This is a genomic window from Pedobacter africanus (genome assembly GCF_040548825.1).
GTDB classification, from domain to species: Bacteria; Bacteroidota; Bacteroidia; order Sphingobacteriales; family Sphingobacteriaceae; genus Pedobacter; species Pedobacter africanus_A.
Genome location: NZ_JBEPSL010000005.1, coordinates 403,148 through 460,818 on the forward strand (window position 1 = coordinate 403,148; position 57,671 = coordinate 460,818).

Consider the following 57,671-nt stretch of genomic DNA (forward strand, 5'->3'; position numbering starts at 1 on the left):
AGGCTATGGCTCAACGTGAACGGGCAGAAAATGCAGGATGGTAATACATCCAATTTTATATTCAATGTCCCTTTCGTAATTTCCTATGTGAGCCAGTTTATGACTTTGCTGCCTGGTGATGTGATCTCTACGGGAACACCGGCTGGTGTAGGCTTAGGCTTTAATCCGCCGATATACCTAAAGGAGGGTGATGTGGTGGAACTCGGTATTGACGGCTTGGGCACATCCAGACAGACGGTAAGGAACTATGTTAAAAATTGATGCCCATCAGCATTTCTGGATATACGACCCTGTAAGGGACAGCTGGATTAATGATGATATGGCTGTGCTGAGGGCGGATTTTATGCCACAGCAATTGCTGGCTTTGCTGCAGCAGCAAAATTTTGATGGCAGTGTTGTGGTACAGTCGGATCAATCGGATACCGAGAACATTTTTCAACTCAGGAATGCTGAGGAAAATCCTTTTGTTAAGGGAGTTGTGGGCTGGATTGACCTGCAGGCAGCAAATGTGACCGAAAGACTGGAGGAACTGTCGGGTTATGAAAAGATGAAAGGCTTCAGGCATATCCTGCAAGGTGAGCAGGACCGGGCACTGATGTTAAAGCCTGATTTTGTGAATGGCATCAGTAAACTCAAACAATTTAATTATACGTATGACATTCTCATCTTCCCCGACCAGCTGAAATATGCTGAAGAACTGGTTTCGAAATTTCCGGATCAGCCTTTTGTGCTGGACCATATCGCAAAGCCCGATATCAAAAACGGGACAACGGCTGACTGGAAAAAAGACATCATTGCCCTGGCTAAACATGAGAACGTAAGCTGTAAGGTTTCAGGCATGGTAACGGAGGCCGATTGGAAAAATTGGAAAGCCAGTGATTTTGAGCCTTACCTGGACATTGTTTTTGAGGCTTTTGGAATTGAAAGACTAATGTATGGTTCGGATTGGCCGGTTTGTCTTGTGGCAGCTTCTTATGCACAGACTTTGGGTTTAATGGAAACATATACAGCAAAACTCTCTGTAAATGAACAGGAATTATTCTGGGGTGGGAATGCAGTAAAATTTTATAATTTATAAATAAACAAGCAATCTATGGATCTGCAATTGAAAGATAAAGTTGTAATTGTGACAGGTGGTGCCAAAGGTATTGGTGAAGGTATTGTGCGTGTACTGGCAAAAGAGGGAGCTATTCCTGTAATTATTGGCCGAAATGAGCAGGACAACCTGAAAACGGTAAATGCCATACTTGCTGAGGGTGGCAAAGTATTTCAGGTGGCTGCTGAACTAACCAAACCTGCAGACACAGCAAAAGCTGTTGAAGCAGTGCTGGCAGAGTTTGGACGTATTGACGGACTGGTGAACAATGCAGGAGTAAATGATGGTATTGGACTGGAAAACGGGAGTTATGAAGGTTTTGTAGAGAGCTTGCATAAAAACCTGATCCATTATTATTTAATGGCACATCATGCTTTGCCTGCGCTGAAAGCATCAAAAGGCTCAATTGTAAATATCGGTTCAAAGGTTGCCAGTACCGGGCAAGGCGGAACTTCAGCCTATGCTGCTTCAAATGGCGGCAGGAATGCCCTGACCCGGGAGTGGGCGGTAGAATTGCTGCCTTATGAGATCAGGGTGAATGCGGTTATTGTAGCAGAATGCTATACGCCGTTGTATCAGAACTGGATCAATTCAATTCCAAATTCTGAAGAAAAGCTGGCTTCCATAAAAGCCAAAATTCCTTTTGGGCAGCGAATGACTACAGCCGAGGAGATTGCCAATGCTACTGTGTTTTTACTGTCGAATGCGGCTTCCGGTCATACCACCGGGCAACTGGTGCATGTTGATGGCGGCTATGTACACCTGGACAGGTCTATCAGCCCGGCATAATAGTTATATTAGAAAAAAACAGATACATTATTCGAAGACTGCATCTTTCGCTGAAAAAGCGAAAGCGCTGAGGTCTTCTCCTAACATATCTGTTTTTTTCTGTATTTATATAGCTTTCGTCTCTTCTTTCAGAAAGGCTGCTTCATCGGCAGTCAATAAAGGACTTAGTTTTTCGAATACCATTGCATTATAGCTGTTCAGCCATTCTACCTGCGCCTGTTCCAGTAATTCTTTCTTTACAATTTTGGTACTGATTGGAGCAATCGTTAAACATTCAAAGGCATAAAATTCATTGAATTCGTTAGTGATGTCTTTGATGGTATTGACCAGGTTCTCTATGCGGATACCATGTTTGCCGGGGCGATAGATGCCTGGCTCTACCGAGGTAATCATGCCTAACGCTACCGGTACAGGATTGGCTGTTGGGTTAAACACCTGCGGGCCTTCATGTACATTAAGAAAGTAACCAACACCGTGTCCTGTGCCATGGCCGTAGTTAATGGCATGCTCCCATAAAGGTTTGCGTGTAATGGCATCGATCTGGTAGCCGCAGGTACCTTTAGGAAAGCGCACTTTACAACCTTCTATCATGCCCTTTAACACCAGGGTATAGTCTGTCTTTTCTTCTTCAGTATTGTTGCCCATCGGGATGGTACGGGTAATGTCGGTAGTGCCATAGTGATATTGGCCTCCGGAATCTACCAGGAACAAACCCTCTGCTTTTACCTCGTAGTTACTTTCTTCCGAAGCGCTGTAGTGCGGCAATGCCCCATGCGCTTTATACGCGCTGATGGTAGTGAAGCTGTCGCCTACGAAGCCTTCCTGTGCAGCCCTGAATTTGCGCAGTTCTGCCGCTGCCGAAAGCTCTGTTATGGTAATTTTTCCGATGTTTTCTGAAAGCCATTTTAAGAAGCGGGTGATCGCTACGCCGTCTTTAAGCATGGCTGTTCGGGTATTGGCCAGCTCTGTTTCATTCTTAATGGCTTTTAGATTGGTACTCGGGTTGGTGTCTTTAACGATCTTAACGCCTGCAGGAATAAGTTTGTATAACCCAAAACAATTGCGTTTCGGGTCGATAAGTATACTGCTGTTTGATGGAATACCTGCTATTGCCTGTTCAATGTTCTGATAAGGATGTACTTCAACACCGCTTTGGGAAAGGCTGGCTTTTTCCTGGTCGGTTAGTTTAGCTGCATCAATAAATATCTGGGTACCCTCTGGGCTGATCAGCGCAAAACTCAGTACCACCGGATTGTAACTCACATCTTTTCCGCGGATGTTGAACAGCCAGGCCATATCATCGAGTGAAGAGATGAGGTGATGGCTTGCCCCCTGTTTTTGCAGGGTACTTTTTACCTGTGCCAGTTTAGCTGTTACTGATTGGCCGATGTGTTTTTCCTCAATTAAAAAGGCCTTTTCTGATGGAAGCTCAGGCCTGTTTTCCCAGATTGGGCTTAAATAATCCTTGCTTACCAGTGTAATTTCCTTTGCTCCCAGTTGCTGTGTCAATAAGTCGCCAAGCAATACCGAAAGCAGTTTGTCATCTGCAGCAACCTGCGCACCCGGGCCTAATTTCTCGGTTAACCACTGAATGTACTCGGGTGCATGCTGTACTTTTTGTTTTACCAGCTCAAATCCGCTGCCTTTAAGCTCGTCGGCCGCCTGTTCAAAATAACGGAAATCTGTCCATAAGCCTGCAAAATCCTGCGTAATGACCAGCGTACCGGCAGATCCTTTAAAACCAGAGGTAAAAGGAATGCATTTGTAACGGTCTGGCAGATATTCACTAATATGGGGATCGGCAGATGGAATGATATAGGCGCCTACTTTGTCGGCCTGCATTTGTTTGCGTATTTCAGTCAGTTTTTCCTGGTAAGTCATATACAGTTTTTTATTTCAGTTGTACGGTAGCAAAGCTATGAATTTATTCTTTTACAGTATAAATTCCGTAACTTCCGCGGTGATCAACAAATCTGTTGAGTTTACAGATAAAATCTACTAGATTTGTAGAGTATGCGATTGGCTGCCACAGGGGAAATAGAATTATTAGAGAAACTTAAACAGCAGGACTCGTCGGCCTTTGCCGCACTATATAACCTGTATGTAAGAAAGATCTATGCCTATGCCCTGGGAATCCTTAAATCGCCCGCTTTAGCAGAAGATGTTACGCAAGATACCTTTGTAAAACTCTGGGAACATGCCGGAGGTATTCATACAGACCGGTCGCTGCAGCCTTTTCTTTTTACCATTGCCAGAAATCAGTGCCTGAATGTGATCAAGCTGGCATCCCGCGAATCAAAAATTTCTGATGAGGTATTTGGGTATGCACTGGATCAGTCAGAAAATGGGCTGGAATATGTGGAGCGTAAACAGACAAGCGCATTTATAAGTCAGGCCATAGCACAGCTTCCACCACAGCGCAGGCTGATCTACGACCTTTGCCGGAACTACGGGTATTCTTATAAACAGGCCGCAGAGAAATTAGGCATTAAAGACAGTACCGTAAATAGTCAGATGGTGAAGGCATTAAAAACCATTAAAGACTTTATGGTCCGCAACGGGGCATTACTGCTGCTTTTGATCTATCGCAGTTAATTTTTAAAATTTATTTTTCATTGGAGTACATGTACCCCGCCTGTTAATTGTAATACTATAAAACAGGGAAAAGAAAATTGGAAAATCACATCAGGCAATTATTTGTAGATTTTATTTTGAATCGCTGTAACCCCGCGCAAATAAAGCAGGTGCAGGAACTGGTTGAAACCGGAGCTTATGAGCAGGAATGGCGTGCAGCACTGGAGGAAACGGAGCAGCATTTTTCGGGTACCGAGCATGGAGAACTGCCATTAAATGAGGGGGCACTTTTTGAGCGGATAAACCTGGTGATAAACAGCGGGCCGGTAATCCGCAAAAAGGGCCCATGGCTATGGATGGCTGCGGCCTCTTTATTGCTTATGGTTGCCGCAGGCCTTTGGCTAAACCAATCCAATGAAAAAATATCTGTACCTGCCCCGATAACGAAGGTTAAGCAGGAGTATCCTAAAGATACGACGCATAAATGGGTCAAGCTGCCTGATGGAAGTTCTGTACAGCTTAACCGCGGCAGCTACCTGGAATATGCAGATTCATTTGAAGGAAAGGCCTTAAGAGAGGTCCGCCTGATAGGGGAAGGATATTTTGACATTAAGCATGACGCCAGACATCCTTTTGTGATCCATACCGGCAGAATTAAAACAACAGTGCTTGGAACGGCATTTAACATCAGTGCCTATAAGGCAAATCAGGCAGTAACCGTAACGGTAACCCGCGGAAAGGTAAAAGTGGAGGATGAAAAGCGTGTATTGGCGGTTCTTACGCCAGACCAGCAACTGGCATGGGATGTTAAAAAACCGGAGCCTGTAAAAGCAAAGGTGAATGCAGAGGCAGTTACTGAATGGAAGAAGCATGACCTGATTATGGATGACATTACCCTTGAGCAAGCGGCACAGATGATTGCCACACGTTATGGTGTAAAAACCAATTTTAAGAACGAAAAGATGAAGAACTGCCGTTTTACTGCAGCTTTTCTGAACAGGGATGACCTTACACAGGTACTGAAGGTTACAGAGTCTGTTACCGGAGCTACCATAACTTTAAAAAATAACCTGGTAACTTTTGATGGCCAGGGCTGCTATAATTAATCAACTAAACCACTACAAATGAACAATAAGGCATCACCATAATACTGGCATCCCAGATCAGAAGAAGCAAACTCCGGGTGCAACCGGAGTTTGCAGATGGTCTTAATTTATGTATCAGTTCAAACTAAAACCAACGCAATGTATTACAATTCTACACGTTTTGCAAGCCGGTGTGTTCCGGTATTTTATACTCCGTTTAACATTAAAAAATTAAAGTTTTTTATGAAAGTGAACGCGATCCTCTTAATGATTATTTTATTTGCCGTGAGCAGTATCAACGCTTCTCCGGGTTCTGCTCAAACGCTTTCCGATGTGAAGGTGTCGGTTGGGATGGATAAGGGGACGCTCAGGACTGCTTTTTCCCAGATTGAAAAGCAAACAGATTTCAGGTTTGCCTACCGCAATGAGCTGATCTCCGTATTTAAAAACCTCAGCATCAAAGGAGAGTTGCGTTCCGTTAAAAATACGCTGGATGAATTGCTGAAAGGCACTGGCCTTTCGTATAAGCAGCTTAACAACAGCATTATTGTTTTTAAGGAAAGTGCCCCTGCACAGAATCAGGTTTCAAGCCGGGATATTTATATCAATGGCCGGGTAACCGATGAAAACAACCTTCCGCTACCAGGTGTATCTGTAAAGATAAAAGGAACGAACAAGGGCGTAGTTACTGATAATGAAGGTAAATATATTATACAGGTGCCAAATGAAAGCGCTATTCTTGTCTTTAGTTACATAGGTTATCTTACTGCCGAAGGAACAGTGCAAAATGGCCGGATGACCAATATCCGTTTGAAACCGGATGTAGGATCGCTGGACGCGGTTGTTGTGATCGGATACGGTACCACAACGAAAAGGGCCAATACGGGGTCTGTTACTTCCATAACTTCAAAAACTATAGGGGCACAGCCGGTAAATGACCCGCTTTCTGCTTTGCAGGGCCGTGTTGCCGGTCTGGAAATTTCTGCCGTAACGGGCTATCCTGGCTCGGGTTATAATGTAAGGCTCCGTGGACAAAATTCAATTGGTGCCGGTAATGATCCGCTTTATATAGTAGACGGTGTGCCGTTTATTTCAGAGTCATTGAGCCAGTTTACCGGGGCAAATGGCAACCAAAGTCCACTCAGTAGTATCAATCCGGCTGATATTGAGCGTATAGATATTTTAAAGGATGCAGATGCAACAGCTATTTATGGCTCGAGGGCGGCAAATGGTGTGATCCTGATTACTACTAAATCAGGCAAAGCAGGTAAACCTGAAATTTCATTTAATGCCTACACGGGGCTGTCGAGGGTCAATAACCCTGTCAAAATGTTGAGTACCGCTGATTACCTTGAACTGAGGAGGGAGGCATTTAAAAATGACGGAGCTAATCCTACTGCAGATAATGCACCTGATCTAATGGTCTGGGACCAGAATGTTGATCAGAACTGGCAGAAGCGGCTGATTGGTAATTCTGCTGCCCTTACGGAGATCAGCACCTCCATAAGAGGGGGGACGGAGCAGACCAATTTTATGTTGGGTGGAACTTTCAGAAATGAAAAAACCGTTTTACCTGGTAATACAGGGTTAATGAAGGGGGCATTGAATATGTCTGTCACACATAAGTCGGCAGACGATAGGTTCAGGGTTGCCAGCTCGGTGAAATATGTTGCAGATCAGAACAACTCACTTGCGGCCGACCTGACGAGCTTTTTTAACCTGGCACCGAATTACCCGATCTATGACGCCAATGGGGCTTTCTACTGGTATAGCAACGACCAGAACCCGATTGCCTACCTGGAACGGAAAAGCCTTTCCAATACACAGAACATATTGGGCGATTTGAATGTGAGTTACCGGGTAACGGATGGATTAAGCTTAAGAGTAACGGGAGGTTTCAACCGGATGACAATGAACCAGGTGCAGACATCGCCAAAAGTGAGTTTTAACCCGTTGAATTATCCTGGTAGTATGGCTATTTATGGTAATTCCTACCTTAACTCTTTTATTGTGGAACCTCAGGCGGAGTATACGATGACGCTTGGAACCGGAAAATTTACAGCTTTGGCGGGAGGTACCTGGCAGCATACCCTGAGGGAGGGCAATTCTGTCACTGGAAACGGTTATGTAAGTGATGCCCAACTGGAGAATATTGCGGCGGCCGTTTCGCTTACACCCAGAACCTATAGCTATCGTAAATACAGATATACTTCTGTATTTGGAAGGCTGACCTATAACCTGAATGAAAAATATATCGTCAATGGGACATTCAGGAGAGATGGCTCATCCAGATTTGGTCCGGAAAAACGTTTTGGGAATTTCGGGGCTGTTGGTGCAGCCTGGTTGTTCAGTAACGAAGGTTTCCTTAAAAAATATTCAAATGTGCTGAGCTTCGGTAAATTAAGGGCTAGCTATGGTTTGGTCGGAAATGACCAGATCGGCGACTATGGTTATCTCGACAGTTGGTCCGCCACACGCTATCCTTACGGAGGATCAGGAGGTTTGACGCCTAGTAGGTTTGCAAACCCTTTGTACAGCTGGGAAGAAAATCGCAAACTGGAGTTCGGACTGGATCTTGGCTTTCTGAAAGACCGGATTTTGCTAACCACGAATTTTTATCGGAACCGTTCCGATAACCAGCTTATTGAATATGCACTTTCACCGCAATCGGGCTTTGATTCCTATACTGCTAATCTGCCTGCCCTTGTAGAAAACAAAGGCCTGGAGTTTGAGTTGTCGACAGTAAATATCAGGAACACTGATTTCTCATGGACCAGTGCGCTGAACCTGACCTTCTCGAAGAACAAGCTTTTGAAATACCCTAACCTGGAGAACACTTCCTACGCCGACGATTATGTGCTAGGGCAGCCACTTACTATTGTTAAGGGCTTTGGTTTTAAGGGGCTGGATGCACAAACAGGTGTACCTACTTTTATTGACCTGGATGGAGACGGGGCAATTTCTGATTCCAAGGACATGATTGTGATGGGACATACCGCTCCAGATTTCTTTGGAGGCTTACAGAACAGCTTTACTTACAAGAATTTAAGTCTGGATTTCTTTTTTCAATTTGTGAAACAGGAAGGGCCAGGCCTGAATTATGGATTTCTGAGCTATTCCAACGGTGAACGGGTGAACAAAGACCTGAGTGCCCTTGACCGCTGGCGTAACCCTGGAGATCCGGCTGTAATACCAGGAGCAAGTCTTACTTCAGGTAAGCCGATATATAATGCCTATCGGAATAATTACAGGCTTTCGGATGCCAATTGGGTTGACGCTTCATTTATAAGGCTCAAAAATGTATCCCTGCGTTACAATTTCGGGAGCCTGCTAAAAAGGCAAAACCTGAAAAACCTGACGGTTTATGTTCAGGGGCAAAACCTCTTTACATTGACCAAATACGATGGGTTTGATCCTGAAACAAAAGCTTATGTATTACCTCCGTTAAGCACTTATACTGCCGGTGTCCAAGTCTCATTCTAACATTTAAATTTTAAACGATGAAAGCTATTTATTATATATTGAGTGTATTGCTTCTGACCACAGTGTGCTCCTGTAAAAAATTTGTGGATGTAGGCGATCCTAAGGATCAGCTCGCAACCTCGGTGATCTTTGTAAATGATGCCACTGCTACAGCTAGCGTAGTTGGTATTTACAGTGATATGAACGCTTTTAATTACCAGTTTGCCAATGTATTAACCACATTCCTGGGCGCCATGAGCGCCGATGAGTTTACGTATGCGTCAACTCTGGCCAATTTTGATGAGTTTAAAAACAATTCCGTATTGCCCGGAAACCAGTATGCAGATATCCTGTGGTCGCAGCCTTATAATTTTATTTACAGGGCCAATGCCATTGTTGAAGGAGCTTCTGCTTCCACAACTTTAAGTTCGGTGACGAAAAATCAGGTATTGGGAGAGGCCAGGTTTATCCGTGCATTCTGCTATTTCTATCTGGTGAATATGTTTGGTGACGTGCCGCTGATCATGGATACGGACGTCATTAAAAATACCGATAAGGCCAGGACACCGAAAGCGGAAGTTTATACTGCAATTATTGAAGATCTTGTAGAAGCGAAGAAGCTATTGATCAACGAATATCCGGAAAATAGGGAAAGGATAAGGCCGAACAAGGTTGCTGCTACTCTGTTACTGGCAAGGGCCTATCTGTATAACGAAAATTATGTCCTGGCCGAGCAGGAGGCAGCAGCTGTGATTAGCAGCCCAGGCTATGCCTTGCTGGACAATGCTGATCCCACCAATGCTGCACATATGACCAAGGCATTTTTAAAGAACAGTAACGAAGCTGTCTGGCAGCTGCAGGTAGTAAATACAGCGCTGGGAAGAAATACATGGGAAGGGAATACCATTGTACCTGTTAGTACTCCGCTTTACCGGATGACTAAAGACGTCAATGGGCTTGTTCCTGCGTTCGAGTCTGGGGATAAACGTTTTACCAACTGGGTGGGTAAGTTTGTACCTCCTGCCACTCCGGATATTACACATTACTATCCTTTTAAATATAAAGTGAGAGTAGGAACAGCAGGGGTTGCACCTACCGAATATTCTATGGTTTTACGTTATGCGGAAGCTTATCTGATCAGGGCTGAGGCGAGGATACAGCAAAGCAAATTCAATGATGGCAAGGAAGACCTGAATGTAATCAGGAAACGTGCCGGACTTACAGATCTGAATACTCCTGCGTCTATTGCTGAAGGGATGCTGCTTGTTGAAAAGGAACGAAGAGTTGAACTGTTTGCGGAATGGGGGCACCGCTGGTTTGACCTCAAAAGATGGAAAAGTACAACAGGAATTGCCGGAAAAACCCGGGCAGATGATATTTTGCCAGCTACAAAGCCAGCCTGGAAATCGACTGCCGTTTTGTTCCCAATACCTACGACTGCCATCAGAACCAATAAAAACCTTACGCCCAATCCAGGTTATAACTAATTCACATCCCTATGTTTAAACATGCGTTAGCGTGCTGCCTGCTTGTACTTGCTTTATTGCAGGTACAGGCCCAGGTGGTACAGATCACCCCTGAAAAACCCCAAAGAGGAGATAAAGTGACCATCATTTATCATCCAGATGCTCCCGGAGCCGTTATTGGCCCGGATGCTAATGAGGTGATCATCAACTTTACCTATTCTACCTTTTATGAATTGCCCTGGAAACTGCCTATGACCAGGCAGGGAAAGGATTGGGTAGCCTCATTTGTGCTGCAGCGCTATGCTACTTTTGCTACCTTTTATTTCCAAAACGGAGCGCGTGGAGAACTGATAGATAAGCCGGCGGCTGATCGTCACTACTCAATTGCCGTGTACAAAGGAGATAAAAGGGTAAGGGATGGCTTTTTACATGAATCGTATAGTCTCGGTGCACAAATGCCCAAGTCGGCCCGTATCCCTTCCCTGCAACTGGAACTGCTGAAGAAGGAACTGGCAAATTATCCCGACAATTATGAAGCGAAGGTGCGCGAGCAAAGTGCATTGATGGCCATGGCAAAGCGCCCGGCCGAAAAGCTGAAACACAGAAATGAAGCCCGGAAAATTATTGCGGCCCAGTTTGAAAAGAACCCAACCTTTGGCGGTAACCTGAACAAAGTAACCATGGGTTACCTGATTATTGGCGAGAATTCCAGGCTTGATTCCATCCGTAAGGTGGTTTCTACCCGCTTCCCTGAATCAGACCTGGCCAAAGATTACCTCATCTCGGCTATTGGGAAAGAAAGGGATACCGTTAAGAAGATAAGCCAGCTGGAGGCGCTGTTAAAAAAGGGGAAGGAGACAGGCGAAAATTCTACCGACATACACCGCATGTTGTTTGAATATTATACCGCTAAGGGCGATGCAGGTAAATCAGTTTACCATGCCCGCAGAAGCCTGGGGCCACTGAACCCTTATACCTCACAACAATTAAAAGTAATTGCTGAGGAAATGACAAAGGCCAGGATAGCACCCGATACCGCCATTGCCTATGCAGAGGCGTCGTTAAAAATAGCCGACCAGTGGCCTATAGGTGTCATCAGGTATTTCCCAGAATATGGGCACATCTTACCCTATGTGGCAGACAGTACCCGTAAAAAGACGGTGGCCGAAGCAAGGTCCAGCCTGTATGCTATTATTGCGTTAAACAAACTGTATACCGGCAGCAAGGCCGGGGCACTGGAATATGCAGCAAAAGCGGCCGCTGCTGGCGCTAATAAAGAAAGCCTGATGCGCATTGCAGAAGTGTATGCACAAACAGCAAACCCTCAGAAAGCTTTTGAAGCAGTATGGGAAGTCCTGCTAAAAGATCCTTCAGACAACCAGGCCATCAGCGCTGCCCGAAAGAACTTTTTAGCCGCAAATGGTACAGCAGCTGAATTCAATTCCAGATTGAAGCAGCTGGAAGAACTGAAACTTGCACAGCTAAAAGAAGCCTTGAAAAAGCAGCTGATGAACAAGCCGGGGCCGGAACTTGCAAAATTAACCGATCTTAAGGGCAAGCCGGTTACCCCGGAAATGATGAAGGGTAAGGTGCTGATCCTTGATTTTTGGGCTACCTGGTGCGTACCTTGTATGCAGGAAATGCCTTACCTGCAAAAAGTTTACGATAAATATAAGCATCAGCCTGAGGTCATGTTTATGGTGGTAAACAGCGGAGCGCGCAACACCATTAAGGACGCCATTGGCTGGGAGGCCAAAAACCCGCAGTATACTTTTCCTTTATATTTTAACAACGATCCTGATATAGGAGAGAAAGTTGGCTTTACGCTGATCCCTACCATCGCTGTTATTGATCAGCAAGGTATGATGCAGTTCAGGACCATAGGTTTTGAAGGCGCCGAACTGGAACATAAACTGGCAGCGCAGATCGATATCTTGCTGCAGGCCGGGAAAAAGTAGCCTTTCCTTTGGGCTTTTAGTCGTATATTGGATGCATAAAACCCGGCACTTCCAATAAATTTATCGATGAAAGGTCTTTTGAAGTTCTGTTTCACGGTTATGCTCATTTTCATAGGCAAATTATTGCCTGCTGCGGCTGGACCGGGCCCGCTGCAGTTTTATTTTCAGCAGTTTGATAATCGCAATGGCCTTTCCAATAGTGCAGTAAACGTAGTATTTCAGGATAGAGACCAGCTTTTATGGGTTGGCACCTGGGATGGTTTAAACATGTACGACGGTACCGACTTCAGGGTTTTCAATTATAATGCGGAAAGCGAAGGAGGCAGCATCGGTAACAATGTTGTTCAGGACATTAAAGAAGACAAGGCCGGAAACATCTGGATCAGTACCATTGGCGGAATTACGCGCTTTGAAAAGTCGGCAGGTAAGTTTTACCGTTACTTCTATAACCAGGCAACAAAAAGAAGCATTGCAGAAAAGGAATATGAGCTGGTAATTGCTGCCGATGGAAGTGTTTATTGCTATAGCAAAACCTATGGCTTAAGCAGGTTCGAATTGCAAACGAACCTGTTCAGGCCAATCGGGCTTCCGTTCGGAACCAAAAAGATCTTAAAAATAGAAAGCGGGGCAGATGGCCTGGTCTGGTTCCTTCGCGATGACGGGCGGTTAACGGCTTGCAGCATGACTGCACAGGGGGTTAAACCGGTCAAAACCCTGGCAAATAGCCGCATCAGCAATTTTTTTGTGGTTAACCGTAAGCTTTTCTTTACAAATGCAGATAATGAGTTATGGCAGCTGGGCGCGCAGCTTGTTCCTCAAAAGATCAGCAGGCTCAGGGCGGGCGTTAAGTCCATCAGCTATTATCAATCCGGTTACCTGGTTGCCTGGGAAGGGCTTGGCATTGCTATGTTCGACAGCGAATTCAGGGCATCCGGCCTGATGCAGCAGGAGGTAAAACAACTGGCAAATACCAGGGTAACCTCTGTAGAAACGGCTAAAGACGGGGTACTATGGATCGGGACAGATGGCAATGGGCTCATCAAGATCCATCCAAAAACAAATCATTTCGGCCTGTTGAACCAGAACAGCATTGCAGACTTGAACAAACCGGTGCGTGCTTTTGAAGAAGCCGAAGGAAATTTATGGGTAGCCACCAAAGGCCGGGGTATTGTGGTTTTAGAGGGCTTCCTTTCAGGTGCCGGGCCAACAGGCTCCAGGCGGGCGCTCACTACAGATAATGGCCTGGAGAACAACTCGGTCTACGCCTTAAAAAGAGGAATGGAACCTTATATCTACATTGGCACAGATGGTGAAGGCATCGGTATTTACGATCTTCAGGCCAGGCGTCTGATGCGGTGGCGGGATGTTGGGGGAAGTTCCGGGCTGCCTTCCTTTGGCTCTGTTTATGCCATTTTGCAGGACGCCGACAGTTCGCTTTGGCTGGGTACAAGCGGACATGGGCTTGTCCACCTTAAGCTTGCCGGAAAGGGCAAACATTTAAAAGTAAGCTATTTTAAGCAGTACCTGTCGGGCGCAGCACAGGGGCCGGCCAATGACATCATTTATGCCCTATGTAACGATGGCAACCGGCTTTGGATAGCCTGCCGGTATGGGGGGCTGAGCGTGCTGGATAAAAAAACAGGGAAATTTAAAACTTTTAAAGCTTTTTCTTCTCCAACAGGCCTCACCAACAACGATGTACTTTCCCTGTATAAGGATAGCCGCAAAGGTTTATGGATCGGTACCAGCTATGGTTTAAATTGGCTGAGCCGGCAGGAATCCATAAAAGACAAACCGGTATTCCGGAAGTTCACCATGCAGGAAGGCCTGCCTAACAATACCATCCATGCCATTGAAGGTACACGTTCGGGCAATATATGGGTTAGCACCAATAAAGGCCTGGCCAGGCTAAACCCGGCAAATGGGGCAATTGCCAGTTTCAGGGAAAGCGACGGATTGCAAAGCAATGAGTTCAGTGATGGTGCAGTTTGGAAATCGGCATCAGGGGTACTATATTTTGGCGGCATTTACGGCTTTAATTATTTTGTTCCCGAAAACATTACCGGAAATAAACTGCAGCCAAATGTATTGGTTGCAGGGGTTCAGATGGGCGGGCAAAATCTGGACGCTAATCGCCTGCAGGTTGTAAAAACCACGCAAACTAAAATCCCCGCATATGTGCTGCCGCGCAAAAGTAATTTCTTCCAGCTGAGTTTAAAACCCATGAGTTTTTTAAATGAGGCCAAAAACGAGTTTGCCTATAAATTAGAAGGGCTGGATAAATCCTGGAATTATGCCGGGGCGGTAGGGAACATTGTGTACAATAATGTACCTCCCGGAAATTACACCATGCAGGTAAAATGGAGCAATGGCGAGGGGCTGTGGACGGAAGGCAGCAGCGTATTTAAGTTACATGTAGAACAATATTTCTGGCTCACCTATCCGGCTATGCTGGCCTACCTGTTTATTGTTGTCGCTTCGGGGTATGCTTTTCATCTGTACAGAAAAAACAAGCTGCAAATGAAATACCAGCTGCAGATGGAGCATTTGCTAAGGCAAAAGGATGAAGAAGAACATCAGCAGCGTCTGAACTTCTTTACCAATATAGCCCATGAGATCCAGACGCCTTTAACCATGATCATGGGCTCGGTTGAACATTACCTGCGCAGTAAAAGGAATGAACTGCTCAAGAACCGGGAAAACAATTATTTCATTTCCATTGTGCACCAGCATACGGCCAGGTTAACTTACCTGGTACAGCAGCTGCTCGAATTCAGGAAGGCCGAAGCGGGGTACCTGCAAAAGAACGAGGACTATGTAGACATCAGTAAAATGCTGAACAGCCTGTCTGAACTGTTTGTTCCACTGAGTACGCGGAACCAGCAGCAGTATACCAGGCAGGTGCAGGGCGGGATTGCAGGTTTTGTAGACAAGGACAAGTTTGAAAAGATATTATTTAACCTGTTGTCTAACGCTTTCAAACATTCGGGGCAGCAGGAGCGGATCTGTTTTTCGGCAACATACCATCCGGAGGAAAGCCTGCTCGAGGTAGCGGTCTCAAATTCAGGATGTACTTTAAAACAAGCACACCTGGACAAGATCTTCCATAAATTCTATGTGAGCAATGAACAGCAGACAGAAAAGTTCAGTACCGGTATAGGGCTGGCCTTTACCCGTGAGCTGGTTACGCTGATGGGGGCTGAAATTACGGTAGAACTGGAAGAGGATGTGATCACCTTTAAGGTTAGGGTAAAGCTGGCTGCTGCCGAAAATAAAGATGCCAAAGTGATTACCTCTGCGCCTTCATCCCTATATGAATCGCTGGTAGAGGTATATGAGCGGCCGGATCTTGTTCCGGCGGAGGAGGAGAATAAAAACAGTTTGATAGACAACCTGCAACAGGCAGAAAAACCCAGTATCCTCCTGGTAGAGGATGAGCCCGAGCTGCGGTACCTGATCAGGAACGTATTGAAAGAGCAATATGTGATTTATGAGGCCGGTACAGGGCTGGAAGCGCTTAGCTTTTTAAATAAAACCATCCCCAGCCTTATTGTTAGTGATGTAATGATGCCGGATATGGACGGCCTGGAGCTTTGCCGCACCGTTAAGCAGACCCCGGCAATGGCGCAGATCCCCTTTGTCATTTTATCTGCCCGGGGTTCTGAAGACCATAAAACCGAAGGTTACGAACTCGGTGCAGACGCCTATATCCCTAAACCTTTCCAGATCAACTACCTTCATGTACGCATCCGTAAACTGCTGGACAACCAGGCCCGTATGGATAGCCTGATCAAAGACCAGCACATTACCAATCAGTTTGTAGATGCAGATATTGCCGAAACAGACAAGAAGTTCCTGGAAGCATTGCTAAAGGTAATTGAAAACAATTTAAGCGAACCCGATCTGAACTCGGCTACACTTGAGGATGCGCTGTCCATCAGCAAAATGCAGCTGTACCGCAGATTGAAATCCCTTGCCGGGATGACCCCTGCTGAATTCATCAAGAGGATCCGGCTTAAACATGCTGCGGATATGCTGATTGCTTCCCAATACACGGTGTCTGAAATCTTTTACCGCACAGGTTTCAATAACAAATCTTATTTCTTCAGGGAATTTAAAAAGATTTACCGTTGCGCCCCAAATGAGTACCGGCAGCAGCAATACGAGGCAAATACGACCCATTTGTAACTATAGTGAACTAAAATGTAACTATAGTGCACTCTTCCCGGAGGCACACTACATAAATTTGATTTAACCAAATATATCACAGATGAAAAGAAATCTACACTTCTCTCTGGGTCTGGTACTTTTAATGGTACTGTCAGGATTTACGGTTCTGGCCCAGGTAAAACTAAGCGGAAAGGTTACGGATGAAAACAACCAGCCTTTACCAGGAGTTATTGTCCAGCAGCTCAATACGCAGAATAAAACCGCTACCGATGTTAACGGTGCTTATGTCATTACGCTCGAAGCGGCGGGCGGAAAAGCGCTGGTGTTTAGCTATGTGGGCTACACTCCTGTAACGGTGCCCTATACCGGTAATGCGGTATTGAATGCCGGCATGAAGCCCAGCGCTTCCGATCTGGATGAGGTTGTGGTAGTCGGCTACACCAGTCAAAAGAAATCTTCCCTTACCGGTGCCATAGGAACCGTTAACATGGCCGAGGCCGATAAACGCCGGGTACCGGATGTAGCCCAGGTTTTACAGGGCCAGGTGGCAGGAGTTCAGGTAACCCAGAGTACAGGGGCACCTGGCGATCCGATTAATATCCGGATTCGTGGAGAGGGTACTATAGGTAACAACAGTCCGCTGTTTATTGTTGATGGCGTACCTTCCAAAGACATATCATTCCTGAACCCTTCAGATATCAAGTCGATGACGGTGCTTAAAGATGCATCTGCAGCAGCCATATATGGATCAAGGGCCTCCGCAGGGGTGGTGGTCATTACCACAAATCAGGGCGTTGCCGGAAAATCCAGGATTGACTTTAATTATTTTAATGGAATCCAGAAAGCTACCAATTTGCCGCAGATGCTCAATGCCACGCAGTACTTAAATAAGCAGGAAGAAGCCTGGGTTAATGCCGGAAATACGGGCACCAACCCATATACTACGGCAAAGTCAAGAACAAACCTGGCCAATACAGACTGGCTTAACGAGCTGTTCGAGAACGGACATTCGCAGGGCGGACAATTGTCTGTTAGCGGCGGATCTGAAAAAGTACAGTATTTGCTGGCCGGGGGCTTTTACAAGCAGAATGGCATTGTGGTCTATAACAACGATGAATATAAGCGGATTAACTTTAGGGCAAACATAAATGCCAACGTTACAGACCGCTTTAAACTGGGAACCAATTTTCAGATCTCCAATGAAAGCCAGGATGCGCTTTCTTCAAAGGGAGACGCCCCGGGTATCATCCGTCATGCCTTTTTACGGCCGCCGGTATTGGGTGTCTATAAAGACCCTTCAGACCCTACATGGTCTGCCGACGATCCTTTTACCGATTTGCCTTTTTACCTGAATAATAACCAGGTAACCGGCTGGGACAAGAATTTTGAATTGAGCCAGAACCCGATCGCCCTCGCCTATTTCAGTAATGACAAGCGCAACAGCTTCCGCACTTTTGGAAATGTATACGGAGAATACGCACTACTGGCAGATCAGTCTTTAAAATTCCGTACAAACCTTGGTGTAGACCTGATGTTCCGTCACAACAAGCAATTTCTCAAAAATTTTGGCGACGATGACGGGCAAGGCGCAAAAGATGATTCCGGAAATTTTATTGATCCCGGGGCTGGCAGACAGAACCGGCCAAACGGTTTAAACGAGGAACGTGGACAGCAGACAAATTTTACCTGGAACAATACCCTGGCTTACGACAAAACAATAAACCAACATCAGGTAAGTGCATTGATCGGTTCTGAATACATCAGTAATAAATCTGATGCCATTTCAGCTTCCAGGCGCAGGTACGACTATACCATGGATACCTTTCAGTATATAGATTTTGGCGGTACCAGCAGAGACCTGTACAATGGTGGTTCAGGAGCAGAAAGTTCCTTGTTCTCGTTGTTTGGCTCGGCTACCTATTCTTATGGCAACAGGTATTTTGTTACCGGTAATTTAAGGGCAGATGCCTCGTCCAGGTTCGGAGAAAATCACAAATGGGGCTATTTCCCCTCGGTATCCGTGGGATGGAAAATATCTCAGGAGAACTTCATGAAAAATGCAGAATGGATCTCAGATTTAAAATTGAGGGCCAGTTACGGGCAGCTGGGTAACCAGGAAATTGGTGACTATACTTATTTAACGCTGATCCGCAAAGATGGAGAAGAATATAAGACAGACCGTTATGGTAATCCGGACCTGAAATGGGAAACTACCACGCAAACCAATATCGGACTGGATTTAGGCCTGATCAAAAACAGTCTGTACCTCTCTGCAGATTACTTTCATAAAGTTACCTCCGGAATTTTACTTCCCTTACAGCTCCCATCACTGGTTGGAGATGTAAAACCTACAAATGTTAACGCAGGCGAAGTACAGAACAAAGGATTTGAACTCGGCTTAACGTATACCAATCAACAGCATGAGTTTAAATATAGCATCAATGGTAACATTGCAACCCTAAAAAACAAGGTAACCAAACTGCATCCCAACCTCTCTTTGTTAGGAAGCCTGCAAAGCCCGTTCAGAACGGTAGTGGGCGAGTCGTTAAACTCATTTTATGGATACAAAATGATTGGCATCTATCAAAATGCAGCTGAAGTTGCCAGTTACTTACACGGCACACCAGGTTATACCGAAAAGCCAGGCGATATTAAATTCGCAGACCTGGATGGAAACGGTGTGATCAATGACAACGATAAGCAATTTATTGGCAGTAACATCCCGGATCTCACTTATGGCTTAACTTTTTCCGGCTCATACAAAGGATTTGATCTGTCTGTCCTGTTACAGGGGGTTGAGGGTATAGATAAATATAACCAGCTGAAACAGATTATTGATTACGACAGCAGGCCTTTTAACCATACGACTGCTGTGCTCCAAAGCTGGCATGGAGAGGGGACTTCCAATACCGTTCCGCGTTTAACCCTGGGAAAAAATGGCGGAGATAAAGTGTCTAGTGTGTTTGTAGAAAATGCCTCCTATTTCCGGGTTAAAAACATTGAACTGGGTTATTCCTTTGGCCCGATTGTTAAAAAAATGAATATCGGCGTACAAAACATCAGGCTGTATGTTTCCGGGCAAAACCTGTATACCCGTACCAAATACAGTGGTTTAGACCCTGAAACGGTAGATGCGCAGGATTTCGGAACCTATCCCCAATCCAAAGCATTTTTGTTCGGTGTAAATGTAAACTTCTAATAAAATCATATGAAAACGATATATATATCATTTGTAACTGCACTGATAATTATGGCTGCAGGTTGCAAAAAGGAACTTTATAAAGATCCGATAGGATTAATTACTCCAGAGCAGGTGAGTACAGACCCTACGGCAAATACCATTCTTTCTTCGGTAAATTCATCTTATAAAATGCTGTCCAACACCCTGAACCTTTTAGGTAGCTGGAATTGGGACAATGGGGTGGTTTTTAGGAATGATTTTATTGTTCAGGACATTGCCTCTGATGATGCCATGAAAAAATGGACTTCAGATGGAGACCAGGCCTGGATGGATGATGTAGATAATTTTAGCTTCACCAGCTCCAATCAGGCTTTTAATGGGATATGGAGCTACGATTACGAAGGCATAGCCAGGGCAAACAGAGCTTTATATTATTTAACAGACGATGCACTTGTTGCCAAAACCGGTATCAATGCAGCCTTAAGAAGCCGTTTATTGGGAGAAGCCTATTTTTTAAGGGCTTACTATTACTTTGACCTTGTTAATAATTTTGGGGATGTGCCTATGGTATTAAAGCCATTAACCAGTTTTAATGAGGCTTATGAAGTTGCCGTAAGGGCTCCCAAAGCACAGGTATGGGCACAGATCTCTGCAGATCTTGCTGCCGCAAAAGGCAGTCTGCCAGCTGGCAAATTTTCTGATGGCACAGATAAATGGAGGGTTTCTCAAGGCGCAGTGATTGCTTTACAAGCTAAAGTAGCCCTGTTTAATGAAAGGTATGCAGAGGTAATTACCCTGGTTAATGAATTGCAGACCTTAAACTTTTACAGCCTCAATGCGAATTATTTCGACAGCTTTGATCAAACCAAGGAGTTTGCAGACAACGAGGTAATTTTTGCGTATAACCATACTTCCGGGCAAACACCTGGCAACGGAAATGGTTATTGTGCCCCCCTGGGCTGGGGCTTTTTTGCACCAACAGCAAATTTTATTGCCGCTTTTGAGGCAAACGACCCAAGATTGGGTTATACTGTTGATGTGCCGAACCAAAGGATCTATAAACTGCTGGGCGAGAAGACCGGTGCAAACAAGGGGAATGACGATGCCCCGAATAACAAGATCTATATCCGTTATGCAGATGTGCTGTTGTGGAAAGCAGAGGCTTTAAATGAAACCAATGACCAGCCGGGCGCCATTGCCATTATCAATGCCGTAAGGACAAGGGCCAGAACAACGCCAACCATTACAGGTACACCGGTTCCGGCCGGAACACTTCCTAACCGTCCGGCCAGCACAGATAAAGCGCAGGTAAAAACCTGGCTAATGCAGGAGCGGAGAGTAGAACTTGGTTTGGAAGGTGAGCGTTTCCTCGATTTAAAGCGCTGGAAAACAGCCAAGGCGGTGTTAACGGCACAAGGCAAAAATTTTCAGGACAGAAGTTACCTGTATCCAATCCCTCAGGGCGAAGTGAGCAAAACCAATGGTGTCATCACCCAAAACCAGGATTATTAGCTAACTGTTAATCCATTGAATTTAAAACAGCTGATATGAAAGACCTGGCACAGAGATTTGTACAAAACCCATTGTTATCACCAAAAGATTTAAAACCAAGCAGGCAGGGACTGGAAATTACCTGCCTGCTCAACCCCGGCGTTTTTACGTTTGAAGGTAAAACCTGGCTCCTTGTTCGGGTGGCCGAGCGGCCACAACAGCAGCCGGGCGTTATCTCCTTCCCGGTGCTGAAAGGCGATGGCATAGAGATCATTGAAATTTCGGCCAGTGATCCTGAGCTCAACGCCGATGATCCGCGGGTAATCCATTATAAAGACAAAGATTATTTAACCACACTGTCTCACCTCAGGCTGCTTTGCAGCAGCGATGGCATCCGGTTTTATGAGCCGGAAGGTTATCCATATTTACAGGGGCAAACTTTGCAGGAGGCTTTCGGTATTGAAGACTGCCGGGTAACTTTTCTTGATGGGGTTTACCACCTAACCTATACGGCCGTATCAGCGCTGGGCGTGGGCGTGGGCTTGCGTACCACAACAGACTGGAAACATTTTAAGCAAGAGGGGATGATCATTCCGCCGCACAATAAAGACTGCGCCATTTTTGAAGAAAAGATCAATGGAAAGTTTTATGCCCTGCACCGGCCAAGCAGTGTAGATATTGGGGGCAATTACATCTGGATCGCCGAATCGCCTGATGGCATACATTGGGGCAGGCACAGGTGTATCATTACCACCCGCAGGAACAGCTGGGACAGTGCAAGGGTTGGTGCGGGCGCTGCCCCTATAAAGACAGAAAAAGGCTGGCTGGAAATTTATCATGGTGCCAATACCGCACATCAGTATTGCCTGGGGGCATTTCTGATGGATCTGAATGACCCTGGCATTGTACTGGCCAGATCGGAAGAGCCCATCATGAGGCCGCTGGAAGAATACGAGCTCAGTGGTTTTTTTGGCCATGTGGTGTTTACCAATGGCCATGTAACCAACGGAGATGAACTAACTGTTTATTATGGAGCTGCAGATGAGTTTGTTTGCGGGGCTAAATTTTCCATAGCTGAAATCCTGGATTCCTTAACCTACCAACATGATCAATAAATTAAAATCTGAAATTGCGCATTTTAAGGCCCAGTCGCACAACTTTAAAGTACTTACCTTAACCAATCTTATCTACAGCATTGTATTGCCGGTAATAGATATTTTTGTGGCCGCCTACGTGATGCGGAGTTCCAACGACCCGGTAAAGGTGGTGGTGTACCAGCTTACCATTTATACCGGTATCCCATTAACTTTTCTAATCAATGGCTGGCTGTTAAACCGCTTTCCCATTAAAGTGCTGTATTCCCTTGGCATGGTGCTTAGCGCCGTTTCCATGATGATCATGATGTCATTAACCACGCTCGATATTACCGGCATCGGCATTGCCGGTATTGTAATGGGGATGTCGTTTGGCTTTTACTGGGCCAACCGTGATTTCCTGGCCCTGGCCACCACCAACGATGGGAACCGCAATTATTATTATGGCCTGGAAACTTTTTTTTATACGATCATTGCCGTGGTTATACCGGTAATGATTGGCTGGTTCATTGAAGGGCTTGCCGGTACGGGCGATGCCAAGCTGGCCTATAAAATAGTTACCGGTATTGTGTTTGTAATTACCCTTGCCGCCTCTGTTATGTGTTTTACCGGTAAATTCGTAAACCCCATTAGCAAGCGGTTCATCTATTTTAAGTTTAACCCTTATTGGTACAGGCTCATGTTTCTGGCGGTGCTTAAAGGCCTGGTACAGGGTTTTCTGGTTACCGCACCGGCTATGCTCATTATGCTTTTGCTGGGTAAAGAAGGTGCACTGGGCACGGCACAATCGGTAGGCGCTGTATTTGCTGCCGTGCTGATGTATATTATTGGCCGCAAAACCGGCCCGCAACACCGGGTTTATGTATTTGGTATAGGTTTGGTGCTGTTTACCATTGCTGCCCTTATTAACGGCATCCTGTTTAACGAAACCGGCGTAATCCTGTTCATGCTGTTCCTGCTGCTGGCCAAACCTTTACTAGACCTGGCTTATTTTCCTATACAGTTCAGTGTAATTGATATCCTTACCAAAAAAGAGAAACGGAGCGAATTTGCCTATATCCTTAACCACGAAGCCGGCCTGTATATAGGCAGGTTAACCGGGGCAGGCACCTTTTTGCTGCTTGCATATAGCTTTTCCAATGAAATTGCATTAAGGTACGCCATCATTATTGTGGCCGTATTGCAGCTCAGTTCTTACTGGGTGGCAAAGGGCATCATTAAAAAAGGAAAAATTATGAACCAGGAACTGGAACTTGATGAACGGAGCCTTGCCGAAACCGCAAATCCTGCCCAGTCTGTAGTTTAATTGATATATTTAGAACCACCCAATGAACATGAAATTTAAGCTGTTTGCACCATTTACACTCCTGCTCCTTTTTATAGTTACACTTAGCTTTGCACAGGTTAAACAGGTTGCTATTGAACGCGTAAACAAGATGGCCAACCTGCCCCAGCCCTTACAAATTATAGACTGGAAGGCCATGGCCCTTAATTTTGACCGTACCGTATACGATTTTAATGCAAAGGGCAAGTACTGGCCTATGGTGTGGATAGACAGTACAGGCAAAAATTTTAACCAGCCTGTTGTGGGGATGTATACGGCCATTGGCGATGTGCGGCAGGGCCTGCAGTACAATAAAGGCATGTTTCATGAAGCCCTGGCCAATATGGGTTCTGTATTGGGCGCCACACTGGTAGGCTTAGATAAAAGCCGGCAACAGGGCCGGAATTATGTGGGGATGCTGAAAAATTACTTTAATAAAGACACCGGCTGGGACATCATGATGAACAATACTGCCCCCGAGGTTGCCCTGCTGGGCGGGGGCTATGGCCGGGATTGGTGGTACGATGTATACCCTAACGTGCTTTTTTATGCCATTTATAACCAGTACCCGGCCGAACCTGGTTTTGAGCAGATGGCCAGGAGTATTGCTGAAAAGTTTTTCAAGGCAGATTCTATCCTGAACGGCAATTACCACTATTCATACTTTGATTACGGGAAAATGAAACCCATGACCAACCAGATCTGTGCACAGCCAGATGCAGCGGCGGGCCATGCTTATGTACTGTATGCCGCTTATAAGAAATTTGGTGACCCACGTTACCTTAAAGGGGCAATAAGTGCAATGAAGGCCCTTGAAAATCAACCGGTAAACCCTACCTACGAGTTGCTGATGCCTTTTGGGGCTTACCTGGCTGCCCGCATGAATGCAGAGCAGGGAACTACTTTTAATACGGCCAAAATGCTGGACTGGACTTTTGACGGAACTGCCGTTTGCCGCGAAGGCTGGGGTTTTTTGGTGGGCAAATGGAATGGCTTTGACATTTCGGGGACTGTAGGCAGCACGGTTGACCACGGAGGTTATGCCTTTTTAATGAATACCTTTGATGCGGCATGGCCACTTGTACCTATGGTAAAGTACCAGCCGCAATATGCCAATGCCATCGGCAAATGGATGCTGAATGCAGTAAACGCCTCCAGGTTATTTTACCCGCAATATATGCCCCCGGCCCATCAGACCATACCAGAGCTGGCCCAGGTTACAAAGGGCGTAATTGCCTACGAGGGTTTTGCTAAGGCCTCTACATTTGATACACTTTATCAGTCTTTAAAGGCCCCGGTTGCGCAGGGCGATGGCCCGAAATGGGTACCCGGCAAAAATCCGGAGGTATCGCAGTTTAGTGTGTATGGCAGTGCCCATGTGGGTATCTTTGGCGGTATTGTAAAAGAAACTGAAGTAAAAGGCCTGCTTGGCCTCAATTTAGGCGCTACAGATTTCTATGCTCAAAAATCATATCCAACCTATTTGTTTTATAACCCTTATGGCGCTGTTAAAACAATCGGCTTCAGGCCAACTGCCGGTAAAGGCAAAAAATCGGATGTTTATGACCTGGTTTCACAACGTTTTATTGCCCGTAACGTGAGCGCCACTACAAGGGTTGCTGTGCCTGCATCCGGATCGGTAGTACTGGTGTGTGTGCCGGCGGGGGCTAAGGCCGTTGCAAAAAATGGGCAGTTGTCTGTAGGCGGCGTAGTTGTAGATTATCAGTATAAAAAGTAATTATTCCGTATGTTTGCCTGCATGTCAGCAAACAAGCCAAATATTGCAATTATAGGTCTGGGTTATGTAGGCCTTCCTCTGGCTATTGAATTTGCAAAGCAGTACCAGGTGCTGGGTTTCGATATTGACCAGGCAAGGGTAGAAGAGCTTAAAGCCTGTAAAGACCGGACCAAAGAAGCCGATCTGAATGCATTGCAGAAAGTGTTGGACCAGGGGCTCAGGCTTTCTTCAGACCAGCATGCACTGGCCGATTGTAATGTATATATTGTTACGGTGCCCACACCGATAGACCAGTTTAAGGCACCAGACCTCAAGCCTTTGCTAAAAGCTTCTGAAATGCTGGCTGCCTTTTTATCCAAAGGGGACATCGTGATTTACGAATCAACCGTTTACCCGGGCTGTACCGAGGAAGATTGTGTGCCTGTGCTCGAAAAATACTCCGGACTGAAATACAATGCAGATTTTTACTGCGGCTATTCCCCCGAGCGGATCAACCCTGGCGACAAGGTCAATACGCTTACCAGAATCATTAAAGTTACCTCAGGTTCAACACCCGAAGTGGCCGATTGGATAGACAGCTTGTATGGTAGCATCATCACCGCAGGTACCCATAAAGCACCCAGCATCAAAGTGGCAGAAGCATCAAAGGCTATAGAAAACGCACAGCGCGATGTTAACATTTCTTTTGTAAATGAACTGGCCCTGATATTTGATAAACTGGATATTGATACTGCAGATGTGATTGCTGCTGCCGGCACGAAGTGGAACTTTTTGAAATACAAACCAGGCCTGGTTGGTGGGCATTGCATCGGTGTAGACCCCTATTACCTGGCCCATAAATCAAATGCCCTGGGGTATACCCCACAGGTAATTCTTTCAGGCCGTAGGGTAAATGAAAATATGGGTGTTTTTGTGGCCAGTAAGGTAGTGAAACTGATGATCGCCAATGGGTCTGCTGTAAAGGGCGAGAAAGCGCTTATCCTGGGCTTTGCCTTCAAAGAGAACTGCCCCGACATCAGAAATACCAGGGTGATTGACATTTATACCGAGCTGCAGCAGTTTGGGATGCAGGTTGAGGTTTATGATCCATGGGCAAATGCAGATGAGGTTGCCCTGGAATATGGGATTACCCTTAAACCAGACTTAACAGGCTTTGATTACAAGGCCATTGTAATTGCGGTTGCGCACAATGAATTCCTGGAGCTGGATTATGCGCAATATAAAGCAAACGGTGCCATCATTTTTGATACCAAATCCTTTATAGACCGCAGGTTTGCGGATGCGAGGCTGTAAGAAAAATTAAAAATTCCGTATGTTTACAGCTTAATTAAGAAAATTAGAATTGATGAAAGTTGCGTTAATAACCGGTGTTACAGGACAGGATGGAGCATATTTAGCTGAGTTTTTGCTTAAAAAGGGATATTTTGTACATGGATTAAAAAGACGGGCTTCATCATTCAATACCGATCGTATAGATCACCTGTACCACGACCAGCACGAAGAAGGCGCAAAATTTAAGCTGCACTACGGAGACCTTACCGATTCTACCAACCTGATCCGCATCATACAGGAAATACAGCCAGACGAAATTTATAACCTTGCGGCCATGAGCCATGTGCATGTTAGTTTTGAAATGCCCGAATATACGGCCAATGCCGATGGAATAGGTACTTTGAGGCTGCTGGAGGCCATCCGGATTTTAGGTCTTGAGGCTAAAACCAAGGTTTATCAGGCTTCCACATCCGAGCTTTATGGATTGGTACAGGCTGTTCCGCAAAGCGAAACCACACCGTTTTATCCGCGTTCGCCTTATGCTGCGGCCAAAATGTATGCCTATTGGATCACTGTAAACTACCGTGAAGCTTATAACATGTACGCCTGCAACGGCATTTTGTTTAACCACGAAAGCCCGCTTAGGGGCGAGACCTTTGTTACCCGTAAAATTACGCGTGCGGCCTGCAAAATTGCACTGGGCCTGCAAAACTGCCTGTACCTGGGTAACCTTTCGGCACAGCGCGACTGGGGCCATGCCAAAGATTATATTGAGGCCATGTGGCTGATCCTTCAGCAGGAAAAACCTGAAGACTTTGTGATTGCTACAGGCGTTACTACTACCGTAAGGGATTTTGTAAAGATGAGCTTTGCAGAGCTGGGTATAGAAGTAGAGTTTAGCGGCAAAGACCAGTACGAGCGTGGGGTGATCATTGATGTAGACCAGGAGGCTGTGGCCAGGCTGGGCTTAAATGATACTTACCTGAAACCGGGTACAATAGTAGTACAGGTAGACGAGAAATACTACCGCCCTACAGAGGTAGACCTGTTGCTGGGCGATCCTACCAAGGCCAATACCAAGCTGGGCTGGAAGCCAAAATACGACCTGCCAGGCCTGGTGAAAGACATGATCCAGTCAGACCTGCACCTCATGAAAAAAGATGAGTACCTGAAGCAGGGCGGATATAAAACCCTTAATTATTTCGAGTAGCCCTGTATTTGGCCAGGTTAATGAGCAATACACTGGCCAGGATAACTACCAGGCCTATGATCTGAATGAAAGTTACCCTTTCACTGGTAAACAATACACTCAACAATACCGCCACCACGGGGTTAACATAGGCGTAAGTACTCACCTGTGTTGCCGGGCGTACGCTTAACAACCATACATAAGCACTAAATGCGGCAATAGAGCCGAATATCACCAGGTAAGCTACAGACAGCCAGGCATCGGTTGATACATTTTGCCAGTTGAAAGTTTTGCTTTCTGAGTTCAGGAATATCCCCGGTATAAAGGCCAGTCCGGCAGCCAGCATCTGCCAGGAAGTAGTAACCGACACAGAAACAGTGTCTGTTGAATTGTATTTTGAATATAACGATCCTGCGGCCCAGCCAATCGGCGCCAGCAATAACAGTACAATACCTATAATTTGTGTGCTGCCCTGATTGTTGCTCAGCGTATGCGATAATTGCTCGGCAAAGAGTAAAATTACACCTATAAAGCCCACAATAAGCCCCATTATGGTAGATTTGCTGCGCAGGTTTTCGCCCCATTTGGGCTTATCCAGCACCACAAACCACATGGCAGCTGAAGACACAAGGATAGCCACCAGGCCGCTGGGGATAGACTGCTCTACCCAGATCACCAGCCCGTTCCCTACGCCCAGCATCAGCACCCCGGCTATGGCTGCCTGCTTAATGCTCTTTTTATCGATAACCTTTTCTCCTTTCAGGATACACCATCCCAGCAACAATATGCCAGCCGCCAGAAAGCGGAAAGCACCCAGTATAAAGGGAGGGAATCCCGCCAGGGCTTTCTGGATAAAGAAATAGGTAGAACCCCATACGATATAGACTACGGCGAAGGCAATAATCACCATCAAAGGGGAGGCTTTTTTGTTCAATTGTGAGGGCATGACTTATTATTTTTCGGGAACGACAAAATACAATAAATCCTATTGCACAATCGGGGTTTTATTTTTTTGTGACGCAGGGATTAAAATCATCAGGGGATTTGTATTTTTTTTCTTTCGCTGTACAAAAGCCCGTTTTGGTCAATCCCTTCCAGGATCAGAATGAGGTCCTTACAGGGGAAAGGTAACTTAAAGGATAGCACTTTATTGCTTTCCAGGCTGCTTTGGCTTGTTTCCCAAAAAACCGGCAGGATGGCTTGATGCGGCATGGAATTGGCTGCCGGTCCGTATTGCGGAACTGAGAACTTTCGGGCTTCTGTATAACCCCGGGCTACAATCCATTGAACAGTCTTGTCGGATGAATCTAATTCGCTAACCCGGCTAAAATCAATGGGTGTAGTTCTGGTTTTGATAAAAATGGCACCATTGCTGCCCGATGGCCCCAGCAGGTTGATGCCGGTCTTATTTATGGCCACTTCCTCCAGGTCAAAAATGTTCAGGTCGCGCAGGTAATTCAGGTCATTCACAATCATGCCATCAATCACAATCACCGGGTTCCGTGATTGCACATTGCCGCCGGCGTTCAATCCCAGCATTCCGCCACGCATTTTTATCTGGATGTCGCCTGCGCCCATATCGTTAATATCCAGCATGAATTTTCCCCTCAGGAGGTCAATCAATGAATTGAACCTTTTTACCGTGCTTTCATCAATCACAAAACTATCGTCATTGATACCTTTCTGATAGATCCCCGATCTTTGTGCCGGCTTTTTTGCGGAAACAATGTTCACTTCTTTAAGCTGCACATTTTTTAGGGGCCTAATGAGCTCGCCAAAATTAAGCGCCGTTAAACTGCCATCCGGATGAATTGCCGGAGGAAGTTCTTTTTTCTGCAGGCTTTCTTCTTCCACGCTCCATAGCTGTGTAGCAGTTAAAGCCGCATTACGACCTTTTGAATTTCCGGCGGTCAGGCTCAGCTTTGTGGAGTCCAGCAGAAACAGGCGTTCAAAAGTAAACCGGCCCAGGCTGTCGGCCTTTGAATTTAACATCAGGTGGTTTTCGGCTGAGTAGAGATCTACCTGTCCTTTGTCCTTTTTCTGTTGCAGGCCGGCCAGCGTCCCTTTAATGCTGAGGCCTCTTTCAAACTCATATTTGAAAGGATTTTCGGAGAGTGCAGCAACCCAATCCCAATTGAACTTTCTTCCGCCAAATGCAATCAGCAGCTGATCGATGTTGTTTAAATCAGAAAAGGCCCCGCTGGAGGTCATCGCAGCCGATGCATAAGCATGCGGGGCCAGCTGATCGTCCAGAAAAGCAAAGGAGTATAAACTTTGCTGGTCTTTCCAGGCCTGCGTTGCTGCGGGCAATACAGACAGAGAGTACCTGAGCTGACCTGTATTTTGTGGAAGCCGGAATTGCAGTTGCAGGCTATCCCTGTTTTTCGCGGGAAGCAGACTGATGTCAAGTTTACCTTTTCGCGTGTCGGCGGGGACAAAAAATGCCCTTTCGGTAACAGGCAGGCCTTGCGCTGTAAATACCGTTAGGGTATTTACGCCCGGGGCCAGTTCATTCCGGTTTAGTTCAATTGTGGTTTGGGGGGCTGATAATTTAACTTTTAAGGCTTTGTGCAGTTTGCCGGCAGCATGTGCTAAAATGAGGTAGTCTTGTGCCTGCAATTGGGCTGTATTGCCAGCCAGGCTAACACGTATCTTGTCCCTGAAGTAGGGGTTTACATTTATACCAATACCGGCATCTGCGGCCACAGGGATTGCTGTTTTTAGGGTCCTTCCGTCAGAAAGGCTTAGTTCAGCTGTATAACTTTGTCCTGAAACCGGCGTAAAATAAAAGGAGGGGATCTCTCCCGGATTTACAACAAAACGGTGCACTTCATTGCCCGAGCTGGTTTTGATTTTACCACTTATAATGTGCTGCTCCGGCCTTTCAGAAATTATAACCAGCTTTTGCTCCAGGTTGGCCAGCAGGCGGCCACCTTCGGCATGTACCGAAAATGCCGGAGCTGCCATTGCAGGTTTATCAACAGCAGGCTTCAGCGGCAGGATGCTGATGGGCTGTACAAAGTAATAGCGCTTGCCAAAGTTCCGCATCCAGTTGGTGTAAACCTTAACAAAATAATCGCCGGGGGCGAAACCCTTTAGCTCAAACTGGCCGGGAGCGGCTCCCCCATCGGCAAAGAAAAGCTTACGGGCTATGCTGCGTCCGGTCTTGTCTGTTATTTCGGCAATAACATTGGAAGAAAGCAGGGAAGGACTTTTATCCCTTGCGTTTAAAACATAGGCCTGCATCCATAGGGTTTCACCAGGGAGGTAAACCTGTTTGTTGAGGTGACAAAAAATGCGCTCCTGGTATACGGCTTCTGCTTTCCCGAATTTCTTTAATAAAACCTCTTCTCCATTTTTTGCGTCCTTCTGGCCAAATGCAAGATTTGCCAGTAAGACCAGAAAAACGACGCCTGCTTTCTTCATATGTTATTTTATCTCATTTGAACGGTCATTTCCCATTCCCCGGAAGGGATGATAGAGAATCCGTAGTCAAAGGAATAGATTTTTTTCATTTCTGCCACCTGCGTAAGCGGATCTTTAACCAGTTTTTTACGTTCCAGGTAAATGCGCTGCGTACCAAAGGCGGGCCATGGGAACAGGATCTGATAGGTATAAACACCTGCTTCCTTGGTTAGGCCATAGTTGGTAAAGGCAGAAAATGTTGCGGAGGTGCCTAAGGGCGAACTCAGGGAGTCCAGCGGTACAATGCTGCCGTCCTTTTCCAGTACCTTCACTTTCAGGCTGTGCCCATCGCCTTTGCGTATAATGTTTACACTGGCTCCGGCAATATCGCCTGTTACTACAGGCGTGGTGACTGTAGAGGTTTTATAGGCCCTGGTAATTAGCTTAACGGCCTTTTTCGAGATGAACTCTCCGGCGATGTTTTTGATTTTGATGTCGAGCCAGAATTCACCAACGGGCAGGGTTTGCTCATTGCGTACCTCATTGATGGTAATGATGCCCGATATGGGGTTAATTTCGAGCAGGGCCCTTTTCACCTCTTTTTGTTTGGCAAGGATCTCGGCTATGGTTTTCTCTTTTTTGGTGAATTCTGCCGTCCATTCTGTTACGTCTACCTCCTGTAAAAACTGGCCGGTATAATCTTTCCCATCGGCTACCCCATGTACCCTTTGGATGCTGATGGTTAGGGGCTTGGAAGAACCCTGTCCATCGATGGAAGGGGCCAGGGTTTGTGTTTTTCCGGGTACCACGATTACCTGCCTTGGGGTATAAAAAACGCTGTCGGCCAGGTAACCTTCAGGGCCTTTGTAGCAGGAACTGGTATTCATCCAGAAAAAGGCTGTCAGTATACCAAAAATAGCGATGTATCTTTTTTTGAAATGTCTCATTGATCGTAGTTTAGTTTTTTTGAATAAATCCCCGTCCGCTGGTCAGGCCGAACTCATGCTGCCTGTCCAGCACGTGCAATACCCCATTGGTGGTTTGCAGGTCGGAAGTAATTACACGGACCTCTATGGTGTCGGTTTTTCCTGCTTTGGATAAAGACTGGCGAAAAAACTGGTAAGCCAGGCTTTTTGCGCCAGCACCCTGAACGTTCTGCCAGGCCTCGGTACGGATAAAAGTCCGGGTTTGCTCACCGGAAAGCGACTGGTGGTTTTCACCGGGGTTGTTAAAGGAGTTTAAAACGCGTTTAGCATTCAGGGTATAGCTCTGGAACATCTGTTTCCATATTTCGGGTTTAATGTCGTCGAACACTACGGTATCCCTTGGGAAGCCCAGTGAATCCCTTACTTTTTTGGTACGATCGGTAACCAGGGGCGTTTTCATATAGTTGTTTACATTTCTGAGCGCTACGCGGATCGAATAGTTCTGGGGGCTAAACAGCGTTACGGCTTCCTGCTGGTATTGTGCTTTTAACCCCGCTTTATCTATCGCCAGCAGCACCGTATCAAATATATCGGCCCTGGAGCGCATAAAGTCGTAACTGCTCATGTTTATCTTTCCACTGTGCACACCGCTGTCTACAAAATATCCTTTTTTGCAGGATGCCCAGCTTAGCATCAGGCAGGCAAAGGCAATCATTGTTATCTTCTTCATTAGTTTCTTATTTAGACCAGTAAAAGGATTGTGTCATTAAGGGGTTGTTTTGAAATGCAGCAGCGGAAACGGGCCAGTATACCGCGCCCATGCTGGCATCTGCATCAGTAATGTAGATGTTGTAGGCAGGTACCCTGTTGTTGCGCACAAGGTCATACCAGCGATGTCCTTCGCCAATCAGTTCCTTGCGGCGTTCCTGTAATATGGCAAAGGCCAGATCGGGTTCCAGTACAGCATCGTATAGGGTAGCATTGGCACGACTGCGCACACGGTTTAGCAGGGGGATGGCCTCGGCACCCCTCGATAGTTTTACCAGGGCCTCGGCACGGAGCAAAATCAGGTCGGCATAGCGGAACAGGCTGATGTTTGCCTCATATTTGGGTGCGGTTGGGGTAAAGTCGCTGGCCTTTATATTGAATTTGTTCAGTACAATATCTTCAGAGTTGCTGCGGTTGGCCAGCCATTGTCCCCTCAGGTCGGGCGACTGTGGGGGGAACAGTTCATTTGCCACTGCTGAGGGGATAGTAGAATATTCCCCGGGTTTGGCAGAAACTTCAGGCGGCCGGGCAAAACTACTGCCCAGGGTTGAATATTTGGCGGCCTCGCTGCCGTTAAAATTGACTTCAAAAATGCCTTCGGCCGATTTTCCTTTCATCACTTCCGCCATTCTGGAGAAGGGCAGCAATTGCAGTTTGGAAAGCCCTTCATTGTCCATCAGTGTTTTGCAGGCCGCTTCTGCTTTTGCCTCTTCCTTTTTCCACATGTAAATGTGTGCTTTTAAGGCAAGCACAGCAGGCTTGGTGGCCCTTACAGCCCTCAGGGTTGTAGAAGCATAAGCCCAGGGCAAATCGGCATAACCGGCATCCAGGTCCTGGAGCGCAAACTCAAGCACTTCATTCATGTCGCTTCTTTTCAGCGGGTCCCGGTTAATGCCCAGGGTATTCAGTGGTACATCGCCCCAGATCCTGGCCAGGTAAAAATAGGATAAGGCCCGAACAAAGCGGGTTTCAGCAACGTAATGCTGCCTGGGCAGGTCTGTAAAGCTGCTTTCCGGAATTTCTGTAATCCGTTCCAGTATCAGGTTGCACTGGGCGATGGCTTTATAAAATCTGGACCAGTCGCGCCAGTAATCTACGGCATACTGAGAACTACCCAGGTCATTCCGCTCCAGGTTAAAGGCAGCAGAGTTTCTAACGTCGCCTGTCCTGAAATCGCCGTAGGCATAATGCCCGTAAAGGGTAGTTAGCGGGCTACGGAACAGGGAGTAGGCAGCCGCAAGCTCGGCATTGGCATCGGCTTCGTTTTTCCAGGCATTTTTAACGGTATTGGATGCTTTTGGCTCCTGCTGCAGGGCTTTTTTACATCCCGTAAATAGCAAAGGCATTATCAGGCATGCCAGTGCAATAAAGTATTTATATCTGTTCATGGTCTGATTGAAATTAAATTTGAACATTAAAGCCGAAGGTCATTTTTTTAGGTATCGGGTAAAAGCCCCCTCTGTCTATTCCCGAGAAGTCGACATTTTCGGCATCCGGGCCTCTGAACTTCTGGATGATGAATACGTTGTCCATCTGTGCAAAAATATTTACCCTTCTGAACCTGGTACGTTTCAGCAGGTTCTGGCTCAGTTCGTACGACAGCTGTATGTTTTTAAGGCGGGCAAATGAACCATCCTCAACAAATAGGGTTTGTTTGTAGCTGTAGTTTAAGGAATTGTTCTTGTTGAAAGGGTTATAGGCCGGGTATTCGGCAATGTCGCCCTGTTTTTCCCAGAAATTAACATCACGTACATCCGGAATGCTGTTTGGCGTTAACAGCTTGGCAGGCGAAATCCTGTCGGCCAGCGTGCTGTTGATGATTTTACGGCCCAGTGAGTATACAAAGAATACGGAAAGGCTGAACTGTTTATACCTGAAATCAGATCGGAAGCCACCATTAACGGTTGGGTTAGGGTTGCCACCATAGATCTTATCGTCGCTGATCAGTTCGCCCCGGGTATTGTTCACTTCATAACCCACACGGTAATCGCCATCAATATCCCTTACAATGATATCTCCGCCTTTAAAAGGATAGCGGTTGTCGCTGCCCGCCAGCCTGAACCCGGTTTTAGGGTTTACCGGTACATCGGCATCAGAAGCATAAACGCCCAGGGTCTGGTGTACATAAAAGTCGTTCAGCGGGCGGCCCACACGCAGCAGGCGTTCCGAAAAACGGTCGTACACATCGCGGTTATCCGTACCAATGCTCAACAGGATATTCCTGTTCAGTGCGGCATTGGCATTGATGCTCCAGCGCAATTTGCTGGTAGCGGGCAGCAGATCGGCGTATACTGCAAACTCATAGCCATAGTTCAGTACGTTTTGCCCGTTGGTATAAATCATTTTATAACCCGAGGTATTGGGCAGGAACACATCAAACAGTTTTCCTTTGGATTCTTTCCAGTAAAAATCGAAGTTGAAGCCATATTTACCGCCGGCAAAGGTGAGGTCTAAACCGATGTTCTTGTCTATGGATTTCTCCCAGGTCAGGGTTTCGTTGGTTAGCCCCTTATCGTACCATGGATTGGATGTGGTGATGCCGTTATAGGTGCTTACTGTGCCGCCATTGTAAATGTCGCCGGCATTGCCGATATCGTACAGGCCCTGGGTAAGGTAATCGAAATAGAATTCCGAGCCGGTAGTACCCGAGCTTAACCTGAGCTTGGCAGAGTTAACCCAGTCCAGCGATTTCATAAAAGGTTCTTTGTGGATGTTCCAGGCCAGGGCCAGGGCCGGAAAATTGCCCCATTTATTGGCCTCTCCAAACCTGGATGAGCCATCGCGGCGCATAGAGGCCGATAACAGGTACTTGCTCTCGTAGTCGTAGTTCAATCGGGCAAAATACGATAGCCTGGCACTTTTGGTATAATCCTGTATCATGGTTACCTTATCTTTCGGGAAACCTGTCAGTACTTTTACATAATCACTCAAGCCGTCTGTAGCATTCGCCGTGGTGTTTTGCCGCACCAGGTAGTCCTGCGTAAAGCCCAGGTCGAGCACCACACTGTGTTTGGCCAGGGTTTTAAAATAGGTCAGGATATTCTCGTTCAGTAAAGATGAATTTGTCCCTTCGTACGAGTTGAAAGATGGTTTCTTATTGGTGTTCAGGTCTGAGGGTTTGAAGGTAGAGCGGCTGTCGATCCCGTAATTTACCCTGATGTTGCTGTTAAAACGCAGGTCTTTAAGCATGCGGTAAGTGAGGCCCAGACTGGAGCGGATATTCCTGTTGTTCAGCTTTTCGTCCAGCAGGGTATAAGCCTTAAAGAAATTGTCGAGCGCACCTGAGGTAGGCAGCGGGTACAGCGAAGTGTTAAAGTTAGAACCCACGCCCATGGCGTTTTGGTCGGCGCCGTTGCCCCTTTTCTTGTCGGAAAGTGTAGCGGCAATATCCAGGTTGATGTCTATTTTACTCCCCGGCCTGAAAATGAAATTGGTATTTAACGTGTAGCGCTCGTAGCCGGTGTTTTTCATGATGCCGCCCTCGTCAGAATAACCCAGGTTGGCCCTGTAGGTTACCTGATCGGCTACCGAACCATTGATGCCCAGGGTATAGTTCTGCACAACCGAAGGGGTATAATACATCTGCTGCCAGTCGGAAGCATTGTTGTAAAAGGAGTTCAGGCTGTCGGTCAGGAAAGCCAGGTTGTTCATCTGTACAAAATCAGGTTCTTCGGCGGCATATTTGTTCATGTACCTGAGCCTGGTTTCCCTTTCAAGCTTACCACCAAGGCTGGAACGGAATGGCGGTGGGGAACTCACACCCACATTGGTGTTAAAGGTGATGGAAGGTTTGCCCAGTTTTCCCTGTTTGGTTTTTACGATGATTACGCCGTTTGCACCTCTGGAACCGTAAATGGCCGTTGCCGAGGCATCTTTCAGGATGTCTATAGATTCGATGTCGTTGGGGTTGATCATCGACAGGGGGTCGGTATTGGTGGTTTTTATCACCCTTCCCTTTAATGATGGAATGGCGCCAAAATCGTCGGGCGAAAAGGGCATCCCGTCAATTACATAAAGAGGCGATATGTTTACCGGTCCGCCAGAGCGTGATGCACCGCTTAAACCGCGGATCAGGGCAAGGCTACCTGCTCCCGGTTCGCCGGTAAAGTTCAGTACGTTTAAACCAGGTACCCGGCCCTGCAGCATGTTCTGGAAACTGGTGGCGGGCAGGTTTTCGATTTCTTTTGCGCTGATGCTGGAAATGGCCCCGGTTACTTTCTCGCGAACGCGCTCGCCGTAACCAATTACCACTACCTCACCCAATGAGGTGTTGTCTTCCTGTAAAACAATATTTACCACTTTGCCTTTTGTGGCAATAAAATCCTGGGCCTTGAACCCTACCATTTTTACGGTTATGCTGGCATTTTCATTTACCTTGAGGCTGAATTTTCCTTGCAGATCGGTAGTGGTACCCCGGCCTGTTCCTTTTTCAAAAACGGAAACTCCGGGCAATGGGCCTTTCTGATCGGAAACTGTTCCTGATATCAGTATTTCGGCTTTTTGCTGCTGTTCCAGCTTTTGTTTTTCTTTGTTGGAAGACACAACAATGGTGTTGTTCAGGCGCTGAAACTCAAGATTGGTTTTCTGGGAAATCTGGTTCAGTACCTCAAGGGTGTTGATGTTTTTGAGGTTCAGGGAAATGGGTTGGCTCAGGTCAACCTCTTTGGAATCGTAGCTAAAGCTAAAACCTGTTTTCGAGCGGATCATGTTCAGCAGTTCCGAAACAGAGCGGTTAGAGATCTCGCAGGAGATGGGGATGTCCCTGAGCGGGGGCTTTTGCTGCTGTGCATTTCCGCTGCCCGAAATGCCAAGGCCCAGCAGGAGCCCAAGCAAAGCCGGACGAAAATTAAAATTCGTAAAAGTTTTTTTCATGTTTGTTTGGTTAGTTGGTGTCTTATTTATCGCGGATGATAATGGATGTGTTTTTTACTTCGTAGTTCAGGTTTTTACTCCTGGTTAGCACTTTAACAATGTTTTGTACATTTTCATTTTTAAACTCGGCATTGAACGACCAGTTTTTACTGGAACTTTTGTTAACCAGGTTTACATTATACATAATGGCCAGTTTATGCCTGATCTCGTTGAAATTGGCCGATTTAAAGACCAGGTTGCCATCTTTCCAGCCTGTAAGCTCCCCGGCATCAAATGCAGCAGTGCGTATGCTGTTGTTTTTGGTGTCGTATGCCAGCATCTCCATCGGTTTCAGTTGCTTTATTTTCCGGTTATCCAGGTTTCTTACTTCAACGCTGCCCGAAACCAGGGCTACGCAAAGCTGCTTACTATCGGGATAGGCATTTACATTAAACTTTGTGCCCAGTACCCTCACTTTCAATTTGCCGCTTTTAACGGTGAAGGGACGGTCGGGCTTTTTTGTTACCTCAAAAAAGGCCTCTCCCTGCAATTCCAGATCACGGGTTTTCCCCAGAAATGCTGTGGCATCGTAGCTGATTTTACTGCCACCGTTTAAGGTCACTACCGATGAGTCGGGCAATTTGACTACCATACGCTGGCCGGCCTTGTTAAAAATTTCTACAGGCTGTGGGCGGTTCTTTACCAGGAGCGGGGGGGCAGCATTGCGGCTACCCAGGTGCCATCCAATTCCCAGTACCAGCATCAGCGCAGCGGCATAGCCCATTATGGAAAACCAAAGCTTGCTGTTCCGGGGTTTTTCGGTGCTGGCCATGTAGGCACTAAATGCGCTCAGGCCTTCGTTTATTTCGCTTTCAGCAATGTCGGCGTTGGCCATCAGTTCCAGTAGCTTAAGTGCCTGTTGCTTCAGGGCTGCCAGCTGGGCATCTGCATCAATCCGCTTTTGCCAGTAGTTGACATCCTCAGGATTGCTTTTAAAACAATAGTTTATAAAAGTTTCGTCGGTTAACAGGCTTTCTATGGTAAAAGTTCTATCAGACATATGAATTGTTTTTAAGGTTGATCGGGATGAAAAAATGCTTGCTTTAATACCTTTATACCGATAGAGATCTGGTTGTATATGCTGGCCTGTCCAATACCGGTTTGTTCTACAATCTGCTGATAGGAGAGTTCCTGGAAATAGCGCATGTTGATCAGTTTTCGTTGGGCCGGGCTTAGCGCCTTAAAAGCGGCGCTAAGCCTGTGCAGGTGACCCTGGAGCGTTTCGTTTTCTATGATCAGGCCTTCTACCGGCGATTCGGCAAATTGCGCGTCGTCAAGTTCGTCTAAAGAGCGGTTATTCATGTGTTTTTTATTCAGTGCGTTAATTAAACGGTTGCGTAGTGATGTTTTCAGATAGGCCATAATGTTAGCAATAGGGGCTGTGTCTTTACGTTTGTCCCATAAATCGGTAAAGAGCTGTTGCAGGCAATCGAGGGTTAGCTCTTTATCAAATGCCAGCTGATAGCCATACCGGTAAAGCTCACGGAAATGTGCTTTATAGATCTCTTCAAAAGCTTGCTTGTCGCCCAGTGGCTTTTTATTCATTGGTTTGTTTGGTGGTTAAGTTCTGCTGCCTGGTCAGCGCCTTCCGGGCTTAGTTATGATAATGACAGTTGAGGTTTGCATTTCTCACACAAATTTCGCGAATAAATTTTATCTTGCTTTTTTAATTTAGCGCAATACCCCAAATGATCATCATTATCCAGTGCAAAGACCAGGTAGGGCTGGTAGCCGATATTTCCAGGATACTCTCTTCCGCAAAGCTCAATATCATCTCCATGCGCGAGCACGTAGACAAGGCCGAGAACCGGTTTTTTATGCGTTTGGAAGTAGATGGTATGGCCGATGAAGTGGCATTGGAAGCGCAGATGAGGGGCGTTTTGCCGGATGGTGCCCTTATCCAGGTAAATCCTGTTCCGGATAAAAAGATTGTGGTGATGGTAACCAAAGAATACCATTGCCTGGCCGATATCCTGATCAGGAACAGCTTTGGTACTTTAGGGGCTAATGTACTTTGTGTAATCGGAAACCACGATGTGCTCAAAAAGATCTGCGACCGTTTTGATATCCCATTTTTCCTGATCCCTTACCATGAAGATAAAGCGGTTTCTGAACGGGAGATCATCGCTAAGATCCAAAGCTATAACCCGGATTATGTGGTGCTGGCCAAATTTATGCGCATCCTTTCCCCGGCCTTTGTGGCCAATTTCCCTAACAGGGTCATCAACATCCATCACTCCTTTTTACCGGCCTTTGCCGGTGCAAATCCTTACAAACAAGCGTTTGAAAGGGGCGTAAAGCTGATAGGTGCTACAGCCCATTTTGTAACAGATGATCTGGACGAAGGGCCAATCATTGCCCAGCAGATTATTCCGGTAAACCATTCCTATACTGCAGCCGATATGGTGAAATCGGGCAAAGAGATTGAAACGGCCGTGCTCGCCAAGGCCTTAAGACTGGTGCTGAACGACAGGGTATTTGTGTACCGCAACAAAACCGTAGTGTTCGAATAATATTGATTTTCCTGTAATTTGGGGATCATGATCACCAAAAAAGTATTAATTTGGTGATTACGATCACCAAAAAACGCTATATTTGGTGATTAGCTTTTCGGTTATGATTGAAAGAACATTGCAGGTTACCCTAAAAAAGAAGGTAGATTATAAAAAGGCAATAATTGTATTGGGCCCAAGGCAGGTTGGAAAAACTACACTGATCTCACAGATAGCAGCAGATTTGAATCCTGAATACATCTATATAAACGGAGATGATCCTGCTACCCGTTTGTCCTGGGCCAACCCGAGTCAGGCTTTCATTAACAATTACATTGGCAATGCCAAAGTTGTAGTGATTGATGAGGCACAGCGGCTTGAAAATATAGGGCTAAGCGCCAAGATGATTATTGATTCCAAAAAGGATATCCAGCTTTTTATATCGGGGTCATCGGCATTAGAAATCGCAAATAGTATAAACGAACCTCTCACCGGACGTAAATGGGAGTACCGTTTGTACCCATTTTCATGGAAAGAACTAAAAAACTCTTTTTCTTTTCCTCAGGTTGAATCGAGACTGGAAAATTTTCTGATCACCGGAATGTATCCTGATGTCATATTAAATCCAGGCGATGCAGTTGAGATTCTTAACAACCTGGCCGGAAGCTATTTGTATAAAGACATTTTAGAGTCTGGAGGGGTACGCAGGCCCGATGTGTTGTTAAAGCTCCTGCAAGCCCTGGCCTGGCAGGTAGGGAATGAAGTTTCTTATAACGAGCTGGCCCAAACTGTAGGTGCAGATAAGGTAACAATAAGTAGTTACATAGATCTGCTGGAAAAATCCTTCGTGATTTTCAGGCTTAATCCATTTTCCAGAAACTTGCGGAACGAAATCAGCAGTACCAGAAAAATTTATTTTTACGATAACGGGGTTCGTAATACGGTCATAAACAACTTTGCCCCAATATCGGAACGGAATGATGTTGGCGCGCTATGGGAAAATTTTATCATTAGCGAACGCAAAAAGCAGCTTTCCTACAGCGGCTTTTATGGGAATACTTATTTTTGGCGTAATACTGCGCAAGCTGAAATAGATTATATGGAAGAGCAGGATGGTAAAATATCTGCCTACGAAATCAAATGGAATCCAAAAGTTAAAGTAAAGTTTCCTAAAGTATATCTGGAAACCTATCAGCCCAATCTCAAAAGCGTTATCAATAGAGATAACTACTGGGAATTTTTGGGCTAACTATGCACCAGCTGATACACCTGCTGCATGTACCGGGCTTCGTAAAGCGCCTGAAAAAACTCATACCATTCTACACGGGTAAATACCATGCTGATGTCGGGGTATGGCGTAGCCAGTATCACCACTTCAGTTCCGTCGGGTGTATGCTCCAGGTAATCGTCAAACTGGAGTTTTTCGGTGGCGCGTATAAAAGCGTGGAACTGCTCAAATGAGAAGCTGATGAGGGTACTTTTGTTCCAGATGTTGATCATTTTGCAATTCAGGCATTGCGTTACTGATACATCTCCTTTCTTGCTGATTACTGTTGGTTTGCACATAGATAGAATTTTGACTCAATTTAGAACTGTTCTAAATTGAGTCAAATCTAATCAAAGTACTTTAATCTGCAAATTATTTTGAATAATTCTAAATAACACAGGTGCTATTTGATCATTGGCGCATATTTCTCGCGGTTTTCTACAATTACCCAAAGGTGTATGGCCAGCAGGGGAGCAACAATAGCAAAGCCCGATGGTGCGTACATGGCATTGGTAAGCACAATGCCTACCATTACCGGAAAAAGGATAATGGCCCCTAAAGCCCGGGTTTTGCCGGGAATAAAGAGCAATCCGCCCACAACTTCGGCCAGGCCTACCAGGGGCATCAGCCATTCAATTTGCATGGCAGCGCCCATTACTTTCATCAGGTCGGCAGGCATGTCTTTAGGTGCGGGCATGTAGTTAAAAAACTTGTTCAATCCGGCGTTAATAAACATCAGCCCAAAGAGCAGGCTCAGTACAAAAAGGATTTTCTGTTTCATCTATTTAGTTTTTGAAGGTTTACAAACTTGCAAGGGTATACTATTAAAGTTAGTTAACTTTTAATTGTGTTGTATTAATTTTTTTAAGCCGGGCCTAAATATTTGCTTTCAAACCAGATCAAGTATTTTTCAATCCTCGATCTGGTTTGTGGTACTGTTTATTATTTCAACCAATCTGCATATTTACATATGCTACGCTTATGCCTAACGCGGGCATAAACACCGTCGCCTTCTCTGCTGCCGGCTACTGATGTATTCCCTTCTGCCGTGTAAACATGATCGCCACGCAGTTGAATTACTATGCCGCAATGGGCTACACGCTTCAGCGCTGGGAGATAAATGCCAAAAACACAACCCGGAAGCGGCTCCTTTATTGTCTTTCCTGCCGGGAAGAGTGAGGGCGACCAGGCCGTTCGGGGTTGGGCAAAGCCTGCCTGGGCGTGGCACCACGATACCCAGGCCGCACACCAGGGTGCAGGCGATTTAATATTACTGCAAGCAAGATATTCCCTAATTCTTTCGCCATCGTTTTCAACAGTTCCCTCCACCACACCGATCTCTTTTCTGGCGATGGCGATGAGTCGTCTGGCGTCATTGCGAAGGGCGCTTCGCCCTGTGGCAATCTCTTTGTATGTTTTCTCATACCCTATAAAATCGTTGCCAAGCAACCTAAGCCCACCAGGAGCAATAAGGCAAAAGACAACCAGTAAAAACCCAACTGTTCGCATACGCTCATTTTTCTGAATTGTAAAACCATTACCCGTACTCCTGGTAATCCTACCCGCTGCCATGCCCTTTCCAGCAGCCACCAGCACAGGTACAATAAGATCAAAAAGGTGATCAGTGCAATTACAATCATAATTGGCACGCTCTGGTTAATTCCGGTACTCATTTCCGGGCTGCTAAACAGGTTGGTAATGATGCCCCATAGCACCATTAATGCCAGCATTAAGTGATGTTCTTTTTTAATATCATTTATTAAATGCAGGGTTTGTGTAAGCCTGCTTATTATTAATGTCTTCATATTTTAATTGATAAAAAGGGGCTGGCCCAGCCAGCCCCATAATTTTACAACAAGAGGAATGATCCTACATAATAGCTGTCACTTACCAGCTTGCCATTTGCCGATACTACAGAAAAATACGCTTCTACAGTATCGCCGCTCCAATCTGGCGGCAATTGCAGGCTGTGCGCCAAAGCCGATCTCAGTATTGCCCCTTTCAGTGTCAGAAACTTATCTTTCGATGGGTTGTACACAACAAAGGTCATCTTATCGGTAGGCAGTGCATTGGTGTCACCGGTAACTGCCAGCCAGCTGTAATCCAGCTTGGCAGCTGTGGTAACCGCAATTGCTGGCGTGTCGGGTAAATCCAGTTTGCCTTTGCTGTACAGCACATCCGCATAACTAATGGTAAAATTGGGCGATACCCCAGTAATGGCATTGGCCAGGTTGTACGAAGCAGCAGCATTGCGGGGCGTTAGCCCTTTGTTGTTGTCTTTAAAACCAACATCAATTACGCCGGCCAGGCGGCGCAGCCAAGAGGTCATCAGGCCAAATTTAAAGCGCTGGTCTAGCTGCGCCTGTGTAGGTGCTTTGGTAGATTCTGCAGGGCGCATGGCCAGCACATTGTCACCATCTACTTTTCGGCCAACGTGGTTTCCTACGCGGCCCCTAAGGAAGTAATCTATACCTCCGTTAATAAATCCCATAATCTTAAAATTTAATGGGTGAATTGGCGTTTGCAACCTTTTTATAGCTGTGGTTAGCAACGATATCAGCTCGTCATCCAGAGCGGATGCGAAGGATCTTAAAAAAACTTTGGCAGCCTTGCTATCATCCAGTTCACTGCATCTGCAAATTCATATGCAGTTCCTTTCCATTGCAGCCTAACCAGGTGTTTAAACCAAATTTCCAGGCTTACTACACCACCAGCAAACCGGCATTTCAGCTGGCGTTCTGCATAGCTTATCTCATTCAAATCATACTTACAGTTCTGCTCTGCACCCGCATTTATGGCCATGCTCAGTTGTTTCATCCAGCCCACAAAATGCAGTGGTTCGGGTATGTTCAAAATCTTCAAAGGCTTTTTGCCTTTTGTTACCGCCACCAGGCATCCGCGCCTGTCGTTTATCCGGTAAATATTCAGTACCAAATCAGCCTTACGCATAATATAACATCGTAAGTTCTGGTAAAGGCCCTGCATCTATGCGGGCCTTCTCTTTTGATTTCACATCAAAAGCAGCGTTATTTTGTCAGCACCTCCTTTCCTTGTAGTTTATAAGTAACCAGGTATGCTCCATACAAGGCAATAATCAGGTTACCGCGTACAGCAAAATCGCTAAGTTTTTTGCCCCTGTACCTGGGCAGGTAAATACTATGGCTGTAACTGCCATCATCCAGCCTGTACACATCCAATACCTCATGCCTGTTAAATACGGCTAAGCGTTCGTTATCTGCGGCCAGCCCGCTATGGTTGTAAAAGTCGTTTCCGGTTATATAGCCCCGCTTATTTATAATAACCGTTGGCGCTGCGGTTGTACGGATCTGTTTTCCTTCTGCTGATTTATAGCTGCCCAGTTTTATTTTCGCCATGCTATTGGTGTCAATCAGTTTTCCGCTGCGTAGCACATTCAAACTACTATCCAGCCATACAAAAGTGTTCCGGTAGTAATAAGTAAAAACCAGCTGGCCTGATGTTTCATTGTAATTCAGGTAACCATCGGTACTAAATATTTCCCCGCCAGGGCTTATTTTGTGTATCACCTGCTTTTTCAGCAGGTCCAAATCCTGCCTGCTTTCATTGGCATAAAGTAGCCGCTCATAAACCGAATCTGTTAAATCATAATTGCAGCTAAATGAAAGTAACCAGGCTTTGCTGTTGCCCAGGTAAATCCGGTTATGGCTTAGCTTATAAATGTACCAGGAATTGTATTTCAGTTCAAGTTCACTAACCAGAGCTGGAGTATACGTTTTACCCCGCTTAAAACCGTTTTGCTTTGGCTTTTCTTGCAACAGGTAAAGGGTAACCACCACACCAATGCTGAATAGTATGACCAATGTTATTTTGTAGATAACTTTCATAGCTGTTTTTTTAAAGGAGGGGAGCCCCCCAAAAAGGCTCCCCAAAACCAGTTAAGGTTGTTTTCTGCCAAGAATATTGCTTACTTCATGGCCTCCTAAACAGCCTTGCGAGTCGTAAACGGTTAAGCCCTGGTATTCCAATGAACAAACCGGTCCTTCGAATTCTGCTGAACAATATACCGGCGTGTTACAATCCCCCTCAACGTAATAAGTGTACACGTTTGCCGGTTGTTTTTTAGCAGGTGTAAATACACTTGCAAATGCTCCGCCTACTGCAACTATTGCAACAAGAGCGGTAAAGATTACTTTTTTCATACTTTTATAAATGATTAAAAATTAATGCCTACTCGTTTTCTTCTGCAGGGTTTTCGGCGTTAGCCCTGATTCATTGCGCAATAGAATATTTTTGTTGGAAAGCGTTATGGCTATAATTGCCAGCACTACAAACCCTATATTAAACACCAAATGTTCCGGCCAGCCCAGCTTTTCCAATACGCCACCGCAGGAACAAGGTATATTCTCTGTATAATTTAATATGATATAGATGTAAGCAGTAAATGCCACCATCAGGCTAAGCGAGCCGTACAACCCAACAAGCCGCAGGCGTTCAAACACCAGCATCAGGGCAAGCAACAGTTCCAAAACAGGAACCATCCATGCCAGCAAACCTGCATATGCGGATAACATTGGCGATTGCCCAATCTGCAGTACAAACTTGTCATGCAACAACAGTTTACTGGTAGCGGCATATACAAACAGGAGTATAAAACCGTTGCTTATTATTGCTATAAAACCGCCGTACCATTTCAATTTATTCATCATTCAAGGCCCCTGTTTTTAACCATCAGGAACAAAACAAAAATAGCTCCTGCCCATCTGGGGCAGAAGCTATTCCTGGCAAATCGCCCTACTATTTTTAGGAACCCATCTTCCTAAAAACAGCAACAAGCTTACTCATTTCTCGAGTTGGTAAGCGTAGCAACACTTATGCCTATAAAACAGCAAATCACATCGTTGCTCAGCTTGCCCCTCAACCCAGGAAACTTTTCTTCAAACAGGCTATACCTATCGCTTTTAACCGGCGTAAGTAAAATGTCCATTTGCACCAGTAAGCGTTTCTTCATCCCGGCTAAAATTTTCTGGGTAAGGGCATAAGCTATGGTATGTTCCTGGTAAATACCATCCATACTTAAACTGGTGATGCTTACTATTTCGCTGTCCTCTATTATTTCAATAAAGTAGTCATCGCTTGGCAGGGTTTCCCTGAACTCTTTGTACAGCACTATAATAGTGCCGGGTTCCCATATGTAAAAGATCTTGGGCTGGCCCGATTTTTTGTCAATGCTGTACAACATGGCCATACCACTTTTTAAAAAATGGGCCTCGGCCACAAGCATATCCGGTTCCAGCAAAAAAGAACCCTTTCTCTTAAACCTGGGCACCAGCACGCCATCAGCCAGTAACGCTGGCTTCAGCTCACCAATAGGGCCATCGCATAGCTTTTCCAGGTAATCAGTTACACATTCTTTCCATAGTTTTATCATTTGTTCGGTTAGTATCAATTGTTTTTTACTCATTAGTTTTTTTTTAGAATTCAATTAGTGATAGTTATATTATTTATTGGTGCGTCCCCCTATACTTGTCACTAACTTTCTTTGCTAAGGTTCGTTCATGGTTTATGTGTTAATTAGGTTACAGATGTATCGGACTGGCTATTCCCTTCAGTCCATAAGGGTTTATTTTTAATACTCTTCTTTAGCCCTCATTCTTTTCTCTGTTTTTACATAAAACCCGTAAAGGGTTTCCAGCACGTCTATCAAGGCTGTTAACCTTACGCTGCGCATTAAATGCTGCAGTTTACCTTTGCCAGCAGGTTCTGTTTGTAATTCTGCTTGCAGCTGCAGGCTGCGCAGCAGTAAATTGCAACAAGCGGTTTTATGGCTTAGCATATTTGCTTTTAAACTGCCCGGGTCTGTTATCAACTGTGCCCTTACTGTTGCAGCAATGGAGTCTGCATGGTCTTGCATCTGCTTTATAAATGCGGCCTCATCACCAGGGTGGTAGCGCCCATGTTTAACCATGCTCAATACGTCATCAAAATAAGAGAGGTTGTTCATTTTCAATTTTGTTAAGGTTTCATGATATGGTAGCCGGCTTTGCCGCCAACAAGCAAAGCAAACATCAAATCCAAATTGATTTCCATTACATCTTCCAAAAGCTGTGTTTCCATTTCTGCTATAAAATCATCCAGGCTAAACTTTGCCAACATCTGTATCTCCAGAGGATCTCCGGTAGTGTTTTTTAATGTCGCAGATACCACTACGATGTCATCGTTGTGCAGGTCAATCTCAATGCCATCAGCAGTTGTAAACTGGTTGGCATTGGCCCAGAACTGGGCGAGCAACAGGTTTTTGTCAATCATAAATTTTATTAGGTCAGTTAAATTCCTGGTTCTTTTATCAAAATTTTGTGTTGGAAAAACACAAAAACCGGAGGCATATAGCCTCCGTCATTCAATCTTATATTTTGCAGGTCAAAGTTCCATAGCAGCTTCTTCTATATGCTTTAGTAGTATTTCCTGTCATTTTTTTAAAGAACCTGCAGAAATAAGCAGGGTCTTCAAAACCAAGTTCATAGGCAATCACTTTTGCTGATAGCCGGGAACAGCGCAGCAGCAGTTTGCTTTCTTTAACTACCCTGTCCTGGATTAAGCCAAACAGGGTTTTGCCACGATAGAGTTTGCAAAGGTCAGAAAGCCAGCGTTCTGAACAGGCCAGTTCGCTGGCGTAAAACCCCGGATCTTTACGCTCCCTGAATTGCTGATTAATCAACTTGTCCAGCTGTTCAAGAAGCAGCACATCAGGAGACACATAGGTCTCCTCATATGCCAATTCATCAATATGTGAGTGCGTTAACATATCTATTTGTAAAACCCTTCTTTTCTCAAAAATGTAAGCATGGGCTCCATCCATTCCGTAACAGGTAGTCGCTGAGTGAAACCATGATCGCCTTTAGGGAACAAATGCAGCTCTGCATCTACCCCATTCTTCTGTAAAGCCTGATAAAACACTATGCTGTTGTTCACATTCACAACACCATCGTCTCCACAATGCGTCAGGTAAGTTGGCGGGGTTTCTTTAGTTACCTGAAGTTCATTGGAGAACAATTTCATCTTCTCTTTAGATGGTTCCATACCCAATAGCGAAATCCTTGAAGCCATATGCGTCAGGCCGTTATCCATACTGATCACCGGGTAGACCAGGATCATAAAGTCAGGCCGCAAATTGATATTCTCCTGATTGGGTATATAGCTTTTACCGAAATGCGTTCCTAAGGTAGAAGCCAGATGCCCCCCTGCGCTGAAACCGATCGCCCCAACCTTCCTCGGATCAATACCCCAGGAACTAGCTTTTGATCTGACAACCTTAATGGCCTGCTGGGCATCCATCAACGGTCCAAAGCTTTCATCCTTCATCATTTGACTCTTTGGTAAACGGTATTTAACTACAAAAGCAATAATTCCCTTTTCAGCAAAAGCTTTAGCAATCAAGACGCCCTCTTCCTGGTAAGCAAGAAAAGAATATGCTCCGCCAGGGAAAATGATGACAGCTGTTCCTAACGTTTTTTCTTTAGCTGGTAGGTAAACTTCAAGAGTGGGGAGCTGACCAAGTGGAAGCTTCATTATGCTTTCAGGAATGCTATCTTGATAAAGTTGCAATATTCTTTGTGCTGAGGCCCAATGCCCAACCATTAGGAAAAACATTAATACAAATGATCTATTTTTCATATAACTTAGTCATTATTTGATTCGTTCCAGGTTGGAATACCCCTTCTCATTTTCTCCAGCACCTCTGTAATTCCGCTTTCATAAGTCGTTCCCCTTGCTAAAATGAGGGCTTTTTCTTCCCATTTTATAGCTTCTTGTATTTTATTTACCTTATAAAGTAAGTTCGCATAAGTATCATGTGCAGCAGGGTTATTCTGATACCAATGCTTAATAGCATAATTCATTACCACATTACTTGCAAAATTCAGCACTTTAGTGTCACTAACGTTTAAGAATAATGGCCAAGAAATGCTATTTATATTGTATTCAGGACGCTTTAACGCGCTTTTAAAATAAAGCATATAATACTTCCCAAAATTTGTCCAGTCTTTTAGTTGTAAATAGTAATTCATTCTTTTTCCATACACCATCTCCCTTCCTAGTTTGCCAAATTTTGAAGCAATAGCATCTTCTATTGAATCCCAGTCTGGTTTTTCTAATTCCATATTGGGATAGTCCTTCGCTATAGCATATCTGATAGCATACTCGGCTTTATCAACTCCAATAATGTAATTTATGGCACGCTTATTTTCTACAAAAAAATTGAAAGCTTTACTATCTGTTCCGTCCATATTATCATTTATAAAAAGCAGATTACCCTTTGTCATCAAGTCTTTTTTGGGGAGTCGAAGGAGATAACGATCAATATAATCAGTTGCGAACTTGCCGGCGAGTAAAACATCACCAAGTCTTTTCGCCTCGATTACCTTAGCGGGTATTTCTCTATAATCAGCAACCTGAGCTATTAAATTTGTGCTTGTGCTTAAGAACACAATTAGTATGAGTATCTTTTTCATCTTCTTTTTAATTTAAGGTTATTGTAATGGGCAATGTATGCAACAGTGAATCAATTTTTTTCTGCTGATCAGGCATTAATAATCCAGGGCCAGGCGTTCTGCCAGTAGTATCCAGGGTAAGTCCAGAATTATAACTTCGATTTTTTGCAGGAATTCCATCCAACATCCAAATAGGCGCAGGCATATTCTTTAAATAGTGATCAAAGAATTGAGACATCCGAATTGTAAAATCTTCTGAGTCCCTACCTCTTAATGAATGACTACCTTCAGGATATACTAGCATCCATGCTTTTTTCCCCAATCTTCTTAGTCCTAAAAAGAATTCCAGAATATTCGCATAGGAACAAGTTGGATCATTTTTTCCCTGCATTATTAATAATGGAGTGACCACTTTATGGGCACTTATCACTGGCGAGTTTTTGATGTAACCAGAAAGATTCTCCCATAGTGACTTATCCATTCGGAGTTGACCTTCATTTTCAAGATCCGCTGCATTACTAAATAGATACCCATCCGTTGAAGTTCCATGTAGTGAGCCATATCTGCTAACCCAATCACCTACTCCTGCGGCAGAGCAGGCTGCTGCGAAAAGGTTTGTTTGAGTAATTAAATAATTAATTTGGATTGCCCCGAAACTATGCCCCTGTAATCCCATTTTCGTGGAGTCGACAAATTGAAATTGGGAGATATATTTAGCGGCGGAAATCAGAGCATCGGTTGTTCCCTGCATCGGCTCACCTTGGGGATAGACAATATCAGGTAGAAAAACTAAATAACCATTACTTACATAAGTTGCGACGTCAAGTCTACCTTTGGAATACTCAGGGGTCAAAAATCCATTCAAGCCATCTGACAGCTTTTCATAACAATAAAAAATAATGGGATATTTTTTATTGGGATCAAATCCTTCTGGCTTGTATAAAATTCCTTGTAATGTTTTTCCTCTTGGTAGATCCCAGCTAAGTAATTCTGAGGTATACCAATTGTAAGATTTCTGCGGCTCAAAATTCGTTAACCTTTTAAAAGCCTTAAAATCACGAGTACAATAATAGTTTGGAGCTTCAGTGGCATTTTGTCTCATTACTAAGAAAACATTACCCCTTTTGGCTTTAATTGGAGTAAAATCAAAAACTTTTAAGGAACTAGCACTATTTGTTCTATATATGTGCGAACCCATTGAAAGTATTTTTGGGTCTCTTTCCTCATTAATATTTATAGAATAAAAGCCGTTTTTTTTTGTGGTCTTATCAAAAGCGGTTAATAGCAACGAACTATTTTTAGGAACTATTTTTTCTGCAAAATCTAAACAAATGCTAAATACAACATTATGTTTCAGACCATAACTCCTGGTAATATTAACAGGTGGGAACTTTCCAGACAGATCTATTTTCCATATGTCGTGATCATCATAAATCAAAACCTGCTGGTCATCCGGAAGCCAGCCCGCTGTTCCTCTAATATATTTATGATCAGCTTTTTTAAAAGACCATTTATTGTGAAGATTTTCAGTTAGATTATATTTCATCTTAGAGGTGACATCATAACTAAAATAATCCTGCCTTTTAGCATCGTAAAATAAAACATAGCGGCCCTTAGGGGAAACTTGTATATCCAAGATATCTGCTCCATTTAGAAATTTCAACTCCCTCCTTTCTCCGGTTTTTGCATTGACAATGTCAAAATGGGTCTGTGAGTGTGAATTCCACCAAGACTCAACCGGATCACTACGATAATCTAACTGGTATGAGGATGCAATTATGTCGTTTTGCAGATTATCTGAAAGCAGCTCCCCCGGATACTTCCCTATCTGAATAAATTTAAATGGAGTAATCTGAATCGCTGCCAGGATAGGACGGTCTGCCTGAGCAATTTCACGTTCTTGAATGGCCTGCAATTTTGAATCATTGTAACTCCATATTTCGGGGGCACCCTTATACACTTGCAGCTTTGCATTCATACTTTTATGTAGATAAAAATAAACCCTATCCCCGTTTACACTAAAGGCACTGCAATCGCCAAGACTCGTGTTTTTATTTATGAATGCTGAGTCTAGATTTGCCAAAGAAATCGGTTTCGCCATATTCATCTTATAGTACCAGATTGATTGATCGCAATTAAATGCCAATTGATCATGATTAAAATCCAATGCTACCGCTCCCAGATCATTGCCCTCCCAGATAGTTTTAATTTCTCTACTTTGCAGGTTTAGCCATTTTAAAGATACTTCACTTCCATTTTTCGCCTTGGTTTTGAAAACTAACTTTTTACCGCTACTACTTAACCAGTAATTCGAAACATCTAATAATTCTAAGTGCCTTGCGGTTATTAAGTTTTTGATCACAATAGATTTTTTAGCACCTATGAGTGAATAAACAAGCCAGCTATTTGATTCATTATCCGAAGTTTTAAAGTCAGCAACACCACCAAGCGTTTGCACCACTTTATGAATAAGATCAATGATAATTAAACTATCCCCTTGTGTTTTAAATATGCAGTGCCGATTATCCGTCGTGAACTTTATTTCTTCTACATTCAAGAATTCCATCTTCCAATCCATTTGGGTGGACTGAATAAATGTTTTCTTTACTTTTTTGATCTCAGGGCCATAACTGACCCTGTAAGCTATAAATTGACCATCATTGCTTATCAATGGACTCCCCTCAAAAACTGGCCATATTAGGTATGCAGTTGAATCTAAAATTGTTTTTTGGGCAAATAGATTTTCATCACTCCAAAATAGGAGTAGTAGTAGAGGTAATAACTTCATATAACTTGTCTGATTAAAGGGCTGCCGTTAGTAACCCTCGTTCTGATTTAACCTTGGATTATTTTTAAGTTCAGTTAAACTTATTGGATAATATTGTTTAAAGCTTTTCCATACCGAGTTCGGATCTTTTTTGGGTAGCTCCACTCTCATCACATCATCCACTCTACCGGTGCGTTTCAAATCAAGCCACCGATGCCCACCTTCACTAAATAATTCAATTTGGCGTTCATGTTCTACAGCTGTTAACGCGTCATTCATCGAGAGACTAATAGATAATTGTTTTAATTGCTGGTCAGCTGGGACTGTTTTATCAGTCGCACGATCTCGTAATACATTTAGATCAGTAATCCCTTCAGCAATTTTTCCTTGTTGGATCCTCGCTTCCCCTCTAATTAGGTATTGTTCAGATAAACGAAGTATAGTAGAGTATTCCTCAACAGGAAAACTTACATCTCCTGTCAAATTGATCTTCTTATATTTATAAGCAAAAGTGTATGTAATACCATCAATTACAGCGTTATTTATCCATTTTAGCTTCCGTTGATCACCTAGATCAAAATCATTTAATAATGATTCACTAAGTGATACAGGCGTATAATTCAAACCAAACTCGGGAGTAAGAATAAAAGCAATGGCTTCCTGACTATTATCGCCAAGATGAACTGGCTGAAGTTGCCAAATTGCCTCTTTGCTATTCTTTAGAAACACTTCATCTAGCGTCACCAAGGAATAAATCGGATTATTAATTAATGCAGATGCCTCCGCTTCGGCCTCTTTCCAATCTTTCAGATACAAATGTGCCCTTGCAAGCATCGCAGTTGCAGCCGACTTAGTTGGCCTTACCCGTTCTTGCGTCGGCTTTGTTAGTGTAGCATCCAAATAATCCGGGTTCAATAAAGTTTGTGCTTCTTTCAAGTCCTGAACAATCTGTTTCCATACCTCTGTTTTTGCAGAACGCAGAATTAAAGTGTTATCTTTATAATCAGTACTAAGAACCAGTGGAACGTCTCCATATAAATTAACCAAGTAGAAAAGACAAAAACCACGTAAAAATTTAGCTTCTCCAAGTAATTGTTTCTTTACAGTTGGAGTCAGGCTTGTAGAATTAGAGATTCCCTCTATCGCGGAGTTTATTACATACAGTTGAGAATAGATGTCATTCCAGAATCCGAATCCACTGATCTGACTTCCAAGCGTGTTGGTATAAAAACCATCCGTTTCAGGTGTACCTAAACCATCGATTAATGTTAACTCATCTGAAGAAAGGCCAGTATAAAAACAAATGCCAGATAATCCCTCGTATTTAATACTGGAAACACTCATCTTGGTATAGATCCCGGTTAAAACCGACGCAGCCATTGCGTCCTTTTCGTAAATGTTTGCAGAGGTCACGTTTGTAGAAGGGCTGTCCACCTCAACAAATTTTTTACAACCAACAACAACACTCAACGATGCAATTAGTATAAATATCTTATTTTTCATTTCCTGTTTATTTAAAGGCAAAAAATTAAAGTCCAATTTGCAACCCCATTGTCACTACTTTAAGAGGAGGTAAAGTCAATGAACTTTTTGATTCAGGATCCAGTCCAAGGTAATTCGTAATAGTAAATAGGTTCTGCCCCTGGACATAAATTCTACAATTTTGCAAATGCATCCACTTTTTTAGATTTGATGGCAGGTGCCAGGATATTGAAACGTTCTTCATACGTATATACGAAGCATCAGCCCAGCTGCCATCGCTGTTTAAGGCGTTATTTAAACTTGTAAAAAGACCAAGACCTGTCGTATACTTCTGGATATCTGCAATATCTCCAGGTTTTTGCCACCTGTCTACTTGCCATTGCGGTTTATTAGCAAGTCCATTTACAAATCTTCCTGCTAATGCATTTCCAGCATTTCCAAATCGATAATTCTGAGCTATTTGTTTTGTAAACTGAAATAGCATATCCAATTGAAAACCTTTGTATTCGAACGAGTTTTGAAAACCACCATAATATTTGGGATCAGTGTTAAGGTATATATAGTCATCTATGGTTGAAACAGGAGAGTTTGTTGGAACCCCATTAGTACCTTGAAACTGATATACACCTGTGGTCGGATCAACGCCCAGGAAATGATAGAGTTTTACTCTATTGACGGGTTTGCCGATCTCATAAAAATCTCTATAGGGAGAATTCCCAAGGTCTTTAAATGCTATTAACTTGTTCTTTGGAAGTGTTAGATTGAAGCTGGTTGACCATTTGAAGGTCGAAGTACTTACATTTGTCGTTGAAATTGAAAATTCCCATCCTGAATTTTGAACAGTTGCGTCGCCATTAGCAGATATCAGGCCAAATCCGGCAGTAGAAGGCAGACTATTATTTACCAATTGATTTGATGACTTATTTTTAGAGTAATTGGTGTTTATTAATATTCGGTCCTTTAAAAAACCCAGATCTAAACCAATTTGCAATTTTTTAGTCTCTTCCCATTGTAAATATGGGTTCGTTAACCTGCTAGGTTGATATCCTACCGCGCCCTGATATGGGGCATTTATAAAAGGAATTGCTTCATACAAACTCATAAAGTTATAATCTCCGATTTGATCGCTTCCAGTTGTACCGTAACTAGCTCTCAGTTTACCAAAACTTAAGAGATCCAGAATATTTTTAATAAATTCTTCATTGGAAAATACCCACGCTACACCAATAGCGCCAAAATTATGAAAACGGCTTTCCGATCCAAATCTGGAGCTGCCATCCCTTCTCGCTGTAAGGTTCACAATATATTTGTCCTCCCAATTATAGTTTGCACGTCCAAAAAAAGCATTATATTTATACAAGGAGCTTGTAGTAGGCCCGGCAGTTAGGGATGTGGCTGATTTAATATCCTCTAAAACTAACTGTGTGCTGAAGCCGTCAGCTGTTATTGAAGACGCATCCCTATTCTCAGATTGAACTGTTGAACCCAATAATAGTTCCAGTTGTCCGCCTGCTATCTTGCGTTTATACCTTATTTGAGGTTCAATGGACCATGATTTTATTATACTATTACCAAAAACGGAAAATCCAATTGATTCGGGAGGAAGTACAGAATAGGAAGAGGTAATAATAGACGATCTGAGAGTATTGTATCCAAGCGTACTTTTTATTTCTAATCCCTTAATTATTTCATAACTCAGTAATGCATTACCTAATAGATTTTGCGTTTTATTATTGTATTTTTGAAATAGGTAATTCACTGGATTATTTAAAAAAGTAGGCGCGCCACTTGAGTTAAATTGCCAATTAATACTTCCATCGGAATTGTATAAGCTTGGAGCTACAGGTGCTAGGGTCATCGCCGAACCGGTCAAATCTATTTGCGGTAGCTTGTTGTTGTCATCAAGGAAGGAACCTGAAAATTGAAACCTAAATCTTTTGTTCGATGAAGAAGAACTAATATTAAAATGGATGGAAGCTTTTATATCCCGGAAATCTCCCGGAAAAACATTTCCCTCACGGTGATAGCCAGAACCGACTAAAAAGGTGGTATGCTCACTCCCTCCTGAAACCGAAGCTTGAATGTCACTGTATTGTGCAGTACCACCAATTAATTCCTTCTGCCAATCGGTGGATCTTGTATTGTCCCAGACGCCGTTCATGTCATAATCATTTGGCCTAAAAGCAGGTAACCCGTCATTCTTTAAGGCCTCTCTTCTCATTTCTAAATACTGTTCGGACCCCATAAGTGCTAATTTTCTCCCAACCTTCCCCCATCCGGTTTGTGCATTGATATCTACTTTAATTTCTCCTGATTTCCCTTTTTTGGTAGTGATCAATATTGCACCATTGGCTGCCCTGGAACCATAAATTGCGGTTGCGTCTGCATCCTTTAATATCGCTATGCTTTCAATATCAGCAGGATTTAAAAAATTCAAAGGACTTCCAGAAGATCCGAGAAAGCTACTCAAATCAGCACTATTGCTATTTCTAATTGACATTAATTGAGAGGTAAAAGGCATTCCGTCAATCACATAAAGTGGGTCATTTCCATTTAGCAAACTATTTGTTCCCTGTATCCTCACCTTCACACCAGTTCCCGCAAAACCTGTCGCCTGCTCAATAAACAAACCCGGAACCCTACCCTGTAGCGCCAAAAGTGGATTATTCACCGGCTGCTTCTCAATCACATCCGCTTTAATCGTCGTCACATTACCAGTAGATAACCTTTGCGTAGTCGTACCGTAAGCAATCACCTGAACCTCATCCAGCTTCGACAAACTCACTTCTAGAGATATATCCGCCATCTCTTTCTCTGCCTTAACCTCCTTCGAAATATATCCTGTATAAGAAACCACCAATACGATTCCTTCCTCTACATTCTTCAAATAAAAATTACCTTTCACATCCGTACTCACTGCTTTTCCTGTAGCTTTCACTTTAACCGTTGCCCCCGGTAATGGAGCACCCTGCGCATCAACCACACGGCCACGCACATCACTATTAGCAAGGGTGGCAACCACCCTTTCCAGAAAGGTCTTTTCCTGGGCCTTCACCATTACCGTTTCATCTGCTATGGTATAGGTTAGGCCCCTTTTGGTTAGTATCTGATCTAAAGCCTCTTTCAGCTCCTGGTTGCGGATGTTCACATTTACCATACCGGCAACATCAACCTGTTCCTGCTGCCACAGCACGTTATAACCCGTTTGTTTACGAATTTCTTTAAATACTTCAGAGAGCGCAATATTATTTTTTACAATAGTTACCTTTTGCCCAAAAGAGGCAGCACTAACCTGCAGG

The 57,671-nt window shown here is 44.6% G+C and carries 45 protein-coding genes (2 of these 45 running past the window's edge); 18 read left to right on the plus strand and 27 right to left on the minus strand.

The window, feature by feature from the left end:
• The 3 genes in view from ABIE26_RS23520 to ABIE26_RS23530 are tightly spaced (at most 15 nt apart) and all read left to right on the plus strand, a layout consistent with a single transcriptional unit that may run on beyond the window.
• On the plus strand, positions 1-261 hold the 3' end of the coding sequence (locus tag ABIE26_RS23520) for a fumarylacetoacetate hydrolase family protein (protein ID WP_310145801.1). 597 nt of this gene lie to the left of the window's left edge; only the last 261 of its 858 coding nucleotides appear in the window; the start codon falls outside the window, past its left edge; it ends in the stop codon at positions 259-261.
• Entirely contained in the window at positions 248-1,078 is an 831-nt protein-coding gene (locus ABIE26_RS23525) for an amidohydrolase family protein (protein WP_310145800.1), read from the plus strand. The genes ABIE26_RS23520 and ABIE26_RS23525 overlap by 14 nt, the downstream gene beginning before the upstream one ends.
• A 15-nt stretch (positions 1,079-1,093) precedes the next feature.
• Positions 1,094-1,885, plus strand: a complete 792-nt coding sequence (locus tag ABIE26_RS23530) for an SDR family oxidoreductase (protein WP_310145799.1) — start codon at positions 1,094-1,096, stop codon at positions 1,883-1,885.
• Positions 1,886-1,990: 105 nt separating this feature from the next.
• Here ABIE26_RS23530 and ABIE26_RS23535 read toward each other — a convergent pair whose 3' ends face one another.
• On the minus strand, positions 1,991-3,766 hold the full coding sequence (locus ABIE26_RS23535; RefSeq protein ID WP_310145798.1) for an aminopeptidase P family protein: 1,776 nt from the start codon (positions 3,764-3,766) through the stop codon (positions 1,991-1,993).
• 132 nt (positions 3,767-3,898) lie between these two features.
• Here ABIE26_RS23535 and ABIE26_RS23540 point away from each other — a divergent pair, with 132 nt between their 5' ends.
• The 13 genes from ABIE26_RS23540 to gmd all read left to right on the plus strand — a co-directional run bounded on the left by ABIE26_RS23540 (position 3,899) and on the right by gmd (position 27,910).
• Positions 3,899-4,480: an RNA polymerase sigma factor gene (locus tag ABIE26_RS23540; RefSeq protein ID WP_310145797.1), complete on the plus strand. Its 582-nt coding sequence runs from the start codon at positions 3,899-3,901 to the stop codon at positions 4,478-4,480.
• Positions 4,481-4,557: 77 nt separating this feature from the next.
• Positions 4,558-5,565, plus strand: a complete 1,008-nt coding sequence (locus tag ABIE26_RS23545) for a FecR family protein (RefSeq protein ID WP_310145795.1) — start codon at positions 4,558-4,560, stop codon at positions 5,563-5,565.
• 222 nt (positions 5,566-5,787) lie between these two features.
• Entirely contained in the window at positions 5,788-9,027 is a 3,240-nt protein-coding gene (locus ABIE26_RS23550; RefSeq protein ID WP_310145793.1) for a TonB-dependent receptor, read from the plus strand.
• A gap of 17 nt (positions 9,028-9,044) precedes the next feature.
• A complete protein-coding gene (locus ABIE26_RS23555) occupies positions 9,045-10,493 on the plus strand; it encodes a RagB/SusD family nutrient uptake outer membrane protein (protein WP_310145792.1) in 1,449 nt (482 codons plus the stop codon).
• Positions 10,494-10,504: 11 nt separating this feature from the next.
• Positions 10,505-12,430, plus strand: a complete 1,926-nt coding sequence (locus ABIE26_RS23560) for a TlpA family protein disulfide reductase (RefSeq protein ID WP_310145790.1) — start codon at positions 10,505-10,507, stop codon at positions 12,428-12,430.
• Between the two features lie 99 nt (positions 12,431-12,529).
• A complete protein-coding gene (locus ABIE26_RS23565) occupies positions 12,530-16,618 on the plus strand; it encodes a hybrid sensor histidine kinase/response regulator transcription factor (RefSeq protein ID WP_310145789.1) in 4,089 nt (1,362 codons plus the stop codon).
• An 82-nt stretch (positions 16,619-16,700) separates the two neighbouring features.
• On the plus strand, positions 16,701-19,799 hold the full coding sequence (locus ABIE26_RS23570; protein WP_310145788.1) for a SusC/RagA family TonB-linked outer membrane protein: 3,099 nt from the start codon (positions 16,701-16,703) through the stop codon (positions 19,797-19,799).
• A gap of 9 nt (positions 19,800-19,808) precedes the next feature.
• Positions 19,809-21,293 (plus strand): RagB/SusD family nutrient uptake outer membrane protein, encoded by a 1,485-nt coding sequence (locus ABIE26_RS23575; protein ID WP_310145786.1) that lies wholly within the window; start codon positions 19,809-19,811, stop codon positions 21,291-21,293.
• 35 nt (positions 21,294-21,328) lie between these two features.
• Complete coding sequence (locus ABIE26_RS23580; RefSeq protein ID WP_310145784.1) at positions 21,329-22,387, plus strand: glycoside hydrolase family 130 protein; 1,059 nt, start codon at positions 21,329-21,331, stop codon at positions 22,385-22,387.
• Entirely contained in the window at positions 22,377-23,672 is a 1,296-nt protein-coding gene (locus tag ABIE26_RS23585) for an MFS transporter (protein ID WP_310145782.1), read from the plus strand. Before ABIE26_RS23580 ends, ABIE26_RS23585 begins: the two co-directional genes overlap by 11 nt.
• 22 nt (positions 23,673-23,694) lie before the next feature.
• A complete protein-coding gene (locus ABIE26_RS23590; protein WP_310145781.1) occupies positions 23,695-25,428 on the plus strand; it encodes a hypothetical protein in 1,734 nt (577 codons plus the stop codon).
• A gap of 21 nt (positions 25,429-25,449) precedes the next feature.
• The gene (locus ABIE26_RS23595; RefSeq protein ID WP_310145780.1) at positions 25,450-26,721 is read left to right on the plus strand and encodes a nucleotide sugar dehydrogenase; all 1,272 of its coding nucleotides are present in this window, start codon (positions 25,450-25,452) and stop codon (positions 26,719-26,721) included.
• Positions 26,722-26,773: 52 nt separating this feature from the next.
• The gene (gmd, locus tag ABIE26_RS23600) at positions 26,774-27,910 is read left to right on the plus strand and encodes a GDP-mannose 4,6-dehydratase (protein ID WP_310145779.1); all 1,137 of its coding nucleotides are present in this window, start codon (positions 26,774-26,776) and stop codon (positions 27,908-27,910) included.
• Here gmd and ABIE26_RS23605 read toward each other — a convergent pair.
• From ABIE26_RS23605 to ABIE26_RS23640, 8 genes are all read right to left on the minus strand, one after another.
• Positions 27,894-28,835: an EamA family transporter gene (locus tag ABIE26_RS23605; RefSeq protein WP_310145778.1), complete on the minus strand. Its 942-nt coding sequence runs from the start codon at positions 28,833-28,835 to the stop codon at positions 27,894-27,896. The genes gmd and ABIE26_RS23605 overlap by 17 nt on opposite strands.
• A gap of 89 nt (positions 28,836-28,924) precedes the next feature.
• Positions 28,925-31,315 (minus strand): hypothetical protein, encoded by a 2,391-nt coding sequence (locus tag ABIE26_RS23610; RefSeq protein WP_310145776.1) that lies wholly within the window; start codon positions 31,313-31,315, stop codon positions 28,925-28,927.
• Positions 31,316-31,323: 8 nt separating this feature from the next.
• Positions 31,324-32,241, minus strand: coding sequence for a DUF5007 domain-containing protein (locus tag ABIE26_RS23615; RefSeq protein ID WP_310145775.1), 918 nt, complete (start codon positions 32,239-32,241; stop codon positions 31,324-31,326).
• Positions 32,242-32,251: 10 nt separating this feature from the next.
• The gene (locus ABIE26_RS23620; RefSeq protein WP_310145773.1) at positions 32,252-32,950 is read right to left on the minus strand and encodes a hypothetical protein; all 699 of its coding nucleotides are present in this window, start codon (positions 32,948-32,950) and stop codon (positions 32,252-32,254) included.
• A 7-nt stretch (positions 32,951-32,957) separates the two neighbouring features.
• Positions 32,958-34,376 carry a RagB/SusD family nutrient uptake outer membrane protein gene (locus ABIE26_RS23625; protein WP_310145770.1) on the minus strand — a complete coding sequence of 473 codons (1,419 nt, stop codon included), beginning with the start codon at positions 34,374-34,376 and terminating at the stop codon, positions 32,958-32,960.
• 13 nt (positions 34,377-34,389) lie between these two features.
• Positions 34,390-37,860, minus strand: a complete 3,471-nt coding sequence (locus ABIE26_RS23630) for a TonB-dependent receptor (RefSeq protein WP_310145769.1) — start codon at positions 37,858-37,860, stop codon at positions 34,390-34,392.
• A 22-nt stretch (positions 37,861-37,882) separates the two neighbouring features.
• The gene (locus tag ABIE26_RS23635) at positions 37,883-38,899 is read right to left on the minus strand and encodes a FecR family protein (protein WP_310145767.1); all 1,017 of its coding nucleotides are present in this window, start codon (positions 38,897-38,899) and stop codon (positions 37,883-37,885) included.
• 11 nt (positions 38,900-38,910) lie between these two features.
• Entirely contained in the window at positions 38,911-39,444 is a 534-nt protein-coding gene (locus ABIE26_RS23640; protein ID WP_310145764.1) for an RNA polymerase sigma factor, read from the minus strand.
• A gap of 143 nt (positions 39,445-39,587) precedes the next feature.
• Here ABIE26_RS23640 and purU point away from each other — a divergent pair, with 143 nt between their 5' ends.
• Positions 39,588-40,412 (plus strand): formyltetrahydrofolate deformylase, encoded by an 825-nt coding sequence (gene purU / locus ABIE26_RS23645; RefSeq protein WP_310145762.1) that lies wholly within the window; start codon positions 39,588-39,590, stop codon positions 40,410-40,412.
• Between the two features lie 103 nt (positions 40,413-40,515).
• Positions 40,516-41,640 (plus strand): ATP-binding protein, encoded by a 1,125-nt coding sequence (locus ABIE26_RS23650; protein ID WP_310145760.1) that lies wholly within the window; start codon positions 40,516-40,518, stop codon positions 41,638-41,640.
• On the opposite strand, the gene ABIE26_RS23655 is transcribed toward ABIE26_RS23650, so the two are convergent.
• The 18 genes from ABIE26_RS23655 to ABIE26_RS23740 form a co-directional block, all read right to left on the minus strand.
• Positions 41,637-41,957, minus strand: a complete 321-nt coding sequence (locus tag ABIE26_RS23655; protein ID WP_310145758.1) for a hypothetical protein — start codon at positions 41,955-41,957, stop codon at positions 41,637-41,639. The genes ABIE26_RS23650 and ABIE26_RS23655 overlap by 4 nt on opposite strands.
• Positions 41,958-42,061: 104 nt before the next feature.
• Positions 42,062-42,439, minus strand: a complete 378-nt coding sequence (locus ABIE26_RS23660; protein ID WP_310145756.1) for a DoxX family protein — start codon at positions 42,437-42,439, stop codon at positions 42,062-42,064.
• Between the two features lie 161 nt (positions 42,440-42,600).
• Positions 42,601-43,167 carry a peptidoglycan-binding protein gene (locus tag ABIE26_RS23665; protein ID WP_310145754.1) on the minus strand — a complete coding sequence of 189 codons (567 nt, stop codon included), beginning with the start codon at positions 43,165-43,167 and terminating at the stop codon, positions 42,601-42,603.
• Entirely contained in the window at positions 43,086-43,463 is a 378-nt protein-coding gene (locus tag ABIE26_RS23670; protein WP_310145752.1) for a hypothetical protein, read from the minus strand. The genes ABIE26_RS23665 and ABIE26_RS23670 overlap by 82 nt, the downstream gene beginning before the upstream one ends.
• Positions 43,464-43,507: 44 nt before the next feature.
• Entirely contained in the window at positions 43,508-44,149 is a 642-nt protein-coding gene (locus ABIE26_RS23675; protein ID WP_310145751.1) for a DUF6266 family protein, read from the minus strand.
• Between the two features lie 98 nt (positions 44,150-44,247).
• Complete coding sequence (locus ABIE26_RS23680) at positions 44,248-44,607, minus strand: hypothetical protein (RefSeq protein ID WP_310145749.1); 360 nt, start codon at positions 44,605-44,607, stop codon at positions 44,248-44,250.
• A gap of 77 nt (positions 44,608-44,684) precedes the next feature.
• Complete coding sequence (locus tag ABIE26_RS23685) at positions 44,685-45,521, minus strand: hypothetical protein (protein ID WP_310145747.1); 837 nt, start codon at positions 45,519-45,521, stop codon at positions 44,685-44,687.
• 51 nt (positions 45,522-45,572) lie between these two features.
• The gene (locus ABIE26_RS23690) at positions 45,573-45,836 is read right to left on the minus strand and encodes a DUF6520 family protein (RefSeq protein WP_310145745.1); all 264 of its coding nucleotides are present in this window, start codon (positions 45,834-45,836) and stop codon (positions 45,573-45,575) included.
• A 21-nt stretch (positions 45,837-45,857) separates the two neighbouring features.
• Complete coding sequence (locus tag ABIE26_RS23695; RefSeq protein WP_310145743.1) at positions 45,858-46,343, minus strand: MauE/DoxX family redox-associated membrane protein; 486 nt, start codon at positions 46,341-46,343, stop codon at positions 45,858-45,860.
• 128 nt (positions 46,344-46,471) lie between these two features.
• Complete coding sequence (locus ABIE26_RS23700) at positions 46,472-47,098, minus strand: Crp/Fnr family transcriptional regulator (RefSeq protein ID WP_310145741.1); 627 nt, start codon at positions 47,096-47,098, stop codon at positions 46,472-46,474.
• A 165-nt stretch (positions 47,099-47,263) separates the two neighbouring features.
• Complete coding sequence (locus ABIE26_RS23705; protein ID WP_310145740.1) at positions 47,264-47,638, minus strand: hypothetical protein; 375 nt, start codon at positions 47,636-47,638, stop codon at positions 47,264-47,266.
• Between the two features lie 11 nt (positions 47,639-47,649).
• Entirely contained in the window at positions 47,650-47,943 is a 294-nt protein-coding gene (locus ABIE26_RS23710) for a hypothetical protein (protein ID WP_310145738.1), read from the minus strand.
• A 97-nt stretch (positions 47,944-48,040) separates the two neighbouring features.
• Complete coding sequence (locus ABIE26_RS23715) at positions 48,041-48,439, minus strand: helix-turn-helix domain-containing protein (RefSeq protein ID WP_310145736.1); 399 nt, start codon at positions 48,437-48,439, stop codon at positions 48,041-48,043.
• A gap of 2 nt (positions 48,440-48,441) precedes the next feature.
• Positions 48,442-49,203 carry an alpha/beta hydrolase gene (locus ABIE26_RS23720; protein WP_310145734.1) on the minus strand — a complete coding sequence of 254 codons (762 nt, stop codon included), beginning with the start codon at positions 49,201-49,203 and terminating at the stop codon, positions 48,442-48,444.
• 110 nt (positions 49,204-49,313) lie between these two features.
• Positions 49,314-50,144 (minus strand): hypothetical protein, encoded by an 831-nt coding sequence (locus ABIE26_RS23725; RefSeq protein ID WP_310145732.1) that lies wholly within the window; start codon positions 50,142-50,144, stop codon positions 49,314-49,316.
• 7 nt (positions 50,145-50,151) lie between these two features.
• Positions 50,152-52,911, minus strand: a complete 2,760-nt coding sequence (locus ABIE26_RS23730; protein WP_310145730.1) for an alpha/beta hydrolase family protein — start codon at positions 52,909-52,911, stop codon at positions 50,152-50,154.
• Positions 52,912-52,938: 27 nt separating this feature from the next.
• Positions 52,939-54,393, minus strand: coding sequence for a RagB/SusD family nutrient uptake outer membrane protein (locus tag ABIE26_RS23735; protein WP_310145727.1), 1,455 nt, complete (start codon positions 54,391-54,393; stop codon positions 52,939-52,941).
• A 25-nt stretch (positions 54,394-54,418) separates the two neighbouring features.
• Positions 54,419-57,671, minus strand: partial view of a SusC/RagA family TonB-linked outer membrane protein gene (locus ABIE26_RS23740; RefSeq protein ID WP_310145726.1) — the 3' portion only. It continues 104 nt past the right edge of the window; the window shows 3,253 of its 3,357 coding nt (coding positions 105-3,357); the start codon falls outside the window, past its right edge; it ends in the stop codon at positions 54,419-54,421.

What these genes read in the sequence shown, in the direction of transcription:
- ABIE26_RS23525 (WP_310145800.1), top strand. Translation starts at nt 248, where the DNA reads ATGTTAAAAATTGATGCCCATCAGCATTTCTGGATATACGACCCTGTA.
- ABIE26_RS23530 (WP_310145799.1), top strand. Translation starts at nt 1,094, where the DNA reads ATGGATCTGCAATTGAAAGATAAAGTTGTAATTGTGACAGGTGGTGCC.
- ABIE26_RS23535 (WP_310145798.1), bottom strand. Translation starts at nt 3,766, where the DNA reads ATGACTTACCAGGAAAAACTGACTGAAATACGCAAACAAATGCAGGCC.
- ABIE26_RS23540 (WP_310145797.1), top strand. Translation starts at nt 3,899, where the DNA reads ATGCGATTGGCTGCCACAGGGGAAATAGAATTATTAGAGAAACTTAAA.
- ABIE26_RS23550 (WP_310145793.1), top strand. Translation starts at nt 5,788, where the DNA reads ATGAAAGTGAACGCGATCCTCTTAATGATTATTTTATTTGCCGTGAGC.
- ABIE26_RS23555 (WP_310145792.1), top strand. Translation starts at nt 9,045, where the DNA reads ATGAAAGCTATTTATTATATATTGAGTGTATTGCTTCTGACCACAGTG.
- ABIE26_RS23560 (WP_310145790.1), top strand. Translation starts at nt 10,505, where the DNA reads ATGTTTAAACATGCGTTAGCGTGCTGCCTGCTTGTACTTGCTTTATTG.
- ABIE26_RS23565 (WP_310145789.1), top strand. Translation starts at nt 12,530, where the DNA reads ATGCTCATTTTCATAGGCAAATTATTGCCTGCTGCGGCTGGACCGGGC.
- ABIE26_RS23570 (WP_310145788.1), top strand. Translation starts at nt 16,701, where the DNA reads ATGAAAAGAAATCTACACTTCTCTCTGGGTCTGGTACTTTTAATGGTA.
- ABIE26_RS23575 (WP_310145786.1), top strand. Translation starts at nt 19,809, where the DNA reads ATGAAAACGATATATATATCATTTGTAACTGCACTGATAATTATGGCT.
- ABIE26_RS23580 (WP_310145784.1), top strand. Translation starts at nt 21,329, where the DNA reads ATGAAAGACCTGGCACAGAGATTTGTACAAAACCCATTGTTATCACCA.
- ABIE26_RS23585 (WP_310145782.1), top strand. Translation starts at nt 22,377, where the DNA reads ATGATCAATAAATTAAAATCTGAAATTGCGCATTTTAAGGCCCAGTCG.
- ABIE26_RS23590 (WP_310145781.1), top strand. Translation starts at nt 23,695, where the DNA reads ATGAACATGAAATTTAAGCTGTTTGCACCATTTACACTCCTGCTCCTT.
- ABIE26_RS23595 (WP_310145780.1), top strand. Translation starts at nt 25,450, where the DNA reads ATGTCAGCAAACAAGCCAAATATTGCAATTATAGGTCTGGGTTATGTA.
- gmd (WP_310145779.1), top strand. Translation starts at nt 26,774, where the DNA reads ATGAAAGTTGCGTTAATAACCGGTGTTACAGGACAGGATGGAGCATAT.
- ABIE26_RS23605 (WP_310145778.1), bottom strand. Translation starts at nt 28,835, where the DNA reads ATGCCCTCACAATTGAACAAAAAAGCCTCCCCTTTGATGGTGATTATT.
- ABIE26_RS23610 (WP_310145776.1), bottom strand. Translation starts at nt 31,315, where the DNA reads ATGAAGAAAGCAGGCGTCGTTTTTCTGGTCTTACTGGCAAATCTTGCA.
- ABIE26_RS23615 (WP_310145775.1), bottom strand. Translation starts at nt 32,241, where the DNA reads ATGAGACATTTCAAAAAAAGATACATCGCTATTTTTGGTATACTGACA.
- ABIE26_RS23620 (WP_310145773.1), bottom strand. Translation starts at nt 32,950, where the DNA reads ATGAAGAAGATAACAATGATTGCCTTTGCCTGCCTGATGCTAAGCTGG.
- ABIE26_RS23625 (WP_310145770.1), bottom strand. Translation starts at nt 34,376, where the DNA reads ATGAACAGATATAAATACTTTATTGCACTGGCATGCCTGATAATGCCT.
- ABIE26_RS23630 (WP_310145769.1), bottom strand. Translation starts at nt 37,860, where the DNA reads ATGAAAAAAACTTTTACGAATTTTAATTTTCGTCCGGCTTTGCTTGGG.
- ABIE26_RS23635 (WP_310145767.1), bottom strand. Translation starts at nt 38,899, where the DNA reads ATGTCTGATAGAACTTTTACCATAGAAAGCCTGTTAACCGACGAAACT.
- ABIE26_RS23640 (WP_310145764.1), bottom strand. Translation starts at nt 39,444, where the DNA reads ATGAATAAAAAGCCACTGGGCGACAAGCAAGCTTTTGAAGAGATCTAT.
- purU (WP_310145762.1), top strand. Translation starts at nt 39,588, where the DNA reads ATGATCATCATTATCCAGTGCAAAGACCAGGTAGGGCTGGTAGCCGAT.
- ABIE26_RS23650 (WP_310145760.1), top strand. Translation starts at nt 40,516, where the DNA reads ATGATTGAAAGAACATTGCAGGTTACCCTAAAAAAGAAGGTAGATTAT.
- ABIE26_RS23655 (WP_310145758.1), bottom strand. Translation starts at nt 41,957, where the DNA reads ATGTGCAAACCAACAGTAATCAGCAAGAAAGGAGATGTATCAGTAACG.
- ABIE26_RS23660 (WP_310145756.1), bottom strand. Translation starts at nt 42,439, where the DNA reads ATGAAACAGAAAATCCTTTTTGTACTGAGCCTGCTCTTTGGGCTGATG.
- ABIE26_RS23665 (WP_310145754.1), bottom strand. Translation starts at nt 43,167, where the DNA reads ATGCGAACAGTTGGGTTTTTACTGGTTGTCTTTTGCCTTATTGCTCCT.
- ABIE26_RS23670 (WP_310145752.1), bottom strand. Translation starts at nt 43,463, where the DNA reads ATGAAGACATTAATAATAAGCAGGCTTACACAAACCCTGCATTTAATA.
- ABIE26_RS23675 (WP_310145751.1), bottom strand. Translation starts at nt 44,149, where the DNA reads ATGGGATTTATTAACGGAGGTATAGATTACTTCCTTAGGGGCCGCGTA.
- ABIE26_RS23680 (WP_310145749.1), bottom strand. Translation starts at nt 44,607, where the DNA reads ATGCGTAAGGCTGATTTGGTACTGAATATTTACCGGATAAACGACAGG.
- ABIE26_RS23685 (WP_310145747.1), bottom strand. Translation starts at nt 45,521, where the DNA reads ATGAAAGTTATCTACAAAATAACATTGGTCATACTATTCAGCATTGGT.
- ABIE26_RS23690 (WP_310145745.1), bottom strand. Translation starts at nt 45,836, where the DNA reads ATGAAAAAAGTAATCTTTACCGCTCTTGTTGCAATAGTTGCAGTAGGC.
- ABIE26_RS23695 (WP_310145743.1), bottom strand. Translation starts at nt 46,343, where the DNA reads ATGATGAATAAATTGAAATGGTACGGCGGTTTTATAGCAATAATAAGC.
- ABIE26_RS23700 (WP_310145741.1), bottom strand. Translation starts at nt 47,098, where the DNA reads ATGAGTAAAAAACAATTGATACTAACCGAACAAATGATAAAACTATGG.
- ABIE26_RS23705 (WP_310145740.1), bottom strand. Translation starts at nt 47,638, where the DNA reads ATGAACAACCTCTCTTATTTTGATGACGTATTGAGCATGGTTAAACAT.
- ABIE26_RS23710 (WP_310145738.1), bottom strand. Translation starts at nt 47,943, where the DNA reads ATGATTGACAAAAACCTGTTGCTCGCCCAGTTCTGGGCCAATGCCAAC.
- ABIE26_RS23715 (WP_310145736.1), bottom strand. Translation starts at nt 48,439, where the DNA reads ATGTTAACGCACTCACATATTGATGAATTGGCATATGAGGAGACCTAT.
- ABIE26_RS23720 (WP_310145734.1), bottom strand. Translation starts at nt 49,203, where the DNA reads ATGAAGCTTCCACTTGGTCAGCTCCCCACTCTTGAAGTTTACCTACCA.
- ABIE26_RS23725 (WP_310145732.1), bottom strand. Translation starts at nt 50,144, where the DNA reads ATGAAAAAGATACTCATACTAATTGTGTTCTTAAGCACAAGCACAAAT.
- ABIE26_RS23730 (WP_310145730.1), bottom strand. Translation starts at nt 52,911, where the DNA reads ATGAAGTTATTACCTCTACTACTACTCCTATTTTGGAGTGATGAAAAT.
- ABIE26_RS23735 (WP_310145727.1), bottom strand. Translation starts at nt 54,393, where the DNA reads ATGAAAAATAAGATATTTATACTAATTGCATCGTTGAGTGTTGTTGTT.